Source organism: Methylobacterium sp. 17Sr1-1 (genome assembly GCF_003173775.1).
Classification (GTDB): domain Bacteria; phylum Pseudomonadota; class Alphaproteobacteria; order Rhizobiales; family Beijerinckiaceae; genus Methylobacterium.
Genome location: NZ_CP029552.1, coordinates 2,194,345 through 2,245,000, shown reverse-complemented (window position 1 = coordinate 2,245,000; position 50,656 = coordinate 2,194,345). Strand labels below are relative to the sequence as shown.

The 50,656-nt window shown below is 71.3% G+C and carries 44 protein-coding genes and 1 tRNA gene (1 of these 45 cut by a window edge); 23 read left to right on the top strand and 22 right to left on the bottom strand.

What is annotated here, in order from left to right; genetic code table 11:
* Positions 1-182 precede the first annotated feature (182 nt).
* Entirely contained in the window at positions 183-1,295 is a 1,113-nt protein-coding gene (locus tag DK412_RS10120) for a CaiB/BaiF CoA-transferase family protein (RefSeq protein ID WP_109971854.1), read from the bottom strand.
* A 203-nt stretch (positions 1,296-1,498) separates the two neighbouring features.
* Between DK412_RS10120 and DK412_RS10115 the strand changes: the two genes are divergently transcribed.
* The 3 genes from DK412_RS10115 (at position 1,499) to DK412_RS10105 (ending at position 6,335) form a co-directional block, all read left to right on the top strand.
* Positions 1,499-2,260: an SDR family NAD(P)-dependent oxidoreductase gene (locus DK412_RS10115; RefSeq protein WP_109971853.1), complete on the top strand. Its 762-nt coding sequence runs from the start codon at positions 1,499-1,501 to the stop codon at positions 2,258-2,260.
* Positions 2,261-2,285: 25 nt separating this feature from the next.
* Positions 2,286-3,416 carry an acyl-CoA dehydrogenase family protein gene (locus DK412_RS10110; RefSeq protein ID WP_109971852.1) on the top strand — a complete coding sequence of 377 codons (1,131 nt, stop codon included), beginning with the start codon at positions 2,286-2,288 and terminating at the stop codon, positions 3,414-3,416.
* A gap of 303 nt (positions 3,417-3,719) precedes the next feature.
* Entirely contained in the window at positions 3,720-6,335 is a 2,616-nt protein-coding gene (locus DK412_RS10105; protein ID WP_162596170.1) for an EAL domain-containing protein, read from the top strand.
* Positions 6,336-6,486: 151 nt separating this feature from the next.
* Here the strand turns inward: DK412_RS10105 and DK412_RS10100 are convergent, their stop codons facing one another.
* Both DK412_RS10100 and DK412_RS10095 read right to left on the bottom strand, forming a co-directional pair.
* On the bottom strand, positions 6,487-6,840 hold the full coding sequence (locus tag DK412_RS10100) for a hydroxyisourate hydrolase (RefSeq protein ID WP_109971850.1): 354 nt from the start codon (positions 6,838-6,840) through the stop codon (positions 6,487-6,489).
* The gene (locus tag DK412_RS10095) at positions 6,837-8,240 is read right to left on the bottom strand and encodes an amidase (RefSeq protein WP_109971849.1); all 1,404 of its coding nucleotides are present in this window, start codon (positions 8,238-8,240) and stop codon (positions 6,837-6,839) included. The genes DK412_RS10100 and DK412_RS10095 overlap by 4 nt, the downstream gene beginning before the upstream one ends.
* Positions 8,241-8,348: 108 nt before the next feature.
* On the opposite strand from DK412_RS10095, the gene DK412_RS10090 reads away from it, so the two are divergent.
* The 7 genes from DK412_RS10090 to DK412_RS10060 all read left to right on the top strand — a co-directional run bounded on the left by DK412_RS10090 (position 8,349) and on the right by DK412_RS10060 (position 15,021).
* Positions 8,349-9,458 (top strand): ABC transporter ATP-binding protein, encoded by a 1,110-nt coding sequence (locus DK412_RS10090; protein ID WP_109971848.1) that lies wholly within the window; start codon positions 8,349-8,351, stop codon positions 9,456-9,458.
* A 23-nt stretch (positions 9,459-9,481) separates the two neighbouring features.
* Entirely contained in the window at positions 9,482-10,525 is a 1,044-nt protein-coding gene (locus DK412_RS10085; protein WP_109971847.1) for an ABC transporter substrate-binding protein, read from the top strand.
* A gap of 18 nt (positions 10,526-10,543) precedes the next feature.
* Positions 10,544-11,395, top strand: coding sequence for an ABC transporter permease (locus tag DK412_RS10080; RefSeq protein ID WP_109971846.1), 852 nt, complete (start codon positions 10,544-10,546; stop codon positions 11,393-11,395).
* Between the two features lie 9 nt (positions 11,396-11,404).
* The gene (locus DK412_RS10075; RefSeq protein WP_109971845.1) at positions 11,405-12,217 is read left to right on the top strand and encodes an ABC transporter permease; all 813 of its coding nucleotides are present in this window, start codon (positions 11,405-11,407) and stop codon (positions 12,215-12,217) included.
* A gap of 136 nt (positions 12,218-12,353) precedes the next feature.
* The gene (locus DK412_RS10070; RefSeq protein WP_109971844.1) at positions 12,354-13,034 is read left to right on the top strand and encodes a GntR family transcriptional regulator; all 681 of its coding nucleotides are present in this window, start codon (positions 12,354-12,356) and stop codon (positions 13,032-13,034) included.
* The gene (locus DK412_RS10065) at positions 13,031-13,720 is read left to right on the top strand and encodes an Asp/Glu/hydantoin racemase (RefSeq protein WP_109971843.1); all 690 of its coding nucleotides are present in this window, start codon (positions 13,031-13,033) and stop codon (positions 13,718-13,720) included. Before DK412_RS10070 ends, DK412_RS10065 begins: the two co-directional genes overlap by 4 nt.
* Positions 13,721-13,875: 155 nt before the next feature.
* On the top strand, positions 13,876-15,021 hold the full coding sequence (locus tag DK412_RS10060; protein WP_109971842.1) for an iron-containing alcohol dehydrogenase: 1,146 nt from the start codon (positions 13,876-13,878) through the stop codon (positions 15,019-15,021).
* A 22-nt stretch (positions 15,022-15,043) separates the two neighbouring features.
* Here DK412_RS10060 and msrB read toward each other — a convergent pair whose 3' ends face one another.
* The 3 genes from msrB to DK412_RS10045 all read right to left on the bottom strand — a co-directional run bounded on the left by msrB (position 15,044) and on the right by DK412_RS10045 (position 17,533).
* Positions 15,044-15,454 carry a peptide-methionine (R)-S-oxide reductase MsrB gene (gene msrB / locus DK412_RS10055; RefSeq protein WP_109971841.1) on the bottom strand — a complete coding sequence of 137 codons (411 nt, stop codon included), beginning with the start codon at positions 15,452-15,454 and terminating at the stop codon, positions 15,044-15,046.
* 93 nt (positions 15,455-15,547) lie between these two features.
* Entirely contained in the window at positions 15,548-16,708 is a 1,161-nt protein-coding gene (locus tag DK412_RS10050) for a YihY/virulence factor BrkB family protein (RefSeq protein ID WP_109971840.1), read from the bottom strand.
* Between the two features lie 126 nt (positions 16,709-16,834).
* Positions 16,835-17,533: a GntR family transcriptional regulator gene (locus tag DK412_RS10045; RefSeq protein ID WP_109971839.1), complete on the bottom strand. Its 699-nt coding sequence runs from the start codon at positions 17,531-17,533 to the stop codon at positions 16,835-16,837.
* Positions 17,534-17,703: 170 nt separating this feature from the next.
* On the opposite strand from DK412_RS10045, the gene dctP reads away from it, so the two are divergent.
* The 5 genes from dctP (at position 17,704) to DK412_RS10020 (ending at position 24,087) form a co-directional block, all read left to right on the top strand.
* A complete protein-coding gene (dctP, locus tag DK412_RS10040; RefSeq protein WP_109971838.1) occupies positions 17,704-18,723 on the top strand; it encodes a TRAP transporter substrate-binding protein DctP in 1,020 nt (339 codons plus the stop codon).
* Positions 18,720-19,382, top strand: coding sequence for a TRAP transporter small permease (locus DK412_RS10035; RefSeq protein ID WP_109971837.1), 663 nt, complete (start codon positions 18,720-18,722; stop codon positions 19,380-19,382). The genes dctP and DK412_RS10035 overlap by 4 nt, the downstream gene beginning before the upstream one ends.
* The gene (locus DK412_RS10030; protein ID WP_109971836.1) at positions 19,379-20,731 is read left to right on the top strand and encodes a TRAP transporter large permease subunit; all 1,353 of its coding nucleotides are present in this window, start codon (positions 19,379-19,381) and stop codon (positions 20,729-20,731) included. Before DK412_RS10035 ends, DK412_RS10030 begins: the two co-directional genes overlap by 4 nt.
* Positions 20,732-20,897: 166 nt before the next feature.
* Positions 20,898-22,304 carry a malonyl-CoA decarboxylase gene (locus DK412_RS10025; RefSeq protein WP_109971835.1) on the top strand — a complete coding sequence of 469 codons (1,407 nt, stop codon included), beginning with the start codon at positions 20,898-20,900 and terminating at the stop codon, positions 22,302-22,304.
* Positions 22,305-22,563: 259 nt separating this feature from the next.
* Positions 22,564-24,087: a malonyl-CoA synthase gene (locus DK412_RS10020; protein ID WP_109971834.1), complete on the top strand. Its 1,524-nt coding sequence runs from the start codon at positions 22,564-22,566 to the stop codon at positions 24,085-24,087.
* Between the two features lie 325 nt (positions 24,088-24,412).
* Here DK412_RS10020 and DK412_RS10015 read toward each other — a convergent pair whose 3' ends face one another.
* Positions 24,413-25,321, bottom strand: a complete 909-nt coding sequence (locus tag DK412_RS10015; protein WP_109971833.1) for a LysR family transcriptional regulator — start codon at positions 25,319-25,321, stop codon at positions 24,413-24,415.
* A gap of 117 nt (positions 25,322-25,438) precedes the next feature.
* On the opposite strand from DK412_RS10015, the gene DK412_RS10010 reads away from it, so the two are divergent.
* From DK412_RS10010 to DK412_RS09995, 4 genes are all read left to right on the top strand, one after another.
* On the top strand, positions 25,439-26,749 hold the full coding sequence (locus DK412_RS10010) for a citrate:proton symporter (protein ID WP_109971832.1): 1,311 nt from the start codon (positions 25,439-25,441) through the stop codon (positions 26,747-26,749).
* A 16-nt stretch (positions 26,750-26,765) separates the two neighbouring features.
* Positions 26,766-28,103, top strand: coding sequence for an acyclic terpene utilization AtuA family protein (locus DK412_RS10005; protein WP_109971831.1), 1,338 nt, complete (start codon positions 26,766-26,768; stop codon positions 28,101-28,103).
* Positions 28,104-28,114: 11 nt separating this feature from the next.
* On the top strand, positions 28,115-28,426 hold the full coding sequence (locus DK412_RS10000; RefSeq protein ID WP_109971830.1) for a hypothetical protein: 312 nt from the start codon (positions 28,115-28,117) through the stop codon (positions 28,424-28,426).
* Between the two features lie 452 nt (positions 28,427-28,878).
* On the top strand, positions 28,879-29,583 hold the full coding sequence (locus tag DK412_RS09995) for an SGNH/GDSL hydrolase family protein (protein ID WP_162596169.1): 705 nt from the start codon (positions 28,879-28,881) through the stop codon (positions 29,581-29,583).
* 260 nt (positions 29,584-29,843) lie between these two features.
* Here DK412_RS09995 and DK412_RS09985 read toward each other — a convergent pair whose 3' ends face one another.
* From DK412_RS09985 to DK412_RS09960, 6 genes are all read right to left on the bottom strand, one after another.
* Complete coding sequence (locus DK412_RS09985) at positions 29,844-31,229, bottom strand: amidase (protein ID WP_245447538.1); 1,386 nt, start codon at positions 31,227-31,229, stop codon at positions 29,844-29,846.
* An 11-nt stretch (positions 31,230-31,240) separates the two neighbouring features.
* Positions 31,241-32,869, bottom strand: coding sequence for an ABC transporter substrate-binding protein (locus tag DK412_RS09980; protein ID WP_109971827.1), 1,629 nt, complete (start codon positions 32,867-32,869; stop codon positions 31,241-31,243).
* 84 nt (positions 32,870-32,953) lie between these two features.
* On the bottom strand, positions 32,954-33,715 hold the full coding sequence (locus DK412_RS09975) for an ABC transporter permease (protein WP_109971826.1): 762 nt from the start codon (positions 33,713-33,715) through the stop codon (positions 32,954-32,956).
* On the bottom strand, positions 33,712-34,638 hold the full coding sequence (locus DK412_RS09970) for an ABC transporter ATP-binding protein (protein ID WP_109971825.1): 927 nt from the start codon (positions 34,636-34,638) through the stop codon (positions 33,712-33,714). The genes DK412_RS09975 and DK412_RS09970 overlap by 4 nt, the downstream gene beginning before the upstream one ends.
* A 236-nt stretch (positions 34,639-34,874) precedes the next feature.
* Positions 34,875-35,405, bottom strand: a complete 531-nt coding sequence (locus tag DK412_RS09965; RefSeq protein ID WP_245447536.1) for a hypothetical protein — start codon at positions 35,403-35,405, stop codon at positions 34,875-34,877.
* Positions 35,406-35,687: 282 nt separating this feature from the next.
* Positions 35,688-35,763: transfer RNA gene (locus DK412_RS09960), tRNA-Lys, on the bottom strand.
* A 116-nt stretch (positions 35,764-35,879) separates the two neighbouring features.
* On the opposite strand from DK412_RS09960, the gene DK412_RS09955 reads away from it, so the two are divergent.
* Positions 35,880-37,061, top strand: a complete 1,182-nt coding sequence (locus tag DK412_RS09955) for a hypothetical protein (protein ID WP_109971823.1) — start codon at positions 35,880-35,882, stop codon at positions 37,059-37,061.
* Between the two features lie 7 nt (positions 37,062-37,068).
* Here DK412_RS09955 and tgt read toward each other — a convergent pair whose 3' ends face one another.
* Positions 37,069-38,202 (bottom strand): tRNA guanosine(34) transglycosylase Tgt, encoded by a 1,134-nt coding sequence (gene tgt, locus DK412_RS09950; RefSeq protein ID WP_109971822.1) that lies wholly within the window; start codon positions 38,200-38,202, stop codon positions 37,069-37,071.
* The gene (gene queA / locus DK412_RS09945; RefSeq protein ID WP_109971821.1) at positions 38,199-39,287 is read right to left on the bottom strand and encodes a tRNA preQ1(34) S-adenosylmethionine ribosyltransferase-isomerase QueA; all 1,089 of its coding nucleotides are present in this window, start codon (positions 39,285-39,287) and stop codon (positions 38,199-38,201) included. Before queA ends, tgt begins: the two co-directional genes overlap by 4 nt.
* A gap of 111 nt (positions 39,288-39,398) precedes the next feature.
* Here queA and DK412_RS09940 point away from each other — a divergent pair, with 111 nt between their 5' ends.
* From DK412_RS09940 to DK412_RS09930, 3 genes are all read left to right on the top strand, one after another.
* Complete coding sequence (locus DK412_RS09940; RefSeq protein ID WP_109971820.1) at positions 39,399-39,860, top strand: MarR family transcriptional regulator; 462 nt, start codon at positions 39,399-39,401, stop codon at positions 39,858-39,860.
* Between the two features lie 3 nt (positions 39,861-39,863).
* Positions 39,864-40,160, top strand: coding sequence for an antibiotic biosynthesis monooxygenase family protein (locus tag DK412_RS09935; protein ID WP_109971819.1), 297 nt, complete (start codon positions 39,864-39,866; stop codon positions 40,158-40,160).
* A 90-nt stretch (positions 40,161-40,250) separates the two neighbouring features.
* The gene (locus DK412_RS09930; RefSeq protein WP_109971818.1) at positions 40,251-40,454 is read left to right on the top strand and encodes a hypothetical protein; all 204 of its coding nucleotides are present in this window, start codon (positions 40,251-40,253) and stop codon (positions 40,452-40,454) included.
* Positions 40,455-40,476: 22 nt separating this feature from the next.
* Here the strand turns inward: DK412_RS09930 and DK412_RS09925 are convergent, their stop codons facing one another.
* The 7 genes from DK412_RS09925 to DK412_RS09895 all read right to left on the bottom strand — a co-directional run.
* Complete coding sequence (locus tag DK412_RS09925; RefSeq protein WP_109971817.1) at positions 40,477-41,466, bottom strand: MDR family oxidoreductase; 990 nt, start codon at positions 41,464-41,466, stop codon at positions 40,477-40,479.
* A gap of 131 nt (positions 41,467-41,597) precedes the next feature.
* Positions 41,598-42,203, bottom strand: coding sequence for a hypothetical protein (locus tag DK412_RS09920; RefSeq protein WP_109971816.1), 606 nt, complete (start codon positions 42,201-42,203; stop codon positions 41,598-41,600).
* Positions 42,204-42,952: 749 nt separating this feature from the next.
* A complete protein-coding gene (locus tag DK412_RS09915; protein ID WP_109975174.1) occupies positions 42,953-44,188 on the bottom strand; it encodes a cell wall hydrolase in 1,236 nt (411 codons plus the stop codon).
* Positions 44,189-44,341: 153 nt separating this feature from the next.
* Positions 44,342-46,078 (bottom strand): adenylate/guanylate cyclase domain-containing protein, encoded by a 1,737-nt coding sequence (locus tag DK412_RS09910; RefSeq protein ID WP_109971815.1) that lies wholly within the window; start codon positions 46,076-46,078, stop codon positions 44,342-44,344.
* A 251-nt stretch (positions 46,079-46,329) separates the two neighbouring features.
* Positions 46,330-49,008 carry a pyruvate, phosphate dikinase gene (gene ppdK / locus DK412_RS09905; RefSeq protein ID WP_109971814.1) on the bottom strand — a complete coding sequence of 893 codons (2,679 nt, stop codon included), beginning with the start codon at positions 49,006-49,008 and terminating at the stop codon, positions 46,330-46,332.
* 167 nt (positions 49,009-49,175) lie between these two features.
* Positions 49,176-49,880, bottom strand: a complete 705-nt coding sequence (locus DK412_RS09900) for an ABC transporter ATP-binding protein (protein WP_109971813.1) — start codon at positions 49,878-49,880, stop codon at positions 49,176-49,178.
* A 108-nt stretch (positions 49,881-49,988) separates the two neighbouring features.
* A protein-coding gene (locus DK412_RS09895) for a lipoprotein-releasing ABC transporter permease subunit (RefSeq protein ID WP_109971812.1) crosses the window boundary here: on the bottom strand, positions 49,989-50,656 show its 3' portion. It continues 637 nt past the right edge of the window; the window shows 668 of its 1,305 coding nt (coding positions 638-1,305); its start codon lies beyond the right edge, outside the window; the stop codon is at positions 49,989-49,991.

The window sequence follows — 50,656 nt, the reverse complement described above, 5'->3', positions numbered from 1 at the left end:
AGAGCAGGCCGGTCCGAACCGGCGATCGTCGGCAACAACAGGACCAGCACCTGACCAAGGTCAGGCTTGCCGGCCCAGACTGTCTCGAAGACGTTTCAGCGACCGGTCCGCGGGAGCGGCCGGCGCCGATGGGTGGTCGTATAAGCCCCATTCCCAGGGCCGTCAACACTCATTTCTCCGGCTCAGCTTCGAAAACTCCCCTCCCCGCTCCAGCGGGCGATCGCCTCGATCAGCGTCAGCGGTCCCGGTGGGGGCCGGATTGCCGAAGGCGTGCCGGAGAACCGGGGTGCCGGTGCGGGCTGAACCGTGCCGCCGACGGTGACGAAAGTCTCGCGCGCCGCGAGGTGCGGGTGGCCGGCGGCCTCGCTCAGGCTGAGGACCGGGGCGACGCAGGCATCCGTCCCTTCTAGGAGCCGGCACCACTCGTCCCGCGTCCTCTCGGCGAACAGGGTCTCGAGCTTGCGCCGCAGGGTCGGCCACATCACCGGATCGTCGCGCCGGTCGAAATCCGGGTCGGAATCGAGACCGGTGAGGCGGCGGAAGAGGGCGTAGAATTGAGGTTCGAGGGGACCGATCGCGATGTGCCGGCCGTCGCGGCAGGCATAGGTGCGGTACCAGGGCGCACCGCCATCGAGCAGGTTCGCCTCGCGCCGGTCGCTCCAGCGCCCTTGCGAGGCGAGCTCCGAAAACATCGCCATCAGGGAGGCGGCGCCGTCGCAGATTGCCGCGTCGACGACCTGGCCTCGACCCGTACGGCCAACCGAGAGCAGGGCGGCGAGGATTCCGGCGACGAGGTAGAGCGAGCCGCCGCCGTAATCGCCGACGAGGTTGAGCGGCGGCACCGGGTGCTCCGCCGGCCCGATCGCCGCGAGGGCGCCGGTGACCGCCATATAGGTGATGTCGTGGCCGGCCGATCTCGCCAGCGGGCCCTCCTGGCCCCAGCCGGTCATGCGGCCGTAGACGAGGCGCGGGTTGCGGGCGAGCACGATCTCGGGCCCGAGCCCGAGCCGTTCCATCACCCCGGGGCGAAATCCTTCGATCAGGGCGTCGGCGCGGTCCAGGAGCGCGAGAGTGCCGGCGCGGTCGTCGTCGTCCTTCAGGTCCACCGTCACGGTCGGGCGCCCGCGCGAGACGATGGTCTTGGAGTAGGGGTCGCTGCCGCCGGGCCGGTCGAGCCGCACCAGCTCGGCGCCCATATCGGCGAGCAGCATGGCCGCGAAGGGGCCGGGGCCGATCCCGGCGAACTCGACGATGCGCAGGCCCGCGAGGGGCCCGCCCTGATGACACGGGTTCATGTGCCGCCCTCCCCCCGGTGGTCGTCGCCCGGCGCTTGTCGTCGCCTGACCCGGCGTGCCTTGACGATATCTGGTCCGATCCATAGCGATGGGACCCATGCCTTGCCGCGTAGCAGACCGGCTCGCCCTTCGCCACGGGCGCGCGGTGCACGCGACGGGCTCACCCACCGGACGAGTGGGGCCACGAGACGGGAGGACTCGGCATGAAGGTCAACGGCGTAGCGGCGATCGTCACGGGCGGCGGATCGGGCCTGGGCGCGGCGACCGGCCGGGCGCTGGCGGCGGCGGGCGCGAAGGTCGCGCTCCTCGATCTCAACGAGGGGGCCGCGGCCGAGGTCGCCGGTGAGATCGGCGGGATCGCCCTGCCCTGCGACGTCGCGGACGCGGGTAGCGCCGAGGCCGCGATCGCCCGGGCGGCGGAGGCGCACGGACCGGCCCGCATCCTGGTCAACTGCGCCGGCGTCGCGACGGCCGGAAAAATCGTCGGCCGCAACGGCCCGATCGATCTTCAGGCTTACGCCAAGGTGATCCAGGTCAACCTGATCGGCAGCTTCAACCTGATGCGCCTCGTGGCGGCGGGCGCGCTCGCCCTCGATCCGCTGGAGGGGGGCGAGCGCGGCGTCATCATCTCCACCGCCTCGATCGCCGCCTACGAGGGCCAGGTGGGCCAGGCGGCCTACGCCTCCTCGAAAGCCGGCATCGTCGGCCTCACCCTGCCGGCGGCGCGGGAATTCGCCCCCGCCGGCATCCGGGTCTGCGCCATCGCGCCGGGCATCTTCGAGACTCCGATGCTGCGCGGCCTGCCGCAGGAGGTGCAGGATTCGCTCGGCGCCGCGGTGCCCTTCCCCTCGCGCCTCGGCCGGCCGGAGGAATACGCGAAGCTGGCGCTCGCGATCATCGACAACCCGATGCTCAACGGCGAGGTGATCCGCCTCGACGGGGCGCTCCGGATGCAGCCGAAGTGAGGGGGCAAGCGAAGGCGATCGCGTCATGCTGAGCGACGACCAGATCCTGATCCGCGACACCGCCCGCAGCTTCGCGCGGGAGCGCCTGAAGCCGTTCTCGGCCGAGTGGGACCGCGAGGCGCGCTTTCCCCGCGAGGCGATCGCCGAGATGGGGGCGCTGGGCTTCATGGGCATGCTGGTGCCCGAGGAGCACGGGGGGGCGGCCGCCGACCACGTCGCCTACGCGCTCGCCATCGAGGAGGTGGCGGCCGGCGACGGCGCGGTCTCGACGGTGATGAGCGTGCACAACTCGGTCGGCTGCATGCCGATCCTGAAATTCGGCAGCGACGAGCAGAAGCAGCGGTTCCTCGGGCCGCTGGCCCGCGGCGAGCAGCTCGGCGCCTTCTGCCTGACCGAGCCCGGCGCCGGCTCGGACGCCGCCGCCCTCAAGACCCGGGCGCGGCGCAAGGGCAATGCCTGGGTGCTCTCGGGCACGAAGCAGTTCATCACCTCGGGGGCGAATGCGGACGTCGCCATCGTGTTCGCGGTGACCGACCCGGCGGCGGGAAAACGCGGCATCTCGGCCTTCATCGTGCCGACGAAGACGCCGGGCTACAAGGTGGCGCGGATCGAGCACAAGCTCGGGCAGCGCTGCTCGGACACCGCCCAGATCGTGTTCGAGGAGATGGAGCTCACCCCCGACCTGATGCTCGGTCAGGAGGGCGAGGGCCTGAAGATCGCCCTCTCGAACCTCGAGGGCGGGCGGATCGGCATCGCCGCCCAGGCCGTCGGCATGGCCCGCGCGGCCTTCGAGGCGGCGCTCGCCTATGCGGGCGAGCGCGAGACCTTCGGCCAGAAGCTGAACCAGCACCAGGCGGTCGCCTTCCGGCTCGCCGACATGGCGACGAAGATCGAGGCCGCGCGCCTCCTGGTGCTGAACGCCGCGCGGCTGCGCGATGCCGGTCAGCCCTGCCTGAAGGAGGCGGCGATGGCCAAGCTCTTCGCCTCCGAGATGGCGGAGGCGGTCTGCTCCGATGCGATCCAGATCCACGGCGGCTACGGCTACCTCGGCGACTATCCGGTCGAGCAGATTTATCGCGATGTGCGGGTGTGCCAGATCTACGAGGGCACCAGCGACGTCCAGCGCATCGTGATCAGCCGGGCGCTGACCGCGTGAGACGACGATCCGGTCGTCGCGCCCGTGACGGCCGGAGACCAGGCGCTGCGATCATAGATCGACGAGCGCCGCGCCGGAAAGAGACGACAATACTCGTTCGTTCAGAGGCAGTTCATCGCCGCGCGACGGAGAATGCCGGCATCATGCCGCACCCCGACCGTGACGTACATCGCCCGACCTAGGCCGTCTCGTCCACAGCGACGTGGCGCAGCGGGTGCGGTTTAACGGCTGCTTAACGTTTGTAACGTTGTGTCGAGTCCCGCCTGGCGTTCCAGCGCCGACCCGCCGGCAAGGAGCGTCGTGGTGCACCCTCGTCCCGACCGGGAGGCCGAACGCCTCTCCGCCCTGCACGCGCTCGGCATCCTCGACACGCCCCCCGAGGCCCAGTTCGACGCAGTCTGCCGGCTCGCCCGCGCGCTATTCCGGGTGCCCTACGCGTGGATCTCGCTGGTCGATGCCGACCGGCTGTGGTGCAAGGCCTCCGCCGGCATCGCCTTCGGTCCGACCGCCCGGGACGCGGCCTTCTGCGACCGCGTCATCCTGAGCGACGCGCCCCTCGTGGTCGAGGATGCAGGCCGGGACCCGCGCCTTCGCGGCTCAGCGCTGGTGACCGGCAAGGCGGGCGTGCGGTTCTACGCCGGCGTGCCGCTGGCGCTGCAGCCCGGCCTGGCCCTCGGCACCCTGTGCCTCGGCGACACCGTCCCGCGCCGGTTCTCGGAGGACGAGACCGCGCACCTCGCCGACCTCGCGGCGATCGTGGTGTCGCAGCTGCGGCACTACGAGGCCCGCATCGCCAGCCAAGCCGAGGCCCTGCGCCGGCGGGCGAGCGAGGAGGCCCTGGCCTTCGCCAACCGCAACCTGACGCTCGCCGAGCAGATGGCCCGGATCGGCCACTGGCGGGTCGATCTCGCCTCCGGCGCCGTCGCTTGGTCGGACGAGGTCTGCCGCATGCACGGGCGGGCGCCGGGCGATCCGGTCGTGAACGTCGAGGAGGCCCTCGGCTACTACCACCCGGAGGATCGCGGGCGGATCATGGCCCTCGTCGCCGCGGCGCGGGAGCATCGGGAGGGGTTCTCGTTCAAGGCCCGGATCGTGCGGGCGGACGGCGAGGTCCGAACCATCGTCTCACGCGGCATCTGCGAACTGGACGAGGCCGGCGCGGCCGTGGCCCTGTTCGGCAGCGTGCAGGACGTCACCGAGGTCGACCGCGCCGAGGCCGAGCTGCGCGCCAGCACCACCCTCCTCGACGCCACCCTGGAGCACATGGACCAGGGCCTGATGATGATCGACGAGGCCGGCATCGTCCGGGTCTGCAACGAGCGGGCCATCGCGCTCCTCGACCTGCCGCGGGACCTGATGCGCTCGGGGCCGAGCTTCGACGCGGTGCGGCGCCACCAGGTCGCGCAGGACGACTTCTCGAAGTGCGACGCCCCCTTGCGCGATCAGGTCGCGCACGCGCCGATCACGCTGCATCCTCACACCTACGAGCGCGAGCGGCCGAACGGGACCGTCCTGGAGATCCGCACCGTGCCGCTTCCCACCGGCGGGGCGGTGCGCACCTATACCGACGTCACCGCCCGCAAGGCGGCGGACGCGCAGGTCGCCCACATGGCCCGGCACGATGGCCTGACCGGGCTGCCGAACCGGGCCCTGTTCCGCGACAGCCTCGACCGGCGCCTCGCCGCGCTCCGGCGCCACGGCGGGACCTGCGGCGTGCTCTGCCTCGACCTCGACGCGTTCAAGGCGGTCAACGACACTCTCGGCCACTCGGCCGGCGACACCCTGCTGCGCGAGGTCGCGGGGCGGATCCGCGACGCCCTGCGGCAGGAGGACCTGCCGGCGCGCCTGGGGGGCGACGAGTTCGCGATCCTGCTCGGCGGGGAGCCTTGCGCGGAGAGCGCCGCCGCGACGGCCGAACGTCTGGTCGCGGCCTTGCGTGTGCCGGTGGATCTCGGCGGACGGGAGGCGACGGTCGGGGTCAGCATCGGCATCGCCGTCGCGCCCGAGCACGGGGTCGACAGCGACACCCTGCTCAAGCGGGCCGACATGGCGCTTTACCGGGCGAAATCGGAGGGGCGCAACACTTACCGCCTCTTCGCCGCCGCCATGGACCGTGCGGCGGAGGAGCGCCGCCGCCTCGAATGCGACCTGCGCCTGGCGCTCCAGCGCGGCGAGTTCGCCCTGCATTACCAGCCGGTCTTCGATCTCGCGACGGGCCGGGTCGCGGCGGTGGAGGCGCTGCTGCGCTGGCATCATCCGGCCCGCGGCCTCCTCGGCCCTGCCGCGTTCCTGGCGCTGGCCGAGGAGACCGGCCTCGCCGTGCCCCTCGGCGAGTGGGTCCTGCGCGGTGCCCTGCGCGACGCGCGCGGGCTCCCGCCGGGAATGCGGGTGGTGGTGAACGTCGCGGGCGCGCAGCTGCGCCAGCCCGGCCTCGCCGCCACCGTCCGGGCCGCCCTGGCGGCGGCCGGGGAAGCGCCCGCGCGCCTGGAGCTGGACATCGCCGAGAGCGCGGTCGCGGAGGAGAGCGGGGGGCTGGCGGAGCTTGCCGGCCTCGGCGTCGGGCTCGCCTTCGACGATTTCGGCGCCGGCGCCTCCTCCCTCGGCGCCCTGCAGCGCCTGCCCTTCGGGCGGATCAAGCTCGACCGGGCGCTCTCGGCCTCGGCGGCTGTCTCAGAGAGCGCCGGGCTCCTGCACGCGGTCGTCGGGCTGGGGCGGGCGCTTGGCCGGGCGGTCGTCGCCAAGGGGGTCGAGACCGAGGCGCAGCTCGCCGGGTTGCGGGCGGCGGGCTGCACGGGGGCGCAGGGATTCTGGCTCGGCCGGCCGGTGCCGTTCGGTGAGCTCGCGCCGCTGCTCGGCAGCCGGGGCGGGCAGCAGGGCGAAGAGATGCACGGCGGACGCGTGCCGCGCTGGCGCGCGTGAGAGCCGGCTTGTTAGCTCTGGCCGAAGTCAAACCCTCCGCGTCATCCCGGACTCCGCTGCGCGGCCCCGGAATGACGCGGAGGGCGTCAAGACTCGTGGAGCGAACCGGGTCGGCGCCAACGACATGCGCCGGTCCCGACCCACGGCTCGGTCACACCCCCCGGAACACGGCGTAGCCGAAGCGCGTGAACTTCAGCGGCAGGTGATAATGCTCCGCCGCATCCACGATGGTGAAGCGGAACGGCACCCGGTCGAGGAAGTGCGGGCCCGGCCGTCCCTGCGCCGTGAAGTAGGCGCCGAGGTGGAATACGGCCTCGTAGATGCCGGGCCCGATCCCGGTGCCGCGCACCACCGGGTGGTCGAAGGTGCCGTCCGGGCCGATCACCCCCTCGGCGACCGGGCGCGAGCCGGATTCCTCGATCGCCGCGAGGGTGACCCGGAGGCCGAGGGCCGGGCAGCCCTCCGCCACGTCGACGGCGTGGACCGAGATGCCGCCGCTCCTCATCGGGACGCCTCCCCGGGCAGGGCAGGCCAGCGATCGGCGAAGGGGCGGCGGCGCTCCAGCGCCTCGGCGAGGTCGAGGAGGAGGTCGTCGCGGCCGAACCCTGCCACGAGGTGGAGGCCGATCGGCATCCCGTCCGGCGCCGGATCGACCGGCAGGCTCAGACCCGGCAGGGCGGCGGCGTTGACCCAGCCCGAATAGACCGCGTGACCGCGGGGGCCGACCGGTTGCCCGTCGATCACCTCGGGATAGACCGCATCCGCCGCCCAGGGCATCGCAGCGGCCGAGGGCGTGACGAGGAGGTCGAGATCCGCGAAGGCCGCGCTCGCGGCGTTGCGCAGGGCCTGCACCCGCTCGAGGATGGCGGCGAGCCGGGTCGCGGGGGCCCGCGCTCCCTCTTCGGCCATCGCCCGGTACGGCGCGCTCGCCCGCGCGGCCAGGGCCGGATCGGCCTCGAACAGCCGGGCGAGGCCGATCTTGCCGATCTCCGGCCACAGCGCGTTCAGCCCGGCGATCTCGAACGGCAGCGGCCCCTCCTCGACCGCGACGCCCAGCGCCTCGAGATCGGCGAGCGCCCGCCGGCAGGAGGCGGCGATGACCGGGTCGAGGGGCGCGTCGCCGATGCGCTCGACGTAGCGGGCGCGCAGAGGACGCTGAGGGTGTGGCGCCGGAGTGAAGGTCGACCACAGCACCCGCGGATCGGCGCCCTGCAGCAGGCTGAGCATCGCGCGGCTGTCGGCGACCGTGCGGGTGAGCGCGCCGGCCACCTCGAAATCGAGCAGCGGCGAGGGCAGGCCGCCGAGCCGCGGCACCCGGCCGAGGCTGCTCTTCAGCCCGACGAGCCCGGTATGGGCGGCGGGCCGGCGCAGGGAGCCGCCGCCATCGGTACCGAGCGCGACCGGCGCGTAGCCGGCCGCCGTCGCCGCGGCGCCCCCGCCGGTCGAGCCGCCGGGGGTGAGCGCGACGTTCCACGGGTTGCGAGTGACGCCGAAACGGGCAGATGCCGTGTAACCTTGCACGGCGAATTCCGGCATCGTCGTCTTGGCGAGCGTCACCAAGCCGGCGCGACGGGCCCGCGCGACGGGCAGCTCGTCGTGGGACGAGGCCGCCGCCTCGCCCGGCTCGGCATAGGTCGAGGGCAGGCCCTCGGTGACCAAAAATTCCTTCACGGTCATCGGCACGCCGTCGAGGGCCGAGAGCGGCGTCCCGGCGCGCCAGCGGGCGGCGCTCGCCTCGGCCTCCGCCCGCGCGCCCGGATTCTCCCGCGCGATGGCGTTGAGATGCGGCTCCCAGACGGCGGCGCGGTCTTGCGCCGCCTCCAGGGCCGCGACCGGCGAGGCCCGGCCGGCGGCGAAGAGCCGGCCGAGTTCGAGCGCCGACAGGCGCCACAGTTCCGTGCTCACGCAACGCCTCCGACGGTCAAGTGGTGGACTGACATAGGCTTTCCCGGAAATGGCATACGATTTGCGACGATCGAAGGCAGCAAGATCGATGCCGCAGGAACCACCATCGTGACACTATCCGGATCGCGTGAGCGCGCCCAGGCGGAGGGCCGGTCGGTCGTGCTCGACGGCATCACCCACCGCTACGGCGGCGCCGTCGCGGTGGAAAATATCAACCTCGACATCAAGGGCGGCGAGCTGGTCTCGCTGCTGGGGCCGTCGGGCTGCGGCAAGACCACGTTGCTGCGCATCGTCGCCGGCTTCCTGCGCCAGACCGAGGGGCGGGTGATCGTCGGCGATCAGGTCATCGACGCCCTGCCGCCGAGCCGGCGCGCCGTCGGCATCGTGTTCCAGAACTACGCGCTGTTTCCGCACCTGACGGTGGCCGAGAACGTCGCCTACGGGCTCGCGGCCCGCGGCGCCCCCCGGGCCGAGCAGGCGGCGGAGGCGCGTCGCCTCCTCGACCTCGTGCAGCTCGGGCATGCGGGCAGCCGCTATCCGCGCCAGCTCTCCGGCGGGCAGCAGCAGCGGGTGGCGCTGGCACGCGCCCTCGCCATCCGCCCGGCGGTCCTGCTCCTCGACGAGCCCTTCGCGGCCCTCGACAAGAACCTGCGCCTCGACATGCAGATCGAGGTGAAGCGGCTCCAGCGCGTCGCCGGGGTCACCACGCTGCTGGTCACCCACGACCAGGAGGAGGCCCTGTCGCTCTCCGACCGGGTGGCGGTTTTGTCGAACGGGCGGCTCGAGCAGTTCGCCGCGCCGACCACGGTCTACGACGCGCCCGAGAGCCTGTTCGTCAACACCTTCGTCGGCTCGGCCAACGCGGTGCCCGGCGTGCTGCTCGGGCAGAACGGGACCGAGCCGCGGATCGCGCTCGATGCCGGCGGCGAGGTCCTGGCCCGGCCGCTTGCCCGGCCGATCGCGCCGGGCTCGCGCGTCACCGTGTGCCTGCGGCCCGAGCACCTGCGCCTCACCGACGGGCAGGAGGGCATCGCGGGCGTGGTCGAGATGGCGTTGCCGCTCGGCCCCACCGTCGTCCACGAGGTCCGGGTCGGCGCCGGCCGCCCGCTCAAGATCGCCGAGCCGCGCCTCGGCGGCGGGCTCTTGCGCCCGCCCGGCACGCCGGTGCGCATCGCCGTCGCCCCCGGCCTCGCCTCCGCCTTCCCGGCCGCCGCCTGATTTCCGAACAAGGAGCCCCATCGATGCTCGACCGCCGCACTCTGCTGACCACCGCCCTGTCGCTCGGCGCGATGGAGCTGTTTCCCGGCCTGTCCTTCGCGCAGGCGCGGCCCCTCGTCTTCGCCACCTTCACCGGCAGCTGGGAGGAGGCGCACAAGGCCGTGCTGGTGCCGGCCTTCCGCAAGGAGACGAACAACGCCCCGATCGTCCTCGACCCGATGCTGTCGGTCGACCAGATCGCCAAGGTCTCGGCCGCCAAGTCGAACCCGCCGATCGACGTGATGCTGCACGATCCCGGTCCGGCGCTGACGGCCCTCGCCCAGGATCTCGTCGAGCCCTTCCCCGTCGAGCGCAGCGCCGCCTTCAAGGACCTGATCCCCGACGCGCAGGACCCGAACGGTCCGGCCGCCTTCTTCCAGGTCGTCGGCCTGACCTACAATCCCGACACGGTGAAGACCCCGCCGACCTCCTGGGCCGACCTGTGGCGGCCCGAGTACAAGGGCCGGGTCGGCATCACCAACATGAACTCGACGCTCGGCACCGGCTTCATGGTCGAGATCGCCAAGATGCATGGCGGCTCGGAATCGAACATCGACCCCGCCTTCAAGGCGATGGAGCAGCTGAAGCCCAACCTCTCGGCGGTCGCGGCCAATCCCGGCGCGCTCGCCACCCTCTTTCAGCAGGGCCAGGTCGACATCTCGCCCGGCAACTTCAACGCGATCCAGATCCTGAAGGCCAAGGGCGTGCCGGTGGAGTTCGTGGCGCCGAAGGAAGGCGCGATCGCCTTCAAGACGCTGATCCAGATCGTGAAGAACTCGCCGAACCGCGAGCTCGCCTTCAAGCTGATCGAGGCGGCGATCTCCGAGCCGGTCCAGACCCGGCTGATGCAGGCGCCCTACCTGGTGGTCCCCACCAACACCAAGGTGAAGATGACCGGCGAGATCGCCCGGGTGCTGGCCAAGGACACCGACGACCTGAAGAAGAAGTTCGTGTTCCAGGACTGGAAGACGATCAACGCGCAGCGCCCGGCCTGGATCGAGCGGTTCAACCGCGAGATCAAGCTGTAAGGATCCAGTCAGAGGATTTTGGCCGTGGCCCTGCCGGATGTCACCACCTACCCTCTGAGGCTGGCGAGCCCGCTCGCCCTGTTCTTCGCGGCGTTCTTCGCCGCGCCCCTGGTGGCGCTCCTCGGACTGTCGCTCCAGGGGCCGGACGGGCATCTCGGCCTGTCGCAATACGCGGCTTTCTTAAGCGACGGCTTCAGCCTCGGCGTGCTCCTCGGCACGCTCTGGCTCGGGCTCAAGGTCACGGCCGCCTGCCTCGTCCTCGGCCTGCCGCTGGCGCTGGTCGCGACCCGGGCCGGGGGCTGGGTGCGGGGCGTGATCATCCTGGCGGTGCTGACGCCGCTCCTCACCAGCGTGGTCATCCGCACCTTCGCGTGGATCGTGATCCTCGGGCGGCAGGGGGTGGTCAACTCTCTGCTCTCGTCGCTCGGGCTGATCGAGACGCCGCTGCGGATGCTCTACGCGGAGGGCGGCCTCGTCGCGGCGCTCGCCCAGGTGCAGATGCCGCTCATGGTGCTGCCGCTGATGACGGCTTTGTCCCGCATCGATCCGAGCCTGTGGGACGCCTCGGAAGCGCTCGGGGCCGGGCGCTGGCGCACCTTCGTCCGCGTGACCCTGCCGCTCTGCCTGCCGGGCCTGATCGCCGGGGCGGTCCTCACCTTCGCGGCGGCGATCTCGGGCTTCATCACCCAGTCGCTGATCGGCGGCGGGCAGATGCTGTTCATGCCGGGCTACATCTACCAGCAGGCCATCGCTCTGCAGAATTGGCCCTTCGCGGCCGCGATGTCGGTGGTCTTCCTCGTCGCGGTGCTCGCCGTGGTGCTGGCCTTCAACGCCCTCGGCCGCCTCGCCCGCGGCTACGCGCAGACCTGAGGAGTTCCGATGTCCCGCACTCCCGGCGCCCTCGACCGGCTCTCGTTCGAGGGCCTCCTGCACCTTCTCGCCCTCCTGGCCCTGGTGCTGCTGCTGGCCCCCACGGTGATCGTGCTGGTGGTCTCGTTCACCGACGGGCTGTCCCTGCGCTTCCCGCCGCCGGGCTACTCCTTCCGTTGGTACGGCGAACTGATGGAGGCCTGGCAGCTGCACTACGCGCTCAAGAACAGCCTCACGGTCGCGGTGTTCGCCACCGTGCTGGCGGTCGGGCTCGGGGTTCTGGCGGCGCTCGCCGTGGCGCGCTCGCCGCGCCTCTCGGCGCGCCTCCTCGACAGCTTCTTCCTCTCGCCGCTGATCCTGCCGGCCCTGGCCTTCGGCCTGTCGAGCCTGATGTTCTTCTCGCTGCTGGGCTGGCCGGTCTCGGTCGCCACTTTGGTGCTCGGCCACACCGTGGTCTGCGTGCCTTACGTGGTGCGCAACACGGTGGCGGCACTGACCCAGCTCCAGCCCTCCCTCCTCGAAGGCTCGGCCAGCCTCGGCGCCTCGCGGCTCTACACCTTCCGGCGCATCACCCTGCCGCTGATCCGGCCCGGCATCCTGTCGGGGGGCTTTCTCGCCTTCATGGCCTCCTTCGACAACATCCCGGTCTCGCTGTTCCTGCGCGACGCCGCCACCGACATGCTGCCGATCCGGATGTGGCAGGACCTGGAGGGCCGCCTCGACGTGACCATCGCGGCGCTCTCGGGAATCCTGATCGTCGCGACGATCGGGGGGATCGCCGTCATGGAGCGGATGACGGGGCTGTCGCGGCGGCTGGTGTGAGCGGCACGCTCAGACTTGATTGCCCGGATCAAACGCCGGTTCACGCGTAGAACTCGTTCCCCTCTCCCATACGGGAGAGGGGATCCCGCGATCAAACGTCCGGCGCTGAGCTGGACGGACATCGCACGAGGCCTTCTTGGTAGACCTTCTCTCCCCCGACGCCCCCTCCCGCCCCGCCCCCTCCCTTACCGAGCAGGCCGCCGCCGCCTTGCGCCGGCTGATCCTGCTCAACCTGCTCCCTCCCGGCGAGGTGCTGAACGAGCCCGACCTGGTCGCCCGCCTCGGCGTCTCCCGCACGCCGGTGCGCGAGGCCCTGAAGCTGCTCGCCGGGGAGGGCCTGGTCACCCTGCGCCGCAACCGGGCCGCCCTGGTGGCGCGGCTCGACCCCGCCGACCTCGTGCCGCTGTTCGAGCTGGAAGTCGCGCTGGAGAGTTTTTGCGCAGGGCTCGCCGCCGAGCGGATGACCGCGCCCGAGATCGACCGGCTCGACCGGCTCCAGGCCGCCCTGGAGGCGGCGGAGCACGACCGCGACGCCTATACCCGCCTCAACCGCCAGGCCCACCGGCTGATCGTGACCGCGTCCCGCAGCCCGGCCATCGCCGAGGCGCATGGACGGGCCTTCGCCCGGCTGGAGCGGGCCCGCAACTTCGCCCTCGCGGCGGAGGGCCGGGTGGCCGAGTCGCTGGCCGAGCACCGGAACATCCTGGAGGCTCTGCGGGCGCGCGATCCGGAGCGCGCCCGGACCCTGATGCACGCCCACGTCGCCCGCACCCAGGCCCTGATGGTGGCCCGCCTGACCGAAGGACCGCGCCGATGACCGATATGACGGATGAGGAGACCTTGGCGGCGATCCGGGCTCTCGGGGTGATCCTGCCCTCCTCCAACCGCGTGGTCGAGCGGGCGACCGAAGCCCGGCTCGCCGGCCTGCCCGCCGCCGCCTGCTACGCCCGGGTGCCCTACGGGGCGATGCTGAAGGGCGAATCGTACGACGAATCCGTCTTCCTCACCGCCGCCGATCTCCTGGCGGATGCCGGCGTGGCGGCCCTGTGCTGGAACGCCACCCGCGGCGCGGCCCTCGGCTTCTCGCCCGACGAGCGCCTGTGCGAGACGATCACCCGCCGCAGCGGCCTGCCGATGGTGACGACGGCCCTCGCCGCCCGGGAGACGATCGCCCGCGCGGGCTACCGCCGCCTCGGCCTCGTGGTGCAGGGTGATTCGACGGAGGCCGAGCTGGTCGGCGGGCGCTTCCGTGAGGCCGGCATCGCGGTCGGCCCGGCCGCCGCCCTCGGCATCACCGAGAACCGCCTTGCCGCCGCGGTGACCCCGGCCAGGCTCGCGCGAGCCGCGCGGGAGGTGGCCGTCGGGACGGAGGCGGTGCTGGTCTGGAGCACCAACCTGCCCGGCTGGCGCCTGCCCCCCACTCTCGACGGCGTACCGCTCCTCGACGCGACCACGATCGGGACGGAGGCGCTGCTGGCAGCCGCCGGGCTCATGGGCGCCTGACGCAATCCGCATGGCCCACCCTGTGCGCCCGACTGACGCCCTGTGCTAAGGCTGTTGCTACGCCCGGGAAGAGGCGTGCGGGAGGCAGGACGGGCGCAAGGCCGCGCCCCCGCGCGCTGAGGAGCCCGGGCTCCGGATCACGTCAGGCAGCCCCCATGAGCCTCATCACCTATCTCACCCGGATCCAGTTCGAGCGCGGCGCCGTCCGGCTGATCGGCGAGGAGCTGGCGCTTCTCGGTGCGCAGAAGCCCCTGATCGTCACCGATCGCGGCGTCGTGGCGGCCGGCCTGATCGCCCGCGTCCTCGACGCCGCCGGCCTGCCCGCCACGACTCCGGTCTTCGACGGCACGCCCGAGAACCCGACCGAGGAGGCGACGCTGGAGGGCCGCGACCGCTTCAAGGCGGAAGGATGCGATTCGGTGATCGCGGTCGGCGGCGGCTCGCCGCTCGACCTCGCCAAGGGCGTGGCCCTGCTCGCCACCCACGACGAGCCGCTCGCCACCTACGCGGCGATCCTCGGCGGCATCCCGCGCATCCGCGCCGACCAGCCGCCCGTCTTCGCCGTGCCGACCACCGCCGGCACCGGCAGCGAGGTCGGCCGCGCGGCCCTGATCACGCTGGCCGACGGGCGCAAGCTCGGTTTCATCTCGCCCCACCTGATCCCGAACGTGGCGATCTGCGACCCCGAGCTGACGCTCGGCCTGCCCCCGGGCCTGACGGCGGCCACCGGCATGGACGCCCTGACCCACTGCATCGAGACCTATCTCAGCCCGCGCCACAACCCGCCGGCCGAGGCGATCGCCCTCGACGGGCTGTCCCGCGCCACCCGCTCGCTCGTCCGCGCGGTGCGCGACGGCAGCGACATCGAGGCCCGCGAGGACATGATGATGGCGGCGCTCGAGGGCGGCATGACCTTCCAGAAGGGCCTCGGCGCGGTCCACTCGATGTCGCACGCCCTCGGCGGCCTGAAGGCGAAGCGCCTGCATCACGGCACCCTCAACGCCGTGATCCTGCCCCACCTCCTGCGCTTCAACGCCCCGTCCTGCGCCGAGAAGTACGGCGCCTTGCGCAAGGCGATGGGCCTGCCCGAGGGCGCCGACCTCGCCGCCGCGATCGAGGCGCTGAACCGCGACCTCAGCCTGCCGACGGACCTCGCCGCCATGGGGGTCACGGAGGCCGATTGCGAGGCGCTGATCACCCGCGCGGTCGAGGATCACTCGACGGCGACCAACGGCCGGCCGGTCGGGGCGGAGGAGTTCCGGGAGCTGTTCCGGGCCTCGCTGCACGGTCGGACGGCTTAAACGCAAGGGGCCGGACGGCCCCCTACGCCTCCGGCTCGAACCCCATCGCCACCCCGTTCATGCAGTAGCGCAGGCCGGTCGGGGCCGGGCCGTCGTCGAAGACGTGGCCGAGATGGCCCTGGCAGCGGGCGCAGTGGACCTCGGTCCGGGTCATGAAGAACGAGCGGTCGGTCTGCGTCTCGACCGCGCCGTCGAGGGGGGCGGAGAAGCTCGGCCAGCCGGTGCCGGACTCGAACTTGGTGGCGGCATCGAACAGCGGCTGGCCGCAGCCGGCACAGGTGAAGGTGCCGGGGCGCTTCTCGTGGTTGAGCGGGCTGGTGCCCGGGCGCTCGGTGCCGTGCTCGCGCAGCACGCGGTATTGTTGGGGCGTCAGGGTCCGGCGCCACTCCGCGTCTGTGCGGGTCTCGGCGGTGCCGGTCTCGGTCGCGGCCATCGGGGCCTCTCCTCGTCGCGATACTCGAATGACGAGGACACAAGATGGGGGCGGACGCCGCATCCGGCGAGAGGCTGCGGCGTCGCGAAGAGGTCAGGCCGGCGCCCCGACCGTGTCGGCCATCCGGGCGCGGCGCGTGCCCATGGGCTGCTCCGGCCCGGTGGTGGTGTCGCGGGCGGTCTGGTGCTCCAATTCGGCGTTGATCTCGCCGCCGAGCAGCACGATCGTCGAGGAGATCCAGATCCAGGTCATGAAGCCGATCGCGGCGCCGAGCGAGCCGTAGGTCTCGTTGTAGTTGCCGAAATGGGCGACGTACCAGGAGAAGCCGATCGAGGCGACGAGCCAGACGGATCCGGCGGTCAGGCTGCCCGGCGTGACCCAGCGCCAGCGCGGCAGGTCGCGGCTCGGCCCGTAGCGGTAGAGGAGTGCCAGCACGAGGAGCAGCACCGCGAGCAAGGCCGGCCAGCGCAGGAGAGCGATGTACCAGGCCGTCGGGCTGATCCGGATGCCGAAATTGCCCAAAAAGTTCAGCGCCACCGGCAGCACCACGATGCAGCCGAGCGCCACCACGACGAAGACCAGCGCGCCGAAGGTGAAGGTGAGCGAGCGCAGGTTGAGCTGGATGAAGCTGCGCTTCTCCTCTTCCTCGTAGACGATGTTGAGCGCGTCGAACATCGCCTTCATGCCGGCATTGGCGCTCCACAGCGAGATCGCGAGGCTGGTGAAGAAGGTGATGCCGAGCGTGGTGCCGCCCTTGGCGGTGATGCGCTTGACCTGGTCGCCGATGATGTCGAGGGCACCCGACGGCAGCACGCCCTGGAGCAGGGAGAGGTGGTCGTTGATGCTGCTCGGATCGGTGAACAATCCGTAGAGCGAGACGAGGGCCGCCACCGCCGGGAAGATGGCGAGCAGGGTGTAGAAGGTGACGCCGGCCGCCACCGACAGCACCCGATCCTTCTGGAACTCGAGATAGACGCGGTAGAGCACGTCCTTCCAGCCCTTGGCGGGGATCTCGGTCGGCGTCTCCGCCTTGCGCCCGCGGTCGCCCTCGGTATCGGCGACCCACTGGGCCGGGCGCCCGGAATACGACTTGGCGCCGCCGCCGAGATGCCGGGTCGGGTCCGGCGCCGCCTCCATCACGCCGTCCGGCCGCCGCGCCGTGACGAGGCGGACGAGCGCGAGGCCGAGGAAGACGGTCCACAGGGTCGAGGTCACGCCGGACGGGGCGGAACCGGAGCGGGGTTCGGGCGGCATCGCGACACCGGATCAGGAGGACGTGTCGCCCACAAGCGTGGGCGCTCGGGAGTCACAACGTTGCGTCGCGGGGAGCGTTCCGGATGAGATAAAATGCCTTAGCGTCAATGGGTTGACCCATGGAGACTAGGCCGCCGCGCTGCCCCCCGGCAGGCTGCGGATCAGCTCGGCGAAGCGGTCGCCCTGCACCAGCACGTGGGCGCGCAAGCGCTCGCCGGCCAAGACCTCGTCCCCGGCCAGGATCGCCTCCACGGCGCCCTCGTGCTCGGCGAGCGACTGGCGCAGCCGGTTGCGGGCCCGGAGCTGGATGCGCCGGAACGGCGCGAGGCGCCGGCTCAGACCGACCGCCTGCTCGCACAGGAAGCCGTTGCGCGAGGCCCGGTAGATGACGGCGTGGAAGACCGCGTTCTCGGCGTAATAGGCCTCGGTGTCGCCCGCACCGGCCGCCGCCCGGCAGGCGTCGAGGGCGGCGACGAGATCGCGCTGATGCGCGTCGGTGAGCCGTCGCGCGGCGAGGCGCCCGCAGGCGGCCTCGAGCTCCGCCATGGTCTCGAACATCTCGATCAGCCGCGCCGGCTCCGGCGTGCTCACCACCGCGCCGCGGCGCGGCTTGATCTCGATCAGGCCGGTGACGGCGAGTTGCAGCAGCGCCTCGCGGATCGGGGTGCGCGAGACCCCGAACCGGGCCGCGAGCTGGACCTCGTCGAGCCGGTCGCCGGGGCGCAGGACCCCGTCCACGATCTCGTCCTCGATCGTCTGCCGCAGCCGCTGGGCGTGGTTCCGGGGTGCTTGGTTCGCGGAAGCGTGACTCGCAGCATGACGCATGGCGCCTCCCTCCTCCGGGCGCATGGGATACGACTTCCGCAGAATATGCACGCCGGTTGACAAAATATACAAGATGGGAGTCTTTTCCGAGCACGACGCAGCGGTCCCCCGAGAAGGCCGCGCTCCAACGACGGATCCGGAGCCGACGCGCTCCCGACGGAGGAAACGCCATGGCCCTCACCCGCCGCACGATCGTGGCCGCCGGCCTCGCCGCGCCCGCCCTGATCGGCCTCGGCCGCGCCGCGCAGGCCGCCACGACCCTGAAGCTCTCGCACCAGTTCCCGGGCGGCACGATCGACGAGGGCGATTTTCGCGATCGGATGTGCCGCAAGTTCGCGGCCGCCGTGAAGGAGCGCTCGAAGGGCGCGCTCGACGTCCAGGTCTATCCCGGCTCGTCGCTGATGAAGACGAACGCCCAGTTCAGCGCGATGCGCAAGGGCGCGCTCGACATGAGCCTCTACCCGCTGCCCTATGCCGGCGGCGAGGTGCCGGAGACCAATATCGGGCTGATGCCGGCGCTCGTGACCTCCTACCCGCAGGCGATGGCCTGGAAGACGGCGCCGGTCGGCCGCAAGCTGACCGAGATCCTCCTGTCGAAGAACATCGTGCTGGTCTCCTGGGTCTGGCAGGCCGGCGGCGTCGCGAGCCGCGACCGCCCGCTGGTGCGGCCGGAGGACGCCAAGGGCATGAAGGTCCGCGGCGGCTCGCGAGAGATGGACCTGATGATGAAGGCCGCGGGCGCCGCGACCCTCAGCCTGCCCTCGAACGAATCCTACGCGGCGATGCAGACCGGCGCCTGCGACGCGGTCATCACCTCCTCGACCAGCCTGATCTCGTTCCGGCTGGAAGAGCTGTCGAAGTCCCTCACCTCGGCCCGGGGCCGCTCGTACTGGTTCATGCTCGAGCCGATCATGATGTCGAAGGCGATCTTCGACGGCCTGACGAAGGATCAGCGCGACCTGATCATGGCGGTCGGCGCCGAGCTCGAATCCTTCGGCCAGGAGGGCGCGCAAGCCGACGACACCCGGGTCGAGCAGATTTTTTCGAAGGCCGGCGCCAAGGTCGAGGCCCTCGACGAGGCGACGCTCAATCGCTGGCGCGCCATCGCCCGCGACTCGGCCTGGAAGGATTACGCCGCCAAGTCCTCGTCCTGCGCCGAGATGCTGAAGCTCGCGGAGGCGGTCGCGTGAGCCACGCCTTCGACGCGGCCTCCGCCGCCGCGGAGCCGGAGCGCGCATCGGCGCGGGTCCGGCTCCCCGGCCCGCTCGCGGCGATCGACGCCGCGATGGCGGGCTTGAACCGCTTGATCCTGCTTCTCGGCGGCGTCGCCCTCGTCGCCGCCTGCTTGGTGCTGAGCTACAGCGTCGTCGTCCGCTACTTCCTGAAGATCCCGACCGAGTGGCAGGACGAGACGGCGGTGTTCCTCATCGTCGGCGCCACCTTCCTCTCGGCGGCGGGCGTCCAGGCCAAGCGCGGCCACGTCGCCATCGAGGCGCTGACTGGCCTCCTGCCGCCGCGGGCGAACCGCCTGCGCCTGCTCTTCGCCGACGTGGTCAGCCTCGGCTTCGTCGCGTTCTTCGCCTGGAAGAGCTGGACCCTGCTGCACGAGGCCTGGGAGGACGGCCAGATCTCGCAATCGACCTGGGGCCCGCCGCTCTGGATCCCCTACTCGCTGATGGCTGTCGGTATGACGCTGCTGGCGCTGCAATTCCTGCTCCAGATCGCCGAGGCCGTCGCCCGCGGCCCGGAGGCCGCCGGCTTCGCCGATCCGAAGGTGGGCTTAAGCGCCGATCTCGAGCGGGCCAAGAAGCACGACAAGCAACCCGGCGAGAAGGGGGTTGCCCGATGAGCACCGCGATCATCGGCACCCTCTACGCGGGCGCCACCCTGGGGGCGATGCTCGCCGGCATCCCGATCGCCTTCGCGCTCGGCGCGGTGGCGCTCGTCTTCATGCTGGCCTTCATGCCCGGCGCCTCCCTCGATACGGTGGCGCAGAACGTCTACGAGGAGATGGCCTCGATCACGCTCCTGTCGATCCCGCTCTTCATCCTGAAGGGCGCGGCGATCGGCCGGTCGAAGGCGGGTCAGGACCTCTACTCGGCGATGCATGCCTGGATGCACAAGATCCCGGGAGGCCTCGGCATCGCCAACGTCTTCGCCTGCGCACTCTTCGCCGCCATGGCGGGATCGAGCCCGGCGACCTGCTCGGCGATCGGTTCCGCCGGCATCCCGGAGATGCGTCGGCGCGGCTATTCCGGAGGCTTCGCCGCCGGCATCATCGCGGCGGGCGGCACCCTCGGCATCCTGCTGCCGCCCTCGATCACCATGATCCTCTACGCGGTCGCGGCCGAGCAGTCGCTCGGGCGGCTCTTCCTCGCCGGCATCGGCCCGGGGCTGCTGCTGGTCCTGCTCTTCGCGGCCTACGCCGCCTGGCGCTTCCGGCGCGAATTCGCCACGGCGCGGGCGGCCTACGTCACCGGCGGGCCGGAGCACCCGATCCTGGCGGAAGACCGCTACTCGATGGCAGAGCGCTTCTCGACCCTGCCGCGGGTGCTGCCCTTCGTGGTGCTGCTCACCGGCGTCATGGTGGCGCTCTACGGCGGCTACGCCACGCCCTCCGAGACGGCCGGCCTCGGCGGATTGCTGGCGCTGGCGCTGATCGCGGCGATCTACGGCGTCTGGCGGGCCCGGGACGTCAGCCCGATCCTGATCGCGACGCTCCGCGAATCGACCATGCTGATGCTGATCATCGGCATGTCGCTGCTCTACGCCTACGTGATGAGCTACCTCCACATCTCGCAGGCCGCCGCCGCCGCGATCGTGGCGATGCATCTCTCGCCGTGGCTGCTGCTCCTCACCATCCTGCTCCTGGTGGTGGGCCTCGGCTTCTTCCTGCCGCCGGTCTCGATCATTCTCATGACCGCGCCGATCATCCTGCCGCCGCTGCGGGAGGCGGGGTTCGACCTGGTCTGGTTCGGCGTCGTCATGACGATCACCATGGAGATGGGGCTGATCCACCCGCCGGTGGGCCTCAACATCTTCGTCATCAAGAACATCGCGCCCGACATCCCGCTCTCCGAGATCATCTGGGGCACCTTGCCCTTCGTGATCCTGATGGCCGTGGCGATCCTGGTCCTGTGCGTCGTCCCCGGCATCGCGTTGTGGCTGCCGGATCTCCTCTTGCCCTCGACCAAGTAGAGGCGCCACCATGCGCAGCGCGCCGCCGGGACCCGCCCGCGACTCCCGGCGGCGCCCCTCCCTCCTCTCCGCTGCCGCAGCGGAGCCCTATGTGACAACGGGCGGCGCGACGGACTCAGGATACGGGTCCCGGGCGGCCGCGCAACGCGACGGTGAGCAAGGCCCCATGGCGGCGATCTCGTTCCTCGGCGACCTCCTCCAGAGCATCTCGGACCGGGGCCGCGGGCTGATCGCCTTCGGCCGCGACGATCCCGCCAAGGCGAGCGTCGCCGAGGTGGTGAAGCTCTGCGAGGACCTGATCTCCCGGCGCGGCGAGGCCTCGGGCGTCGCGCTGGCCCGTATCATCCTCGACCGCTACGACAGCTTCGGGCGCGCCGACCGCCACGATTTCCTGCGCCGCATCGCCCTCGATTTCGGCGCCGACCACGCGGCGGTGGAGGGCGCCATCGCGGCCTACGCCAAGGCGCCGTCCCGGGCGGCGCTGGGGCGCCTGCACGAGGCGGCCGAGCCGCGATCGCAGGAGCTGATCCGCCGCCTCAACCTCGCCCGCGACGGCACGATCGCCCTGGTGCGGATGCGCGAGGACCTGTTCTCCTTGCGCGACGCCGCCCGCAAGGCGGACAAGCCGGATCCGGCCCTGGCGGAGGCCGTCGAGAGCCTCGATTCCGACTTCGAGCACCTGTTCGCGTCGTGGTTCAACCGCGGCTTCCTGGTCCTGCGCCGGATCGACTGGACGACGCCGGCCCACATCCTGGAAAAGATCATCCGCTACGAGGCGGTGCACGCCATCTCGGACTGGGACGACCTGCGCCGGCGCATCGAGCCGCCGGACCGGCGCTGCTTCGCCTTCTTCCACCCGGCGCTCCTCGACGAGCCGCTGATCTTCGTCGAGGTGGCGCTCACCACCGGCATCGCCGCGGCGATCGCCCCGATCCTCGCCAACGACCGCCGGCCGACCGACACCCGCGAGGCGACGACCGCGATCTTCTACTCGATCTCGAACTGCCAGAAGGGCCTGGCCGGCATCACCTTCGGCAACTTCCTGATCAAGCAGGTGGTGGAGGATCTCTGCCGCGAGATGTCGGCGCTGAAGACCTTCGTGACCCTGTCGCCGGTGCCGACCTTCCGTACCTGGCTCGACCGCGAGCGCCGGGCCGACGCCCCGCAGGGGATCACCCGCGAGGACGTCGAGACACTGCGCCTCCTCGACCAGCCCGACTGGCACGCCGACAAGGCCAAGGCGGACGCGGTGAAGAAGGCCCTGTTGCCGGCGGCCGCCTACTACTTCCTGCGCGCCAAGACCCCGCGCGGCAAGCCGGTCGATCCGGTCGCCCGGTTCCATCTCGGCAACGGCGCCCGGCTGGAACGCCTGAACTTTCTCGGCGACGTCTCGCCGAAGGGCCTGGCGCAGGGCTACGGCCTGATGGTCAACTACCTCTACGACCTCGCGGCGATCGAGAAGAACCACGAGACCTACGCCAATCTCGGCACGGTCTCGGCCTCGCTCACCGTCAACCGCGAATTGCGCCAGAACCTGCCGCCGGCGCGGTCCGTGGCGCTGGCGGAGGCATAGTGAGCATCCTCCTCTCCCCGCGGGCGGGGAGAGGGCCGCGACGACCTTGTCGTCGGCGCGGCGAGGCGGCAGCCGAGGGTGAGGGGGAGGTGCCGGATGTGGCTCCTCCGGAAACGCCCCCTCACCCTCGCCCTTCGGGCTTGCTGCATCTCCTGAACGGAGACGCAGCCCTCTCCCCGCCCGCGGTGAGAGGAGAGACCCGCGACCTTCGAATAGCCGGCGTTATCGTGCCGTCGCCGGTCTCCGAGAGCATCAGTCCATGTCCAACCACTTCTTCGACATCGTCCGCTCCCGCCTCCCCGCCGACCCGGCGGCCAAGGTCTTCCTCGAAACTCCCGAGGGCCTGCGCTGGAGCTACGCCGACCTGATCGCCGAATCCGGCCGCTACGCCGCGGCTCTCGTCGGCCTGGGCGTCGCGCCCGGCGACCGGGTGGCGGTGCAGGTCGAGAAGAGCCCGGCGGTGATCGCGCTCTATCTCGGCTGCGTGCGGGCCGGCGCGGTCTTCCTGCCGCTCAACACCGGCTACACCCCCGCCGAGATCGCCTACTTCCTGGGCGACGCCGAGCCGGCCCTGTTCGTCTGCGATCCTGGGAAGCTGGACGCCCTGAAGCCCGTGGCCGAGGCGGCAGGCGTCAAGCAGGTCGGCACACTCGACGCCAAGGGCGAAGGCACGATGGCGGCCGAGGCCGCGGGCCAGACCGGCGACTTCGCCGACGTGCCCCGCGCCTCGGACGATCTCGCGGCGATCCTCTACACCTCGGGCACTACCGGGCGCTCGAAGGGCGCGATGCTCACCCACGACAACCTGTCGTCGAATGCGCTGACGCTCGTCGATTACTGGCGCTTCACGCCGGACGACGTGCTGATCCACGCGCTCCCGGTGTTCCACACCCACGGCCTGTTCGTCGCCACCAACACGGTGCTGATGTCGGGCGCCGCGATGGTCTTCCTCCCCAAGCTCGATCCACCGCTGATCCTGTCGCTGATGGGCCGGGCGACCGCGCTGATGGGCGTGCCGACCTTCTACACCCGCCTTCTCAAGGAGCCGGGCCTGACCCGCGAGGCGACCGCCGGCATGCGCCTGTTCGTCTCCGGCTCGGCGCCCCTGCTCGCCGAGACCCATCGCGAGTGGCAGGAGAAGACCGGCCACGCGATCCTCGAGCGCTACGGCATGACCGAGACCAACATGAGCACGTCGAACCCCTATGACGGCGACCGGGTCGCCGGCACGGTCGGGTTCCCGCTGCCGGGCGTGTCGCTGCGGGTGGTCGATCCGGAGACCGGCCGGGGACTCGCGGCCGATCAGGTCGGGATGATCGAGGTGCGCGGGCCCAACGTGTTCAAGGGCTACTGGCGCATGCCGGAGAAGACCGCCGCCGAGTTCAAGGCCGACGGCTTCTTCATCACCGGCGACCTCGGCAAGCTGGACGAGCGCGGCTACGTCCACATCGTCGGGCGCGGCAAGGACCTGATCATCACCGGCGGCTTCAACGTCTACCCGAAGGAGGTCGAGACCGAGATCGACGGGTTGCCCGGCGTGCTCGAATCGGCGGTGATCGGCGTACCCCATCCGGATTTCGGCGAGGGCGTCACCGCCGTGGTGGTGCCGCGCGGGGCGGAGGCCCCGAGCGAGGCCGCGATCCTCTCGGCCCTCGAAGGGCGGCTCGCCAAGTTCAAGCTGCCGAAGCGCGTCATCATCGCGGACGAGCTGCCCCGCAATACCATGGGCAAGGTGCAGAAGAACCTGCTGCGCGAGACGCATAAGGGGTTGTACGGGGGCTGAGGCGCTCCATCAGGCAAAGAGATCCAAGTTGATCCAGTCGGATAAGAATAGAGCGCGTCTCCCCTCTCCCGTGTGGGAGAGGTGTCGGGGGTGAGGGTGGCGCGCGTCCGCGTCAAGCTATGACTGTCGTGCTGGCAGCTCAACGACCTGTGCTTAATTCTGAAACGCGCCACCCTCACCCCTACCCCTCTCCCACATGGGAGAGGGGATCCCGCGCATTATTGGTCTCGGGCAGATCAAGCGGGGTTCGCATCATGCATCCCGGTCGCCCTCGATCCTTGCCAAGCAGTTTCGGAGCGACTGGACGTGCGCCCGCCACGACCACTCACCCCACCCCCGAAAACTCCGCCCCCAGCGCCGGCACCAGCTCCCCCAAAAAATCCTCCGCCGCGGCCGGCAGCGTGCGCCCGGCCTTGGCGATCAGGCAGACCGGGCGGGAAAAGCTCGCCTCGGCGATCGGACGCGAGCGCAAGTCGGGCTCGGCGCGGATCTCGCGGGCGGAGCCCGGCAGGATGGTGAGGCCGAGCCCAGCCCGCACCATGCCGACCGCGGTCATCATGTAGGTCGCCTCGCAGGCCGTCACCGGCAGGCGCCCGGCGGCTACGAAGGCGGCGTCGACGACGGCGCGCACGCTGGTCTCGGCATCCATCAGCACCAGCGGGTACTCGGCCAGCGCCTCCAGGGTCACGGTCTCGACCTCCCCGATCGGGTGGCCCGCGGGATAGACCACGTGCAGGGCGTCCGCGGCGCGCGCGAGCACCGCGACGTCGGGATCGCGCACCTCGCCGCCGGTGACTCCGAGATCGACCTCCTCGCGCCGCACCAAAGCGAGCACCCGCTCGGCGATGGCGTCCTTGACGACGAAGCCCATCCGCGGATGCGCCGCCCGGAAGGCCGCGATCGCGTCCGGCAGCACGCCCGCCGCCACCGAGGGCAGGGCCGCGATCCGCACGATGCCGTGGCGCCGCGCCGCGAGGTCGCGGGTGTCGATGACGACGCTGTCGAGCTCGCGCAGTACGCGCTGAAACACCGGCAGCAGCTCGCGCCCGACCCGGGTCGGCGCGACGCTGCGGCTGTTGCGGTCGAGGAGGCGCACCGCCAGGGCCTCCTCCAGCCGGCGAATCTGCACCGTCAGGGCTGGCTGCGACAGGTTCAGGAGCGCGGCCGCCCGGGTGAAGCTGCGCAGATGCGCGACCGACACGAAGGCCCGGACGTGGCGCAGGTTGAGATCCATAATGGATGGTTATCGGGACGATCCGATCTTTTCAATTGCCGGATCGCCGGCCTCTTGGTGTGATTTGGGGACATTGAACGGCGCCACGTCCGAGCGCTGAAACCCCCGGAGGAAACGATGCTGGCCCTGCTCGGCCTGTGCACGATCGCGTTGCTGCTCGCCGCCATCCTGACCAAGCGCCTGTCGCCCCTCGTGGCGTTGATCGTGATCCCGGTCGCCGCCGCCCTCGCCGGCGGGTTCGGGCTCGAGACCGGCAAGTTCGTGCTCGCCGGCATCCAGAGCCTGGCGCCGGTCGTCGGGATGTTCGTGTTCGCGATCCTGTTCTTCGGCATCGTCAGCGATGCCGGGCTGCTCGATCCGATCATCGATAAAATTCTCGCCACCGTCGGCACCCGGCCGAGCCGGATCGTGCCCGGCACGACGCTGCTCGCGCTGCTGATCCACCTCGACGGCTCGGGCGCGGTGACCTTCCTCATCACGATTCCGGCGATGTTGCCGCTCTACGACCGGGTCGGGATCGACCGGCGCATCCTCGCCTGCGCGGCGTCGCTTGCAGCCGGCGTCAACTTCCTGCCCTGGACCGGGCCGATGATCCGGGCCTCCGCCGCCCTGAAATTGCCGATCCCCGACATCTTCACGCCGCTGGTGCCGGTGCAGGCGGTCGGCCTCCTGTTCATCTTCGCCGTCTCGTACTGGCTCGGCCTGCGCGAGGAGCGCCGTCTGAAGCGCGCCGGGGCCGGCACCGGAGAGGCGATCACCGCCGGCGGGCGCGCCTTGAGCGAGGCCGAGCGGTCGTTGCGCCGGCCGGACCGGTTCTGGCAAAACCTCGTCCTCACGGTCGCGGTGCTCGGCACCATGGTGCTGATGGCCGAAAAGATCCCACCGGCCCTGATGTTCATGCTCGGCACGGCTTTGGCGCTGATCATCAACTACCCGAGCGTCGACGCCCAGCGCCAGCGCATCGATGCCCACGCGAAGGCGGCGATCCTGATGGCGTCGATCCTGCTGGCGGCGGGCGTGTTCACCGGCATCATGCAGGGCACCGGCATGCTGAAGGCGATGGCGCAAGGGGCCGTGGCCTTCGTGCCGCCCGGCCTCGCCCCGCACATTCCCTTCGCGCTCGGCCTCGTCTCGATGCCGCTCAGCATGCTGTTCGACCCGGATTCGTTCTATTTCGGCGTGCTGCCGGTGGTGGCCGAGGTCGCCCACCAGCTCGGCGTGCCGCCGCTCCAGGTGGCGCAAGGCGCGCTGCTCGGCCAGATGACCACCGGCTTCCCCGTCAGTCCGCTCACCCCGGCGACCTTCCTGGTCTGCGGGCTCTGCGGCATCGACCTCGCCGACCACCAGAAATTCACCTTCCCGTTCCTGCTCGCGGCCTCCGTGGTGATGACCTTCGCGGCCGTCGCCTTCGGGGTTTTTCCGCTCTGAGCCGAGGAGACCGATGATGAAGACCATCCGCCTGGGCGCCGGGGCCGGCTATGCCGGCGACCGGATCGAGCCCGCGATCGAGCTCGCCGAGCACGGCGCCCTCGACTATCTCGTCTTCGAGTGCCTGGCCGAGCGCACCATCGCGCTCGCCCAGCAGGCCCGCCTGCGCGATCCCGCCGCCGGCTACGACCCGCTGCTGGAAGCGCGGATGCGGGCGGTGCTGGCGCCGTGCCGGCGCAACGGCACCCGCATCGTCACCAATATGGGCGCGGCGAACCCGCTCGCCGCCGCGGAGAAGACCCGGTCCATCGCCCGCGACCTCGGCCTCGCCGGCCTCAAGGTGGCGGCGGTGATCGGCGACGACGTGCTGGAGGCGGTCGGCGCCGGCGACTACGAGATCCTGGAGACCGGCGGCCGGGTGCGCGACCTCGGCAACCGGGTGATCTCGGCCAATGCCTATCTCGGCGCCGGCCCGATCGCCGAGGCGCTGGCCCGAGGCGCCGACGTCGTCATCACCGGCCGGGTCGGCGACCCGGCTTTGTTCCTCGCCCCCCTCATCCACGCCTTCGGCTGGGGAATGGACGACTGGGATCGCCTCGGCCGCGGCACGCTCGCCGGCCACCTCCTCGAATGCGCCGGCCAGATCACCGGCGGCTACTTCGCCGATCCCGGGGTGAAGGACGTGGCCGGCCTCGCCCGCCTCGGCTTTCCCATCGGCATCGTCGACGAAGAGGGTGGGATCGAGATCACCAAGGTTCCGGGATCGGGCGGGCAGGTGACGCTCGCGACCTGCAAGGAGCAGCTGCTCTACGAGGTGCACGACCCCGCCCGCTACCTCCAGCCCGACGTGGTGGCCGACTTCTCCGAGGTGACGATGGAGGCACTCGGCCCCGACCGGGTGCGGGTGACGGGCGGGCGCGGCCTGCCTGCGACCGGGCTCCTCAAGGTCTCGGTCGGGTTGATCGATTCCTATATCGGCGAGGGCCAGATCTCCTATGCGGGCCCAGGCGCCGTAGCGCGCGGCCGCCTCGCCCTCGACATCGTGCGCGAGCGCCTTGAGCTCACCGGCGTCAGGGCGAGCGAGCTGCGCTTCGACCTGATCGGCGTCGATTCCCTGCACGGTGCCCGTCTGGCGGGTGAAGCAGAGCCCTACGAAGTCAGAATCCGCGTCGCCGGGCGCTGCGACAGCCTCGGGGAGGCGGCGCGGATCGGCAACGAGGTCGAGACCCTCTACACCAACGGCCCGGCCGGCGGCGGCGGGGCCTGGAAATCGGCCCGCGAGGTGGTCGGCGTGCTCTCGGTCCTGGTGCCGGCGGCGCTCGCCCGGCCGAGCGTGCAAATGATCGAGGCGTGAGGGAGACGACCATGAAGCTGCGCGCGCTCGCCCATTCCCGCACCGGCGACAAGGGCAACACCGCCAACATCTCGCTGATCGCCTACGATCCGGCCGATTACCCGCGTCTGGAGCGCCACGTCACCGCGGAGCGGGTGCAAGCGTACTTCCACGGCGTCATCCAGGGCGAGGTGACCCGCTACGCCCTCCCCCGTCTCGGCGCCCTCAACTTCGTGATGACGGGGGCCTTGGGCGGCGGCGTCACCCGCTCGCTGGCGCTCGACGCCCACGGCAAGGGATTGAGCGCGGCGTTGCTCGACCTGGAGATCCCCGAGGAGGCGTGAGGCGGCCTGCCGGCTCGCGGGCGGCCATGATGATGTGGAGCGTGGCCGGCCGGGGATTGCCGGCAGGCCCATGATCGCGTCCCATCACCGGCATGCGGATCGAAGTCGCGCCCAGAGGACAAGCCGTCAACGGCGGCTCAAGCTTAACCGGGGGTGAGCCGGACCTGCTCAGTTCTCGGCGATCGTCACGGCTTTCGCTGACCAGCCGAGCAGAGCCCCGGGGTTCGTCTTGGCTCAGCTTCATTTTGGGCTGGATCGGCGGTAACGCGCATGTTACCCGACAAATACGGAACCGAATCGGTTCATCTCCCTCCTTGTCCGGAACTGCCATGCTCCTCCGGTTTCACCTGGGCCGGATGGCCTGCCTGACGGCGGCCATTCTCGCCGGTCACTGCGTTGCGGCCCGTCCTGCTTCGGCCTGCCCGGCTGCCTTGCCGGCGGCGGTGGAACGGATGAGCCTCGACGTGACCGAGGCCCACGTGGCGCGGCGTGAGGCGGTGCGGGTGCTGGCCATCGGCTCGTCCTCGACCGAGGGCATCGGCGCCTCGGCGCCGGACCGGACCTACCCGCACCTGCTGCAGCAATCCCTGCGCGCTGCCTGGCGCGGCACCCCGGTCGAGGTCACCAATGCGGGCATCGGCGGCGAGACCGCCGATCAGACCCTGGCACGCCTCGCCGAAGCCCTGAACCAGACGGTCAAGCCCGATCTGGTGATCTGGCAGGTCGGCACCAACGACGCGATCACCGGCGGCAGCGAGGCGGCGTTCCGGGTCCGGCTCGAGCAGGGCATCGCGCTCGTCCGCGCCGCCGGCAGCGACCTGATCATCCTCGACCAGCAATACTACCCGGCGATCCCCGATCACGCCCGCTACGAGCGCTTCGTCGGCCTGGTCGCGGCCGTCGCGACCGGGGCCGAGGTACCGGTCTTCTCGCGCTACGCCCTGATGAAGGACTGGAACCGACAGGATCCGGACCTGCTCGCCGGCATGCTGTCCTCCGACAAGTTCCACATGGGCGACCAGGGCTATGCCTGCCTCGCCCAGGCGCTCGGCCGCGACATCCAGGACGCCGTGACCCCGCGGCCCGACCCGCTCCAGGCCGTCGCCCGTGCGAAGCGCCAGCCGCTGCCGGGGAATGTCGGGCTGAAGCGGGGCTGACGCGGGCTCGCGCTTTGCATCATCGACGTGGCGCCCTCGGACGGATCCCGTCCGGGGGCGCACTCTTTTGCGACCTGTGGATCGCTTTACGAACCATCCCATCCACCACCTCATCCTGAGGCGCCGCGCAGCGGCCTCGCAGGAGGGCTCCAGAGGTCACCGAGACATCTGGAGGCCTCCTGCGAGGCCTACGCTTTGCTCCGGCACCTCAGGATGAGGTCGCGGGTGGGGTGGAGATGATCTCTGCCAGTTCTGGAGATTTACAGCGCCGGCCCCCGCAGGTGCCACTCCGTCGCCCCCTGATACGCCTGTCCGATCCGGAGTGCCGTCGCCTCGTCGTAGCCGCGGCAGACGATCTGGAGCGAGAGCGGCAGGCCGCCCGCCGTGAAGCCGTTCGGCAGCGCCAGGGCGCAGAGTTCGAGCAGGTTGCCGAAGCGGGTGAAGCGCGAGGGCATCACCGTCTGGTCGACGGCGTCGAGGGGGATCGCCGCGCTCTCGGTGGTCGGGGTCAGCAGCGCGTCGATGCCCTCCATCGCCTGGGCGAAGGCGGCCTTCATCTCCTGCTGAAACCGCTTCGTGCGCAGGTAATCCTGCGCGCTCACCCCCGCGCCCGCCAGCGTGCGCAGGCGGACATCCTCGTCGAGGCGCGAGGCCCGGTCCTCGGACAGGGCGCCGTTGAAGAAGTAGCACTCGGCCTGCACGATCGCCGACGTGGTCACGAGGTCGGCGAAGCGGAACGGCAGATCGACCTCGACGATCTCGGCGCCGAGCCGCGCCAGCGCCTCCAGGGAGGCGTCGTAGGCATCCAACATCTCGGACGAGACCCCCGCCCGCTCGACGGCCGGCATCCGGGCGAGGCGCAATCCGCGCACGCCGCGATGCAGGACCGGCATCGGGTCCTCGGGCGCGATGCCGCGGGTGTTCGGGTCCCGCGGATCCGGCCCGGACAGGATCGTGTAGAGGAGCGCCACGTCCTCGACGCTGCGCGCCATCGGGCCCGGCGTGTCGAGGGAGGTGCTGAGCGGCACGATGCCGGCGGTGCTGACGCGCCCGATCGTGACCTTGAGCCCGGTCAGCCCGCAGAACGAGGCCGGCAGCCGCACCGAGCCGCCGGTATCGGTGCCGATCGCCCAGGGCGCCATCCGGGCCGCCACCGCGACGCCCGAGCCGCTCGACGAGCCGCCGGGCGTGCGCGGCGTCGCGAGGTCCCAGGGGTTCCAGGGCGTGCCCATGTGCTGGTTGGTGCCCCAGCCGCCATAGGCGAACTCGACCGTGTGGGTCTTGCCCAGCACGATCATGCCCTGCGCCAGCATGCGCTTGGCGATCGTCGCGGTCTCGGCGGCGCGGCGCTCGCGGAAATGCGCCGAGCCGCCAGTGGTGATCCGGCCCTCCAGGTCGATCAGGTCCTTGAGCGCCACCGGCACGCCGTGCAGCGGGCCGACGGCGTGGCCGGCGCGGATCATCCGGTCGGCGCCCTCGGCGGCGAGCCGCGCGTCGTCGCCGTAGACCGCCACGAAGGCCTGCAGCTTCGGCTCCAGCCGCTCGATGCGGGCGAGATGCGCCTCCACGACCTCGACCGGCGAGATTGTTCGGGATGCGATAGCGCGGGCGAGCTGGTGGGCCGGAAGCTCGACGGGATCGGTCACGGTGGAACTCCTCACTGTACGCTGATCCGGGTCAGGTCGACGAACCATGACTGGGGCGAGACGAAGTTCTTGACCCGCGGCGACATCGCCCTCGGGTTGAGATCATGCACGATGTACAGCCAGGGCGGATCATCGACCAGGCGCTCATGCGCCGCCCGCGTCGCCTGGGCGATCGCCTCCGGGTCGGTCGCCCCGGCGAGGTCCTTGAGCGCCGCGTCGAAGCGCGCATCCGTCCATTGCGGGAAGTTGAAGCCCTTGGGCGAGACGTTGGCGGAGGAAAAGTAGCGCGCCATCACGGCGACGTCCGAGGAGGGCGAGGAGACGTTGAGGGCGTTCGCCCCCTGGAGCGACGGCGCGTCCGGCGCCGCCCGCCCGGCATTGAGCAGCACCTGCCACTCGACCACGTTGAACGTGACATCGACGTTGCAGGTCTGCTTCAGGTTCTCCTGCAGGAACTCGTTCATCGGCAGCGGCTGCATCTGGCCCGAGCCGGAGGTCGAGATCATCACCTTGAGCGACAGCGGCTTCTTGTCGGTGAAGCCGGCCTCGGCGAGCAGCGCCCGGCCCTTGCCGGGGTCGAGGCGGTAGCGGTTCTCCGGTGCGCCGAAATCCGGATCCGAAGCCTTCAGCCAGCCCACGGCCGGCTCGGCGGTGCCGTTCAGGAAGGTCACCAGCCCCTCCCGGTCGATGCAGTAGTTGAGCGCCCGGCGCACCCGCACGTCCTTCAGCGGGCTGTTCGCCGCGCCGATATTGTAGAACCACGGCCAGACATGCGGGTAGGAGCCGGTGGTGATGGTGAATCCCGCCTGGCGTAAGGAAGCGAGCCCGTCCGGCGCCGGCGCCTCGATCCAGTCGACCTGGCCGGCGCGCAAGGCGGCGATGCGGGCATTGGCCTCCGGGATCGGCATCAGCCGCACCTTGTCCACCTTAGGCAGGTTCTCCCGGTCCCAGTAATCCGGGTTGCGGGCGAGCTCGACCGCCTCGCGCGGCCGCACCCCGGTGATGCGGAACGGCCCGGTGCCGGCGGCCGGCAGCATCCCGACCTTGGCCCAGTCCCGCCCGGCCGCCTCGAACGAGGCCGGCGAGGTGAACAGCAGGTAGACCACCATGTAGGGGAAGTACGAGGCTGAGGCAGCGCTGGTGATGGCGACGGTGCGGTCGTCGATCTTGCGGTAGCTCGCGAGCAGGGGCGCCCGCGCCCGGGTGATGCCGGCGGCCGGCGGCTCGTATTGCGGGCTGTCCTGCTTGAAGTAGCGGTCGAGGTTCCAGATCACCGCGTCGGCGTCGAAGGCGGTGCCGTCGTGGAAGCGCACGCCCTGGCGCAGGTGGAAGATCCAGGTCTTCGCGTCGTCCGGCGCCTGCTCCCACTTTTCCGCCAGGCCCGGCCGCAGGGTCGCCAGCCGGTCGGTGCGGGAGAGGTCCCAGAGCACCAGCCCCTCGAACACCGGATAGCCGAGGAAGCGCATCCCCTCGAAGCCGTTGTTCGGCATGCCGGTGGTGGTCGGCACGTCGGCGGCGGTCATGCCGATGCGCAGGACCGATTCGGCTCGCGGCGATTGGGCCTGGGCCTGGGCCTGGGCCGGCGCGAGCCCGAGGAGGAGCGCCGAGAGAGCGAAAGAGGAGCAGAGCGGGCGTGGCATGGCGGCGGGCTCCGTGAAGGCCCGTCCACCGCCGCAAGAGCCGGGCCATTCCGGCTCATGGTTCGAACTTGGCTCGTAGAAGAGTTAGCTCTTGAGCCGGTAGCCCGTCCGGAAGATCCACGCCACCGCCGCAAGGCAGGCGGCCAGGAACACCAGAGCCATGACGACGCTCACCGCCGGGATGACGTCCGAGTGACCGTAGAAGCTCCAGCGGAAGCCGCTGATCAGGTAGACGACCGGGTTGACGAGGCTGACCGTCCGCCACACCGGCGGCAGCATGTCGATGGAGTAGAAGCTGCCCCCTAAGAAGGTCAGCGGCGTGACGATGAGCAGCGGCACCAGCTGCAGCTTCTCGAACCCGTCCGCCCACAGGCCGATCACGAAGCCGAACAGGCTGAAGGTGACGGCGGTGAGAACCAGGAAGAACACCATCACGAAGGGGTGCTCGATGCGCAGCGGCACGAACAGGGCCGAGGTCGCCAGGATGATCAGCCCGAGCATGATCGACTTGGTGGCCGCCGCCCCGACATAGCCGGCGACGATCTCCACTGCCGAGATCGGGGCCGACAGGATCTCGTAGATCGTGCCGGAGAAGCGCGGAAAGTAGATGCCGAACGAGGCGTTGGCGATGCTCTGGGTGAGCAGCGTCAGCATGATCAGGCCCGGCACGATGAAGGCGCCGTAGGGCACCCCGTCGACCGAGGTGATCCGCCCGCCGATCGCGGCGCCGAACACCACGAAGTACAGCGAGGTCGAGATCACCGGCGCGACGATGCTCTGGAGCAGCGTGCGGAAGGCGCGGTGCATCTCGAAGCCGTAGATGGCGCGGATGGCGGGCCAGTTCATGCGCGGTCCCTCACGAGATCGACGAAGATGTCCTCGAGCGAGCTCTGACGGGTCTGGAGATCGCGAAAGCGGATGCCGGCTGCGGCGAGGTCGGTGAGCAGCGTCGTGATGCCGGTGCGCTCCGCCTTGGCGTCGTAGGTGTAGGTCAGCGCGGCACCGTCCTCCGACAGCGTCAGCGGGTGGCCGGCGAGCGCCGGCGGCAGCGTGCCGAGGGGCTCGTGGAGCTGGAGCGTCAGCTCCTTGCGGCCGAGCTTGCGCATCAGCTCGGCCTTCTCCTCGACCAGCACGATCTCGCCCTTGGCGATCACCCCCACCCGGTCGGCCATCTCCTCGGCCTCCTCGATGTAGTGGGTGGTGAGGATGACGGTGACGCCCTGATCGCGCAGGCGGCGCACCATGCGCCACATGTCCTGGCGGAGCGCCACGTCGACGCCGGCGGTGGGCTCGTCGAGGAACAGGATGCGCGGCTCGTGCGCGAGCGCCTTGGCGATCAGCACCCGGCGCTTCATGCCCCCCGACAGGGTCATGATCTTCGCGTCGCGCTTCTCCCACAGCGAGAGGTCCCGCAGGACCTGCTCGATATGGGCGGGATCGGGTTTGAGGCCGAACAGGCCGCGGCTGAAGCTCACCGTCGCCCAGACCGTCTCGAAGGCGTCGGCGGTGAGCTCCTGCGGCACCAGGCCGATGAGGCGCCGCGCGGCGCGGGGCTCGGCCAGGATGTCGTGCCCGCCGACCGTCACCGTGCCGGTGCTCGGCGTGACGATGCCGCAGATGATGCTGATGAGGGTGGTCTTGCCGGCGCCGTTCGGCCCGAGCAGGGCGAAGATCTCGCCCTGGCGGACCGTCAGGTCGACGCGCTTGAGCGCGGCGTGACCCGAGGCGTAGGTCTTCGACAGGTTGGTGATCGCGATGATGGGCGTCATCCGGTCCCGGAGCGTGCTGGGTCTGGCGGTGTCGCGCCTCACCTGGGCCGGAGGTGGCGGGAGCGCCACCATCCGTCGCCGGCAAGTGGTTGCCGGCAAGTGGTTACCGGAAAGCCGTCGCGCTCGGGCCCGGGCGCGACGTGAGACCGGCTCGGTGCGGCGCCGATATGCGCCCCTTCCGGCGCCGGGTTGGTGCGCAAGCGCACTTGGCAGTGCCGGCCGATCGGCGGTGCCGGTCAGGCGGCCTTTCCGGGGCCGTCCCGGTCCGGGCCGTCCTCGTCGTCGAGGTCGCCGCCGTCATAGGCGTCCTCGTCGGATTCGGCCCGCTCGGCCTCGTCGTCCTCCGGCACCTCGGACTCGTCGTCCCGGCTCCGGACCTTGGTGTAGAAGTTGCCGACCTGCAGTGCCTCGCCGGCAGTGACCATCGAGCTCAGATAGGCGTTGATGGTCGCCGGTGCCGCGTCGGGCAGCGCGCGCAGGATCTGCGGCTGCGACAGGCCCTGCGGCCCGGCCCCGTCGATCAGCGCCTTGAGGCGGCCCTTGGTCGAGTTCGCCCGCGGTCCCCGCGGCCCGCGCCGCCCGCCCGCGCGGGGCTCGCCGCGATCCGGACCGGAGGCCAGCCCCGCCGATGGCAGCGACAGCCCGAGATCCTCGATCGGCGTATCCTCGATGATTGCCCGGAGCGCGTTCTCGGCGAGCCGGAGCTTGGCCAGCTCCGCCCCGATGCGCTCGTACTCGGCCTCGAGCGCCGCTCTCCGTTGGCTCACATCAGCCAAGGCCTTCATGAGCGCATCATTCCCCGACATTGCCCCTCCAGACAAACTGGGCAACGGCTCCTCGCACAGGCGGTCACGCCCGTCAACGAACAGGGTGCCGATGTCCACGATGGAAGATCCGCGCACGCGATCCGTCACGTACCGATGCACGTCCAAGGCGACAGTGCAGAGCCGGGAAGGTAAATTTGGACACAAGGCTGGCGATTTTGGACACACAGGCCAGACGGCCGCAATCCTTCAATCGCCCAAGCTGTTGCCTAAGACAGATGAAAGTGGTGAGCGCGCTGGGACTCGAACCCAGGACCTACAGATTAAAAGTCCGTTGCTCTACCAGCTGAGCTACGCGCCCGCGCTCCAGGGATGGCGGCGCGGCGCTGGCGGGCCGGCCCAGATCCTGTTCGGAGCAGAGGCGGACATAGGGGGTTGACGCGGCCGGGTCAACCGGGAGACCACGGCCGCCCACACATGCCCGCATCGATGCCGCCCGACACCGCCTCCCACGCCGACCCCGCCGCGCGCTGGCGGCTTTTCACGGGCCTTCTCCTCGGCGCGGCCGGGCTGGCCGGGCTCCTCGTGCTCGCCTTCGTGGCCGCCCTCGACCCCTACGGCCTGCGCGCCGGGCCCGGGCGGGCGCCGGGGCCGATCATGGATCTCAACCAGCGCTTCATGTACCCGCAGGTGGTGCGGAGCGGGGTGTACGATGCGGCGGTGTTCGGCACCTCGACCGCCCGCCTCCTCGATCCGCGCGGGCTCGACCGGGCCCTCGGCGGGCACTTCGCCAACCTCGCGATGAACGCCGCGACGCCCTGGGAGCAGGTGCAGCTCGCCCGGCTGTTCCTGGCGCGGACGCCCGCGACGGCGGTGCTGTTCGGCCTCGACGCGCCGTGGTGCGAGGCGGATGCGGACCGGAAGCGCCTGACCTTCCGGGCTTTCCCGCCCTGGCTCTATCGCGAGCCCCTGACCTGGACCGCCCTGTTTCACCAGTGGAACCAGCAGAGCGTCGAGATCGCCGGACGGGCGCTGCTCCATCGCCTCGGGCGCATGCCGGCCCGCATCCGCGGCGACGGCTACGAGGTCTTCACCCCGCCGGAATCGCGCTACGACGCCGCCCGCGCCGCGGCGCATATCCACGGCGTCGCGCCGGTCCCAGGCATGTCCGCCCAAGGAGCACCTGGCCAAGGAGCACCTGGCCAAGGAGCACCTGGCCAAGGAGCACCTGGCCAAGGAGCACCTGGCCAAGGAGCACTTGGCAAAGAAGCGCAGGCCGAGGCGGATCCGGCCACGCCCGCCCTCCCCTGGCTCGACGAGCTCCTCGGCCTCGCACCGGCGCAGGCGCGCAAGATCGTCGCCTTCATGCCGGTCAACGTGGCGGCGCAGCCGGAGCCCGGCAGCGCGGCGGCCGCCCGGGAGGCGGTCTGCAAGGCGCGGGTGGCGGAGATCGCCCGCCGGCACGGCGCGCTCGCGGTCGATTTCCGCATTCCGTCGGGCGTGACGCGGGACGACACCAATTACTGGGACGCCCTGCATTACCGCCTGCCGGTCGCCGGCCGGATCGTCTCGGCCCTGCGTCGCGCGGTCGAGGAGCGGCGCGACGACCCGGACGGGTTCTACCGGGTGCTCGCCGCGCCGCTGGCGGCGGCGCCGTGAGGAGTGTTCACGCCGCCCGGTCGCGCTCCGCCTTCTCCCAGCCCTCGCGGGTCTCGCCGATGAAGTCGTGGAGCCGCCCGGCCGCGATGGCCCGGCGCAGGCCCGCCATCAGGTCCTGGTAGTAGGACAGGTTGTTCCAGGTCAGCAGCATCATGCCTAAGATCTCGCCGGCGCGGACGAGGTGGTGCAGGTAGGCCTTGCTGTAGAGGTTCGCCGCCGGGCAGGTCGATTCCGGGTCGAGGGGTGCATTGTCCTCGGCGAAGCGCGCGTTGCGCAGGTTGAGGCGGCCGTGGCGGGTATAGACCATGCCGTGGCGGCCGGCCCGGGTCGGCATCACGCAATCGAACATGTCGATGCCGCGGCTCACCGCCTTGACGATGTCGTCCGGCGTGCCGACGCCCATCAGGTAGCGGGGCTTTTCGGTCGGGAGGTGCGGCTCGACGGTCTCGATCATCGCCAGCATCGTCGCCTGCGGCTCGCCGACCGCGAGGCCGCCGATCGCGTAGCCCTTGAGGTCGAGATCGACCAGCGCCTGCGCGCTCTCGACCCGCAGCGCCGGACTATCGCCGCCCTGCACGATGCCGAACATCGCCTTGCCGGGCTGGTCGCCGAAGGCGATGCGGCAGCGCTCGGCCCAGCGCAGGGAGAGGCGCATCGCGCTCTCGATCGCCGCTTCGGGCGCGGGCAGGCGCACGCACTCGTCGAGCTGCATCTGGATGTCGGAGCCGAGCAGGCCCTGGATCTCGATCGAGCGTTCGGGGCTGAGCAGGTGGGTCGAGCCGTCGAGATGCGACTGGAACCGCACCCCGGTCTCGTCGAGCTTGCGGAGACCGGCCAGCGACATGACCTGGAAGCCGCCGGAATCGGTCAGGATCGGGTAGGGCCACTGCATCATCGCGTGCAAGCCGCCGAGGCGCGCCACCCGCTCCGCGCCGGGGCGCAGCATCAGGTGGTAGGTGTTGCCGAGCACCACGTCGGCGCCGAGCGCCTTGACCTGCTCGGGATACATCGCCTTGACGGTGCCGGCGGTGCCCACCGGCATGAAGGCCGGGGTGCGGATCACGCCCCGCGGCATCCGGATCTCGCCGGTGCGGGCGGGGCCGTCGGTCGCCGCGACGGTGAAGCTGAACTGGTCGGTCATCGCGTCTCCGCCCGGAAGAGCAGGCTGCTATCGCCGTAGGAATAGAACCGGTAGCCGCGCGCGATCGCGGCGGCGTAGGCCGCCCGCATCGGCTCGAGCCCGGCGAAGGCCGAGACGAGCATGAACAGGGTCGAGCGCGGCAGGTGGAAGTTGGTCATCAGCACGTCGACCGCGCGGAAGCGGTAGCCCGGCGTGATGAAGATGTCGGTGGCGCCGGTCCAGGGCCGGATCGTGCCGTCGGGTTCGGCGGCGCTCTCGAGGAGCCGGAGCGCCGTGGTGCCGACCGCGACGATCCGCCCGCCCGCGGCGCGGGCGCGGTTCAGCGCCTCGGCGGCCTCCCGCGTGATCTCGCCGATCTCGGCGTGCATCCGGTGCTCGTCGGTGTCGTCGGTCTTGACCGGAAGGAAGGTGCCGGCGCCGACATGCAGCGTCACCCGCGCCTGCGCCAGGCCGGCGGCCGCGCAGGCGTCGAGCAGTTCGGGCGTGAAGTGCAGGCCGGCGGTGGGGGCCGCCACCGCCCCGGGCTCGCGGGCGTAGACGGTCTGGTAGTCGGCGGCGTCCTGCGCGTCGGTCGGGCGCTTGGCGGCGATGTAGGGGGGCAGCGGCAATTCGCCGAGGGCCGCCACCGCCTCGTCGAGGGCCGGCCCGGCGAGGTCGAAGGCGAAGGTGGTCTCGCCGCCCTCCCCGCGCTCCACGATGGTGGCGTCGAGGCGGGTGAGCGCACAGGTCTCGCCCTCTCCGGCGCCGCCGAAGCTGACCCGGTCGCCGACCCGCAGGCGCTTGGCCGGCCGCGCGAAGGCGCGCCAGCGATCCGGCGCCTCCCGCAGGTGGAGCATCGCCTCGAGGCGGACATCGGGACCGTCCGGCCGGTGGCGCAGGCCGCGCAGGCGCGCCGGGATCACCCGCGTGTCGTTGAACACCAGGACGTCCCCGGGCCGCAGCAGGCCCGGCAGGTCGCGCACCACCCGGTCCTCCGGAGGTGTGCCGGGGTGCAGCAGCATCAGGCGGGCGCCGTCCCGCGGCACCGCGGGCCGGAGGGCGATGCGGTCCTCCGGCAGGTCGAAATCGAACAGGTCCACGCGCATCCGGCCCTTCAGCCAGGATTCCGCCGCCGGATCAATGGGGCGGACGCATTCCCATAGATTGACAACATATTGTCGATTGGGCATCGTCTTGTCGAAACGAAGGGAGGTCCCGTGTCCCGGGTCGAGGCCGCCACCGCGCTGATTCTGGAGGTGTTTCGTCTCAACGGCGCCCTGCTCGCCGCCGGCGACGCGCTGACCCGCGACCTCGGCCTCACCAGCGCCCGCTGGCAGGTGCTCGGCGCCGTCGCCCTGGCGGGACGGCCGCTGACCGTGGCGGGCGCGGCGCGGGCGATGGGGCTGACCCGGCAGGCGGTGCGCCGCCTGGTGGCCGAGCTGGCGGCGGACGGGTTCGTGGCGCTCGCGCCCAATCCGGATCACCGGCGGGCCGCCCTGGTGGTGCTGACCGAGGCCGGCCAGCGCGCCTATGCGGCGGCGCAGGAGCGCCAAGCCGCCTGGGCCGCCCGCGTGACGGAGGGTTGCGAGTCCCCCTCCCTCCGGGATGCCACGACCCTGCTCCGGCGCCTGCGCGCCGCGCTGGAGCGGGACGAGGAGCGCGGCGCCGCGGAGGCTTGAGTCATGAGCGACGTCGTGCTGATCAATTCCTTCGAGGTCGCGCCCGAGGACGAGGCGGCGGCGATCGCCTACTGGGAGCGCGCGGCCGACCATCTGCGCCGCCAGCCCGGCTTCGTCGAGACTCGGCTGCACCGCGCCGTCGCGCCGGGCGCCCGCTTCCTGCTGGTCAACGTGGCGACCTGGCACTCGACGGAGGCGTTCCGGACAGCGACCGCCGACCCCGCCTTCCGGGCTCTGGTCGGGCCGGAGATGGGGCGCTTCCCGCACCATCCTGGCCTCTACGAGGTGATCCGCACCTGACGAACTGTCGGCGAGATAGATCTTGGCATCACGGGCCGGGCCGCCCCATCTGAGGCGGCACCGGTCCCGAATGTCGCGGAGTCTCTCGTCATGGCCAGCCATCCGACCCTCGATGCCGAGCTCGTCGTCTGGTGGGAGTGCGAGGCCGAGCGGCTGGAGAGCCTCGCGGCCTCCGCCCGCTTCGGCTTCACGCGCAATCACTACGCCCGCAAGGCCGCGGCGGCCCGGGCGCGGGCCCAGGTGAGCCGCCTGCGCGAGCAGGCCCGCGCGGGCGACCGGCCCGCCACCGCCTGACTCCGAGCCCGAGGGACCGCGCCTAAGCGATCGTCACGACGACGCGGCCCCGGGTGCGCCCGGCGAGGATCTCGGGCCCGCGCGCGATCACCTCGGCGAGCGGCACGGTGGTGGTCATCGCCGACAGGGCGGCGGGGTCGAGGTCGCGGGCGAGCCGGGCCCAGGCCTCGCGGCGCAGGGAGATCGGCGCCATCACGCTTTCGATGCCGTAGAGCGCGACCCCGCGCAGGATGAACGGCGCCACCGAGGTCGGGAGGTCCATGCCGCCGGCGAGCCCGCAGGCCGCGACGGCGCCGCCGTACTTGGTCATCGCGAGGGCGTTGGCGAGCGTCGTCGAACCGACCGCGTCGATCGCGGCGGCCCAGCGCTCCTTCCCTAGGGGCTTGCCCGGTTGGCTCAGCTCGGCCCGGTCGATGATCTCGGCCGCGCCGAGGCCGCGCAGGTATCCGGCCTCCTCGTCGGCCCGTCCGGTCGAGGCGATGACGTGCCAGCCGGCCCGCGCCAGGAGCGAGATCGCCACCGAGCCGACGCCGCCGGCCGCCCCCGTCACCAGGGCCGGGCCGGATTCGGGGGTGAGCCCGTGGCGCTCGAGCGCCAGCAAGGCCAGCATCGCGGTGTAGCCGGCGGTGCCGACCGCCATCGCCTGCTCGGGCGTGAGGTTGGCCGGCAGCGCCACCAGCCAGTCGCCCTTGACCCGCGATTTCTCCGCGTAGGCGCCGAGATGGGTCTCGCCGGTGCCCCAGCCGTTGAGCACCACGGCGTCGCCGGGCTTCCAGTCCGGGTGAGAGGAGGTCTCGACCACGCCGGCGAAGTCGATGCCGGGAATCATCGGCCAGCGCCGCACCACCGGAGCCTTGCCGGTCAGCGCCAGCCCGTCCTTGTAGTTGAGGGTGGAATGGGTGACCCGGACGGTGACGTCGCCGTCCATCAGCTCGGATTCGTCGACGTCCTTGAGCGCGACGCGTTGCCCGCCCTCGCCCTTCTCGATCACCACCGCCTTGAAGGTGCCCACGCTCCGCCTCCCTGATCGCGCGGCGCTCCAGCCGGGTTCGCCGTGCTCAGGGTTCTGGTGCGCGAGCGCCGCGGGGCAAGGCCGGGGGCCTTGGCGAGGCGGCCCGGGCCGAACCCGGGCCGCATTCCGGTTCAGTAGCCGTCGTAGATGCTGCCGCCGCCGAAGACGAGGCCGGTTCCGGCGCCGACCGCCGCGCCGGCGAGCCCCACGCCCGCCCCCGCGAGGCCGAGGCCCGCGCCGACGATCCCGCCCGGGGCCGGAGCGGCGCCGTAGCCGCCGCCATTGGCCGGCACCCAGCCCGAGCGGCCGGGCTCGACCAGGACGCGGCGCTGGTAGGAGGCATAGGCCGGCGGGATCACCTGCGGCACCACCTGGGCCGGGCGCACCAGCACGCGGCGGGTCTGGGTGGCGTAGCGGGCCGGGATCGTGACCCAGCAGCCGACGGTCTGGCCGTAGGCGTCGACGGAGGTCTGCCACACCCGGCGGGCCGGCGCGACCAGCACCTGCTCGGAGACGGTGTCGTAGACCGGCGGCACGACGTGGCTCACCGTGCGCGGCGGGCGCACCATCACCTGCTCGGACACCGTGCCGTAGACCGGCGGGGTCGCGACGTGGCGGTAGCAATCGGTGGTGCAGCCGTAGCCGCCGGCGACGGCCGGGGCGGCGAAGAGCAGGCCCGCCGCGAGGGCGGTCGCGGCGGTGGCGCGGGTGGTGGCACGGGTGACCCGGGCGGTCATGGTCAGGCTTCCTCGAGGGGGCGGTGAAAGGGTCGGCGCGGGGCTCGCCAGCGCCACGCTTGCCCGTGAGAGAAGCCGCTCGGATGCTCTTCAGGCAAGCCGAAACCCCGAAGAGGGTAAAATTGCCCTCGGGATTTACTACGTATTTCGGCGAAATGCGGAGGGATTCGCGCAAGCCTGAGAGTCGATCGGCGCGCGGGACTCGGGAACCCTCGAATTGTCATCGGCCGATAGTGTCGGCGTAAACCATAGACTCGGGTTCGGGCTGGGCACGGGGACGCGCACGACTGCTGCACGACTCTCGGCCGACACGGCATCGTCCCATGTCGCGACGGGACGTGACGAGGCTGACCGGCCATGCCCCCGGGAGACGATTGGTCCGTGTCGCTTCCTCGTTCCGGGCCGGCGGGCGCTAAGCAGGGTCGGTCGACCCGACTCTGATAGCCCGGTTGACGGATCGACAAGATTTGTCCTGACCACAACCTCATCCTGAGGTGTCAGTCGATTGAAAATCGACTGACACCTCAGGATGAGGTCGCACGTCGGATAAAAACCTTCTCTCGATGATGTCTTTGAAAATCAGGCAGGCGTCGGGTCCTGGCCGCAGATCAGCGCATATCTGCGCGAAATGAGAGCCTGTTCGACTCGACTGATAAAGTAAAAACCCTCCGGGTCGTTCCGGGCTCCGCTGTGCGGACCTGGAACGACCCGGAGGGCCGTCAAGACTGTCGGGCCCGCCGATCAGACGCTCACGTCTGCCCCGGCCGCAGCTGATAGAAGATGTGGCGGCCGATCACGTCCATCTTGCGCAGGCGGCGCGACCAGCGCGGCTTGACGTAGTCGGCGTGGTAATGCGTCGCCCCGCCGACATCGGCGAGGTAGGTGCGGCCCTCGACCACCGACTGGGCGACGCGGGTCGCGGTCTGCCACGAGGCGTCGTCGGTGATGCGCAGCGACTTGCCCTCGCAGGCGAAGGAGAACTGGCAGCCCATGTAGCGGTGGCGGTTCTGATAGACCACGCCGCAGATATTCGCCGGATACAGGCCGCTCTTGGCGCGGTTGAGCACCACCTGGGCCACGGCGGCCTGGCCCTGCTCGGGCTCGCCGCGAGCCTCGAAATAGACCGCTTCCGCCAGGCAGCGCTGCTCCTTCTCGGCGTTCTCCGGGGTGATCAGGTCGGCGTAGCGGCGCTTGGCGTCCTCGCTCGGCAGGGCCTCCGGGGCGATGCGGGCGGCGGTCGTGACGGCGGCGCGCGCGTCGCGGTCGAGACGGGGCGAGATCTGGCCGCCGGCGGCGATCTCGACCGGCGTGGCGTCGGCGGGGGCCGGCGTCGTCGAAGACAGGGCGACGGCGCGGGGCACCGCCGGGGTGCTGCCGCCCTGGCTCCCGCGCTCCCGGGCCTCTCGGGCCTTGTCGACGGTCTGCCCGCCGGCGGCCGCACCGCGGGTCGGCGCCGAGGCGCCGGCCGCCGGCGAGCTGGCGCCCGCCTCGCCGCCATCGGCCTCCGGGAACGGCACGAAGCCCTCCTGCGGCTCGAGTTCCGGGTTCCAGGTCGCGGAGCCCGGGGTGAAGGTCGAGGCGACGCTCGGGCCGCTGCTGCCGAGCCAGCCGGTATTCAAGGGAGCGGCGCGGCCGGCACCGCCGACCCGGGCCGGCACCAGGGCGTCGCCCTTGTGGCTGCGCTCGGCTTCCGGCCGGGTGCGGGCGTCGACCTTCAGGTCCGGGCGCAGCGGCTCGGCGTCGAGGGCGAGACGCGAGGAACCGGCAAGCAGGGGGCCGGTCAGGCTGATCCGCGACAGGCTCAGTTGCGACAGGGACACTTGCGTGATCAGCCCGCGCTCCGGCAGCGGCGGCGTCATGCGCGGCACGAGGCGCGCCACCGCGCTCGAACCGAGCGAGGATTCGTAGCCGGCCGAGGCGGTGAAGGAGACCAGGACGCCGAGGCCGACGGCCCAGGGCGCGACGGCCGCGGCGAGCCAGCGCATCCCCTTCGTCCGCCGGACCTGCCGTTGGCGCAGCTCGCGCTTGCGCAAGTACCGCCTGCCCACAGCCCCGACCTCACTCTCGCACGAGCCCACCCGGCCCGCGCGGGACCGAAAACCTGAGCGTGAGTGTCGCGAGGTATGGTTGAGCGTTGGTTAAACCGACGCGGGCGCGCGCAACCGCCCGGCGAGATCGGCGGCGCGCAGGGCGTAGATCACCGGAAGCTCGGCCCTCACGCCCCGCACCGCCACGGTCTCGACCCGCAGGCCGTCGAGGGCGATGCCGGCGCGCTGCGCCGCCTCGGCCGAGGCGACGAGCTGCACATCGGCGGCCTTGGCGAGGGATTCGAGCCGGCTCGCCAGGTTCACCGCCGGGCCGATCACCGACATCCCCCGGCTCGCACCGTAGCCGAGGCGGCCGAGCACCAGGGGGCCGGCATGCAGGCCCATCGCCATCCGGAGCGCCGCCGGCAGCTCGGCGGCGAGCCGCCGGTTGAGCTCGGCCACCGCGCCGTCGATGCGGCCGGCGGCCGTGAAGGCGGCGCGGCAGGCGGGGCCGGTCCCGTCCGGATGGGTGAACAGGGCGAGCAGCCCGTCGCCGGCATAGCCGCCGATCCAGCCCCCCGCCGCCTCGATCTCGCGGCCCGCCGCCTCGAAAAAGTGGTTGAGGATGAACACCACGTCGAAGGGCAGCTTGCGCTCCGAGAGGGGCGTGAAGCCGCGGATGTCGATGAACAGGATCGCCACCTCGCGCTCGATCCCGGCGACGTCCGTATTGGTCAGGTGCTCGCCCGCGGATTCGCGGCGCGCGTCGAGGATGCGCACCACGGCCACGTCGCCGGAGGGCCGCGCCTGGCAAGCGAGGCGTACATTGGCCGGCGCGCCGATCGCCCGCAGGGACGCGGCCTCCTGGGGGCTCGGCGCGGACAGGTTCGCCTCGCCGCCGACCACCAGCACCCGGCAGGTCGAGCAGCGCCCGCGCCCGCCGCAGACCGAGACGTGCGGCACCCGGTTCGCCCGGCTGATCTCGAGGAGCGTCGGCCCCTCCAGGCTCTTCACCGTGGGTCCGCCGACATACGCGATGGTATAGCGCCGGGCCCGTAAGCTCGCGGCCGCCCGGATCAGCACCACCCCGAGGGCCAGCGCCACCGCGGCGTAGATCGCCCCGGTGACGGTGTCGCCCCAGGCGGCGATGGCGGGGTCGACCTGCGGCACCGGCCAGCGGGCATCGAGGTCGGGCGCGTCGAAGCGGCGCGCCAGCACCCGGTCCCGCTCCATGATGCGCCCCTGCGTGACGATGCCGGCGAGCGCCGCGGCCGGCAGGCCGAAGGCCGGCACGGCGAGGAGCGGCGCCATCCGCCGGTAGAGCGGCGACAGGCGCAGCCAGGCATGCAGGCCGAGGCAGCCGTGCAGCCAGACCACCAGCAGCAGGGCGGTCTGGTAGCCCATGCCGTCGGGCCAGATCCGGGTGATCACGTAGGTGTAGGTCGTCCGCGTGCCGTCGACCAGATTGGCGACCCGGGTCCCCAGGACGTGCGGCACCAGCAGGAACGGGATCGCGAAGCCGAGGATCGTCTGCGCCGCCTCCCAGGGCGGCATCCGGAGCGTCCGGCGCTCCGCGAGCTTGACGAGCGAGAACGCGACGTGGGCCAGCAGCGAGAGGCCGAGGACCAGGCTGCCGGGAATCGAGCGCGTGACCGCGACCCGCCAGCGGGCGACGTCCATCATCGTGTCGAGGCCGACGAGGCCGAGCGCGTGGTTGGCGAAATGGGTGCCCGCGAAGGCGAACAGGACCAGCCCCGAGACCAGCCGCAGCCTTTGCGCGAGCGAGCCGCGCCACAGGCGGGCGCCGGCCCCAGGATCGGGACGGCCGGCGGGGGGCGGCTCGCGCATGGGGTTTCTTTCATGGCGCGGGCCTCCCCTCTCCCCGCGGGCGGGGAGAGGGCCGAACCCTCGTTCAGAGGGTTCGGCGAGCCAGCAGGGCGAGGGTGAGGGGGTGTTTCCGGAAGAGTCTCATTCGGGGAGACCCCCTCACCCTCGGCTATCGCCTCGCTCCGTCGACCATGAAGTCGCCGGAGCCCTCTCCCCGCCCGCGGGGAGAGGAGACTGCGTACGACCCGGGGGCGTGAACCCGGAAGCCGGCTTCACGCCTCGCCGCGGCCCTTCACCTTGAGCGCCGCCTGCGCCGCCGCGAGCCGGGCGATCGGCACGCGGAACGGCGAGCAGGAGACGTAGTCGAGGCCGGTATCCTGGCAGAAGGCGATCGAGGCCGGGTCGCCGCCGTGCTCGCCGCAGATGCCGAGCTTCAGCTTGTCCCGCACCGCCCGACCGCGCTCGGCGGCGAGCCGCACGAGTTCGCCGACGCCCTCCTGGTCGATCGACACGAAGGGGTCGGAGGCCAGGATGCCGCGCTGGGTGTAGGGCCCGAGGAAGCGGCCGGCATCGTCGCGGCTGATGCCGAGGGTGGTCTGGGTCAGGTCGTTGGTGCCGAAGGAGAAGAACTCCGCCGTCTGGGCGATGTCGCCGGCCCGCAGAGCGGCGCGGGGCAGCTCGATCATCGTGCCGACCTGGTACTCGACCTCGCTGCCGGTCTCGGACGCCACGGCCTTCGCCATGGCGTCGATGCGGGCCTTGACCAGGTCGAACTCGGTGCGGGTGAAGACCAGCGGCACCATCACCTCGGCGATGATCGGCGTGCCGGTCTGCTTGGCGGCTTCCACCGCCGCCTCGAAGATCGCGCGGGCCTGCATCTCGGCGATCTCGGGGTAGAGGATCGCGAGCCGGCAGCCGCGGAAGCCGAGCATCGGGTTGAACTCGTGCAGCTCGTTCATCCGGCGCCGCACCTTGTCCTCCTGGACGCCGGTGGCGGCGGCGACCTCGCCGATCTCCTTGTTGGAATGGGGGAGGAACTCGTGCAGCGGCGGATCGAGCAGCCGGATCGTCACCGGCAGGCCCGACATGATGGTGAACAGCTCGACGAAGTCCTGGCGCTGGTACGGCAGGAGCTTGGCGAGCGCGGCGCGGCGGCCTTCCGCGTCGTCGGCCAGGATCATCTCGCGCATCGCCACGATGCGCTCCTCCTGGAAGAACATGTGCTCGGTGCGGCACAGGCCGATCCCTTCCGCGCCGTACTTGCGGGCGGTGCGGGCGTCGAGCGGGGTCTCGGCGTTGGTGCGGACCTTCATGGTGCGGACCGCGTCGGCCCATTCCATCAGCGCCGCGAAGTCGCCGGACAATTCGGGCTCGATCATCTCGACCGACCCCTGCATCACCTGGCCGTTCGAGCCGTCGATGGTGATGCGGTCGCCGGCCTTCAGCGTCACGCCGCCGACCGACAGGGTGCGGGCGGCGTAATCCACCCGGATCTGGCCGGCGCCCGAGACGCAGGGCTTGCCCATGCCGCGGGCGACCACCGCCGCGTGCGAGGTCATGCCGCCGCGGGTGGTCAGGATGCCTTCCGCGGCGTGCATGCCGTGGATGTCCTCCGGCGAGGTCTCGATGCGGACCAGGATGACCTTGCGCTCGGCTTTCTTCGCCGCCTCGGCCTCCTCGGAGTTGAACACGATCTCGCCGGACGCCGCACCCGGCGAGGCGGGCAGGCCGGTGGCGATGACCTTGCGCTCGGCCTTCGGGTCGATGGTCGGGTGGAGCAGCTGGTCGAGGGAGGCCGGCTCGACGCGGCCGACCGCCTCCTCGTGGGTGATGAGGCCTTCGGCCGCCAGCTCGACGGCGATGCGCAGGGCGGCCTTGGCGGTGCGCTTGCCGTTGCGGGTCTGCAGCATCCAGAGCTTCCCGGTCTCGACCGTGAATTCCAGGTCCTGCATGTCGCGGTAATGGTGCTCGAGCATGCCGTAGATGCGGACCAGCTCGGCATAGGCCTCCGGCATCGCCCGCTCCATCGAGGGCTTGTCGGAGCCGGATTCGAGGCGGGCGGCCTCGGTGATGTCCTGCGGCGTGCGGATGCCCGCCACCACGTCCTCTCCTTGAGCGTTGATCAGGAACTCGCCGTAGAGCGCCTTCTCGCCGGTGGAGGGGTTGCGGGTGAAGGCGACGCCGGTCGCCGAGGTCTCGCCCATGTTGCCGAAGACCATGGCCTGGACGTTGACCGCGGTGCCCCAGCTCGCCGGAATGCTGTGCAGCTCGCGGTACTTGTTGGCGCGGGGGTTCATCCACGAGCCGAACACCGCACCGATCGCGCCCCAGAGCTGGGCCTGCGGATCCTGCGGGAAGTCCTGGCCGAGCTCGCGCTTCACCAGCGCCTTGTACTCGCCGATCAGGTGCTTCCAGTCGGCGGCGGACAGCTCGGTGTCGAGGGTGAGGCCCTTGTCGTCCTTGTAGCGCTCCAGCACCTCCTCGAAGGAATGATGCTCCACGCCGAGCACCACGTTCGAGTACATGGTGATGAAGCGGCGGTAGCTGTCATAGGCGAAGCGCTCGTCGCCGGCGCCGCGGGCCAGCGCCTCGACGGTGGTGTCGTTGAGGCCGAGATTGAGCACCGTGTCCATCATGCCGGGCATCGAGGCCCGGGCGCCGGAGCGCACCGACACGAGGAGCGGCGACTCGGCATCGCCGAAGCGGCGACCGGTCAGGGACCCCACCGCTTCGAGCGCCGCGGCGACCTGGCCCTCCAGCTCCGGCGGGTATTGCCGGCCGTGGTCGTAGTAATAGGTGCATACCTCGGTCGTGATGGTGAAGCCCGGCGGAACCGGAAGGCCGAGATTCGACATCTCCGCGAGGTTCGCGCCCTTGCCCCCGAGCAGGTCGCGCATCGCCGACTTCCCCTCGGCCTTGCCGTCGCCGAAGGTGTAGACCCACTTCGCCATATCACTCGTCCGTTCGTAGCGGCTGCCGCCTGACGTCACGCCGGGGTTGGACCATTCGCAACCCCAACGCAAGCTGAACGGCAGCGCCGTCCCGCGCCCCGTGCGTGGAGAATCCGTGAGCCGGCCCCGACCTGGAATGTAGCGCCCGGCGCTTCCGCGGCGATGGGTCAGGCGAGCTGGACGATTAGCCCGTTCTGGATCGTCACCCGCCGGTCCATCCGCGCGGCGAGATCCAGGTTGTGGGTGGCGATCAGCGCCGCGACCCCGGAGGCGCGGACCAGCGAGACCAGGATCGCGAAGACGTGTCCCGCGGTCTGCGGGTCGAGGTTTCCGGTCGGCTCGTCGGCGAGCAGCAGCCGCGGGCCGTTGGCGAGCGCCCGGGCGATGGCGACGCGCTGCTGCTCGCCGCCCGAGAGCTCCGCCGGGCGGTGGCTCAAGCGCTCCTTGAGGCCGAGGAACGACAGCAGTTCCGAGGCGCGGGAGCGCGCCTCGCGTGCCGAGAGGCCGCGGATCAGCTGGGGCAGCACCACGTTCTCCAGCGCCGAGAACTCCGGCAGCAGGTGGTGCGACTGGTAGACGAAGCCCATCTCCTCGCGCCGCATCCGGGTGCGGGCGGCGTCGTCCATCCGGGCGCTCGGCTGGCCGCCGATATAGACCTCGCCGCCGTCGGGCCGCTCCAGCAGGCCGGCGACGTGGAGCAGGGTCGACTTGCCGGTGCCGGACGGCGCCACGAGCGCCACGATCTCGCCGGGCCAGATCGCGAGATCCGCCCCGCGCAGGATGTCGAGATGGCCGGCACCTTGGGCGTAGCGGCGCTCGACCTGGGCGAGGAAGAGGGCCGGAACCGGCTGCTGCTGGGTGTCGTCCGTCAAGGTCAGACGCCCCTCGCCGGCATGCGCGGGGCGGGAATCGGGGGATAGACGGGTCGCGGCATCCGGTACGTACTCGGGAACAGGATCGGGGGGCGAGGGCCCGAAGGCTCAGCCGTAGCGCAGGGCCTGCACCGGGTCGAGCCGGGCGGCGCGCCAGGACGGGTACAGCGTGGCCAGCAGCGACAGCACCATCGACATCAGGACGACGGCGACGACCTCGCTGGCATTGGTCTCGGAAGGGATCTCGGACAGGAAGCGCACCGTCGGGTCCCAGGCGCCCGGGAAGAGCGTGCGCTGGATCACCGTGAGGTTCGCCGAGAAGACCAGCCCGAGGACGAAGCCGGCGAGCGTGCCGAGGATGCCGATCGAGGCGCCGGTGATGAGGAAGACGCGCATGATCGCGCCCCGTGTCGCCCCCATGGTGCGCAGGATCGCGATGTCGCTCGACTTGTCCTTCACCAGCATGATCAGGCCCGACACGATGTTCAGCGCCGCCACCAGCACGATCAGCGTGAGGATGATGAACATCACGTTCCGCTCCACCTCGAGGGCGGAGAAGAAGGTGCGGTTGCGCTGGCGCCAATCGGTGATCAGCACCGGGCGCTCGGCGGCGAGTTCCAGCTCGCCCCGCGCCTCGCCGACGGAATCGGCGTTGTCGAGGAAGATCTCGATCACCGAGACGTCGCCGTCGCGGTTGAAGAAGGCCTGCGCCTCGGTGAGCGGCATGTACACGAAGGTACCGTCGAACTCGGACATGCCGACCTCGAACACCGCCG

Excerpts from the sequence above, each read along its gene's own strand:
- DK412_RS10120 (WP_109971854.1), bottom strand. The coding sequence starts at position 1,295 with ATGAACCCGTGTCATCAGGGCGGGCCCCTCGCGGGCCTGCGCATCGTC.
- DK412_RS10115 (WP_109971853.1), top strand. The coding sequence starts at position 1,499 with ATGAAGGTCAACGGCGTAGCGGCGATCGTCACGGGCGGCGGATCGGGC.
- DK412_RS10110 (WP_109971852.1), top strand. The coding sequence starts at position 2,286 with ATGCTGAGCGACGACCAGATCCTGATCCGCGACACCGCCCGCAGCTTC.
- DK412_RS10100 (WP_109971850.1), bottom strand. The coding sequence starts at position 6,840 with ATGAGGAGCGGCGGCATCTCGGTCCACGCCGTCGACGTGGCGGAGGGC.
- DK412_RS10085 (WP_109971847.1), top strand. The coding sequence starts at position 9,482 with ATGCTCGACCGCCGCACTCTGCTGACCACCGCCCTGTCGCTCGGCGCG.
- DK412_RS10075 (WP_109971845.1), top strand. The coding sequence starts at position 11,405 with ATGTCCCGCACTCCCGGCGCCCTCGACCGGCTCTCGTTCGAGGGCCTC.
- DK412_RS10065 (WP_109971843.1), top strand. The coding sequence starts at position 13,031 with ATGACCGATATGACGGATGAGGAGACCTTGGCGGCGATCCGGGCTCTC.
- DK412_RS10060 (WP_109971842.1), top strand. The coding sequence starts at position 13,876 with ATGAGCCTCATCACCTATCTCACCCGGATCCAGTTCGAGCGCGGCGCC.
- msrB (WP_109971841.1), bottom strand. The coding sequence starts at position 15,454 with ATGGCCGCGACCGAGACCGGCACCGCCGAGACCCGCACAGACGCGGAG.
- DK412_RS10050 (WP_109971840.1), bottom strand. The coding sequence starts at position 16,708 with ATGCCGCCCGAACCCCGCTCCGGTTCCGCCCCGTCCGGCGTGACCTCG.
- DK412_RS10045 (WP_109971839.1), bottom strand. The coding sequence starts at position 17,533 with ATGCGTCATGCTGCGAGTCACGCTTCCGCGAACCAAGCACCCCGGAAC.
- dctP (WP_109971838.1), top strand. The coding sequence starts at position 17,704 with ATGGCCCTCACCCGCCGCACGATCGTGGCCGCCGGCCTCGCCGCGCCC.
- DK412_RS10030 (WP_109971836.1), top strand. The coding sequence starts at position 19,379 with ATGAGCACCGCGATCATCGGCACCCTCTACGCGGGCGCCACCCTGGGG.
- DK412_RS10025 (WP_109971835.1), top strand. The coding sequence starts at position 20,898 with ATGGCGGCGATCTCGTTCCTCGGCGACCTCCTCCAGAGCATCTCGGAC.
- DK412_RS10020 (WP_109971834.1), top strand. The coding sequence starts at position 22,564 with ATGTCCAACCACTTCTTCGACATCGTCCGCTCCCGCCTCCCCGCCGAC.
- DK412_RS10015 (WP_109971833.1), bottom strand. The coding sequence starts at position 25,321 with ATGGATCTCAACCTGCGCCACGTCCGGGCCTTCGTGTCGGTCGCGCAT.
- DK412_RS10010 (WP_109971832.1), top strand. The coding sequence starts at position 25,439 with ATGCTGGCCCTGCTCGGCCTGTGCACGATCGCGTTGCTGCTCGCCGCC.
- DK412_RS10005 (WP_109971831.1), top strand. The coding sequence starts at position 26,766 with ATGAAGACCATCCGCCTGGGCGCCGGGGCCGGCTATGCCGGCGACCGG.
- DK412_RS10000 (WP_109971830.1), top strand. The coding sequence starts at position 28,115 with ATGAAGCTGCGCGCGCTCGCCCATTCCCGCACCGGCGACAAGGGCAAC.
- DK412_RS09995 (WP_162596169.1), top strand. The coding sequence starts at position 28,879 with ATGAGCCTCGACGTGACCGAGGCCCACGTGGCGCGGCGTGAGGCGGTG.
- DK412_RS09980 (WP_109971827.1), bottom strand. The coding sequence starts at position 32,869 with ATGCCACGCCCGCTCTGCTCCTCTTTCGCTCTCTCGGCGCTCCTCCTC.
- DK412_RS09975 (WP_109971826.1), bottom strand. The coding sequence starts at position 33,715 with ATGAACTGGCCCGCCATCCGCGCCATCTACGGCTTCGAGATGCACCGC.
- DK412_RS09970 (WP_109971825.1), bottom strand. The coding sequence starts at position 34,638 with ATGACGCCCATCATCGCGATCACCAACCTGTCGAAGACCTACGCCTCG.
- DK412_RS09955 (WP_109971823.1), top strand. The coding sequence starts at position 35,880 with ATGCCCGCATCGATGCCGCCCGACACCGCCTCCCACGCCGACCCCGCC.
- tgt (WP_109971822.1), bottom strand. The coding sequence starts at position 38,202 with ATGACCGACCAGTTCAGCTTCACCGTCGCGGCGACCGACGGCCCCGCC.
- queA (WP_109971821.1), bottom strand. The coding sequence starts at position 39,287 with ATGCGCGTGGACCTGTTCGATTTCGACCTGCCGGAGGACCGCATCGCC.
- DK412_RS09935 (WP_109971819.1), top strand. The coding sequence starts at position 39,864 with ATGAGCGACGTCGTGCTGATCAATTCCTTCGAGGTCGCGCCCGAGGAC.
- DK412_RS09930 (WP_109971818.1), top strand. The coding sequence starts at position 40,251 with ATGGCCAGCCATCCGACCCTCGATGCCGAGCTCGTCGTCTGGTGGGAG.
- DK412_RS09920 (WP_109971816.1), bottom strand. The coding sequence starts at position 42,203 with ATGACCGCCCGGGTCACCCGTGCCACCACCCGCGCCACCGCCGCGACC.
- DK412_RS09915 (WP_109975174.1), bottom strand. The coding sequence starts at position 44,188 with ATGCGCTGGCTCGCCGCGGCCGTCGCGCCCTGGGCCGTCGGCCTCGGC.
- DK412_RS09910 (WP_109971815.1), bottom strand. The coding sequence starts at position 46,078 with ATGCGCGAGCCGCCCCCCGCCGGCCGTCCCGATCCTGGGGCCGGCGCC.
- ppdK (WP_109971814.1), bottom strand. The coding sequence starts at position 49,008 with ATGGCGAAGTGGGTCTACACCTTCGGCGACGGCAAGGCCGAGGGGAAG.